Here is a 57,671-nt window from a genome sequence, read left to right as displayed (position 1 = left end):
GTGCGTTCGGTGCGATTTGGTCAAGGCCAGTACATAGATCGACTCCAGCAGATTCGTTTTTCCCTGGGCATTCGGACCGATAAAAATATTGACCTGGTCCGCTGCCTCAATTTCAATGTGTTCATAGTTGCGATAATGCCGCAGCTGGAAACGTTTTAACCGCAAAGCGGATTCCTCCTAGATGGATGCCGGAAATGCTAGTTGGTAATCTGAACAGCACCATGGCCCTCAATGTGAACTTGATCACCTGGCCACAGCTTTTTCCCCCGCCGATTTTCGGCCTCGCCATTCACAATGATCGCCGTTTCTGCCAAAAAGAATTTGACTTGTCCACCTGTGGATACAAGATCGAGCTTTTTGAGCAGTTGGCCGAGAGTAATATACGCATCAGAAATGTGAACATCTGTTGCCACGTTTACGCCTACCTTTCATTCTCATTTTTTGGTCCTTCTCTTAGTTTGTCGTACGGTAAGGAAGAATGAGATGAAGCAGTTGTACATGATCTTCAGGCTGGATGACAATCGGACTCATCGCGCCGGTAAAGCCGATATGAATCTTCTCGCTGTCCGTGACTTTCAGGGCATCGAGCATGTATTTGGAGTTGAAGGAGATCTTCAGCGGCTCTCCCTGATAGGAAATGGCTTCGACTTCCTCCGTAATTTTGCCAAGTTCGGTCAGACTGGACGAAATTTCTACCACGCCATTACCCTGGGCCATCAGCTTGACGATATTCGTCTTCTCCTCGCGGGAGAGCAGGTAGGCACGATCCACGGCATTCATGAATGATTTGGTATGAATGACCATCTCGGTTTTGAAGCCGCTCGGGATGATTTTTGACGTATCCGGATATACACCATCCAGAATGCGCGTATAGAACAACAGATGATTTAGTTTGAACAGCACCTGACTTTCTGCCACGACCATATCGATCATGACGTTTTGATCAGGCAAAATTTTATTTAATTCATTCAGGTTCTTGCCTGAGATGACGACATTTTTAAATTCCAGGTCTCCATGCTTCTCAATCTCGACTTCACGGGAAGCGAGACGATGCCGGTCTGTGGATACCAGCTTGAGCTTGCCTTTGGACAGCTGCCACTGGACCCCTGTCAGGATGGGTGTGCTCTCGTTTTGAGACACCGAAAAAATCGTCTGCCGGATCATCGATTTCAGCAGATCAGACGGGACAGACAAAATCTGATTTTCTTCCAGCTTGGGCAGGAGGGGGTATTCCTCCGGGTCCAGGCCATTCATATTGATCTCGGATTTTCCGGAACGAATGAGGGTGTGAAATTGCTCGCTGACTTCAATCTCAACTTCATCGGCTGGCAACTTCTTGATAATTTCCACGAAAAACTTCGCAGGGAGTACCACACTGCCTGGCTGATGCACCTCTACGATCGTTTTCCCGTCTTTTTCTGTCGCAATAAAGCTTTGAATGGATATGTCCGTATCACTGGCTGTTAATGTCATGCCCTGATGAGAGACATCCATTTTGATGCCGCTGAGAATGGGGATGGTCGTTCGACTGGAAATGGCTTTGGAGACATGTTGGATGGATTCATTTAATTCTTGCTTGGTTACGGTTAATTTCATAACTTCCTCCTACAAACATGTTCTTCGTTTTGGGTGGAGAACATATATATAATAATACCTTTATTTTATTCTTAATAATAGTAGAGGGCCTGAATATGTGTATAAGTACCCTTAAACCCAAATTTTAAGCCTATCCACATGTGAATAAATTGTGCATAGGCTGTGTATGAATTAAGACGAATTTTTGATCTTGTTGATAAGCGTATTGATCGATTTATAGAGATCCTGATCGACCTTCAGAGTGGAAGAAATCTTCTCATGGGCATGAATGACCGTTGTGTGATCTCGTCCTCCAAAAGCTTCGCCGATTTTCGGCAGAGAGAAGTCTGTCAGCTCCCTGGAGAGATACATGGCGACTTGTCTCGGAAAGGCCACCGCTTTCGTTCGCTTGCGTGCCTTGAAATCCTCAATGCGTACACCGTAATATTCCCCGACTTTCTCCTGAATGTCCTGAATGGTTACAACCTTTGGACGGGAAGATGGCATAATGTCCTTCAGGGCTTCAGCGGCGAGATGTGCCGTAATATCCTGGTTCGTAAGAGAGGAATACGCCACGACCCGGATCAGTGCCCCTTCCAGCTCTCGGATGTTCGTGTCCACCTGATTGGCAATATACATCATGGCTTCATTCGGAATGTCCAGGTTTTCTGCCTTGGCCTTCTTGCGCAAAATGGCAATCCGTGTTTCTAGATCAGGAGGCTGAATGTCTGTAATCAGGCCCCACTCGAAGCGGGAACGCAAACGTTCTTCCAGAGTCGGAATTTCCTTGGGCGGACGATCACTGGAGATAATAATCTGCTTTCGTTCCTCATGAAGGGCATTGAACGTATGGAAGAACTCTTCCTGGGTCTGCTCTTTGCCAGCCAAAAACTGAATGTCGTCAATCAGCAGGATATCGATATTGCGGTACTTGTTGCGGAAGCTTTCTCCCCGGTTATCCCGAATGGCATTGATGAATTCATTGGTGAATTTTTCAGATGAAATATAGAGCACCTTCGATTTTGGGTTATGCTCCAGAATGTAATGTCCGATCGCATGCATGAGATGCGTTTTGCCCAGCCCTACGCCCCCATACAAAAAAAGCGGGTTGTACGCCTTGGCCGGTGCTTCTGCAACGGCAAGCGAAGCAGCATGGGCGAACCGGTTTCCGGAACCGATGACGAAGGTGTCAAACGTATATTTGGGATTGAGCATCGTGGAAACGAGTTCATCGGACGCAGCCGCAGGATCTTCCTTGGGCTTGGGCATCTTTTCTTCCAGCTCGACCTGTTCTTCATCTTCATCACTGATAATCTTCAATTGCAGCGGACTGCCCAAAAATTCGGAAACCGTCGTATGAATCAGCTTGGTGTACCGGCTTTCCAGCCAATCTCTGGCGAATACGGTGGGCGCACTCACGATCAGCGTCGTTTCATTCATCACCACGACGCGAGTCGATTTCAGCCAGGTGTCGAAGCTCGGCTTGCTGACTTTGGTTTGTATAATATCGAGGATCTGCTGCCAAATTTGCTGCTTATGGCTTTCCACTGGAGTCACTCCTTTACCTACTTCCAACAAAAAAACTGTGGCTCCATTTCAACCGCTTATCGAAACCTCGAATTCGACATGCTTCATGAAAACGAAATATCAAAAAAAAGCGAAAAAAAGAATCTTGTCGAAATTTATCCACACAGTTAAGCTATGGTGAATAAATATATACAAGATATAAAGCGGTTGTTCACAATTTTATCCACAGGCTGTTAATAAAATATTTCATTGTTTACGGCTATCCACATCAAAAACAAGATAATCATACCAAATAAATGCTCTCAGTTCAATGAATTTGCTCATTTTATCCACAACCACAATAACTTGTGGACAGAAGTTATCTACAATACTACATATTGTTTATAGAATGTGAAGAAAGCGACATAATGATCGAAGGTGCGTCAAAAATTATACACAAGTGGATGACAAAATATGCGAGATTTCATATCTGTTGGCCATGTGGATAACCAGATCGCAACGAATAGATGTGGTGGACAGGAAATCGGCAGCTGTGCATAACTGTTATATATATATGTAGAGACAGGGAAGGTTATACCTGTGGATGAAGGTCGGTAAATAAAGGAGCGGTTTTTCTCATTGACTTTTGGGGCGGGAGATGATTTAATGAAAAAAGGTATTTTTGAACAGGGTAATGAATGTTTGAAGATGTGCAAGACCGCAAGAGGAGGTGCAAGTAAATGAGACCTACATTCAGACCGAATGTTAGCAAGCGTAAAAAAGTTCATGGTTTTCGTAAAAGAATGAGTAGTGCAACAGGCCGCAAGGTTTTAGTTGCTCGTCGTCGCAAAGGAAGAAAAGTATTGAGTGCTTAATGAAGACCACGTCAAGTGGTCTTTTTGTCATTTTGAGCTTGTTTTGAGGTATAAGCGCGATTGGGATGGAGACAATGACTGGCATAGCGTAATAATGGAGAGATGGGTTGTGCAAAAAAAATATCGTTTGGCAAAGAGGGAGCATTTCAGCCAGGTTTTTCGATTTGGTCAATCTGTCGCCAACTATCAGTTTGTGTTATACAGTCGCAAAAATGCGAATATTGAAGAGTTCAGACTCGGCGTGTCAGTGAGCAAGAAGCTGGGCAATGCAGTTGTGCGCAACAAGCTTCGCCGCAGAATGAAGGAGATTGTCCGGCATCACCGGGAGCAGATTGCTGGCGGTTATGACCTGATTCTGATTGCCCGCAAGCCCGTGGCCGACATGACGTATCAGCAGATGGAAAAGAGTGTGTTACATATTATTAGAAAGGCTTCGTTGTGGAAGCCAAAAAAACGGTAGGGAGCCCTTTGTGTTGAGTTTTCTTGAGGGTCAAACTATGATATAGTTGAATGTGGCATTTCATTATAGAAGATCATGAGGTTTGATGGTTCGATAGGAGGAAATGAAACTTGTCTCGGAGAAATAAATGGTACTTGCTTGCCTTGCTTGCTTTCATGCTGGTGATGTTGACTGGTTGTGGAACAGGCGGAGAGAAGACCACGACAGAGGATTTGCTGGACGGAAACTTTTGGTCCAAGTATTTTGTATACCCAATTTCCTATTCACTGGATTTGTTTGCTGATTTATTCTGGAACCAATACGGGATTTCAATCCTGATTTTGACGATTATTATCCGCTTGCTGGTTCTGCCGCTCAACATCAAGCAATACCGCAGTTCCAAAGCGATGCAAGCGCTTCAGCCGGATATTAAGAAAATTCGTGACCGCTACAAGGATGATCCGAAAAAGCAACAGGAAGAGACGATGAAGCTCTTCCAGAAGCACGGTGTCAATCCACTGGCGGGTTGTTTCCCGATTCTGATTCAGATGCCGATCCTGTTTGCCCTGTTCCATGCCATCAGCTGGAACAGCGAGATCGCGACCCATTCCTTTATGTGGCTCGAGCTAGGGGAGAAGGACCCTTATTATATCCTTCCGCTGCTCGCGGCCATCACGACTTTCATTCAGCAGAAAGTGATGCAAGCCAATATGCCGCCTGGAGCCAATCAAATGCAGGCGTTAATGATGATTTTCCCGGTATTGATCTTCGTCATGGCGATGTCATTCCCGTCCGCTCTGCCGTTGTACTGGGTGTATAGTAACTTGTTCACTGTCGTGCAGACTTACTTTTTATATGGGAGACCAGACAAGGAGAAAAAGTAAGGGAGGATGCCCGTATGAAGAAAATGACTGTATCGGGGAAAACGGTGGAGGATGCAGTCCAGGCTGGCCTGGCCGAGTGGAAGGTTTCCTCGGATCGCGTAGAGGTTGAGGTGCTTGAACAGCCTTCCAAAGGATTATTTGGCCTTTTGGGTGCCAAGGAAGCCAAGGTGGCCTTGACCCTGATTCCAGATCCGATTGAAGAAGCGATGTCCTTTTTAAAGGAACTGATTGATGCAGCTTCGATTGACATCACGGTTGAACAGGAAGAGCGAGACGGACAGACCGTCCTGCATATGCATGGTCCGGAGCTTGGTATCCTGATCGGGCGAAGGGGACATACCCTCGATTCGGTTCAGTACCTGGTGAACATCGTGGCTAATCGATATTCGGACAAGCATCTTCGCATCGTAGTGGATGCAGAGCATTTTCGTCAGAGACGGGTGAAGACCCTGGAGGAGCTTTCCAAGCGACTGGCGCAGAAAGTGATCCGGTCAGGGAAAGAGGTCATGCTGGAGCCGATGAATGCCCTCGAGAGGCGCATTATTCATACGCAGCTTCAGGAACATGATCAGGTGAAGACCTTCAGCAAAGGTGAGGAACCAAATCGACGAGTCGTAATTACGTTGAAATAAGGCAAATGCAATGGCTTCGGGAGTTCGTTGGAGTCATTGCATTTTTTTGCAATCTTACAGAAATGCTATAATATGAGGATATGGTTGAAGCATCATATAGAGAACGTGATGGAGGAGGGACCAAGGTGATATCCGATACGATAGCCGCGATTGCCACAGCCGTGGGAGAGAGCAGTATCGCTGTCATACGTGTAAGCGGTCCGGATGCAATCCCGATTGTGGATCGGGTATTTCGCAGCAAGACAGCCCTGACAGAAGCACAAACCCATACGATTCACTATGGGAAAATCATAGATCCGGTTTCAAATGAAATCATTGAAGAAGTCCTGATCAGTCTCATGAGAGGGCCACGCTCTTTTACGAAGGAGGATGTGGTCGAAATCAGCTGCCACGGAGGCATGGTTTCCGTTCGGAAAGTGCTGGAGCTGGTACTCGAACATGGGGCGCGCATAGCCGAGCCGGGAGAATTTACAAAGCGGGCCTTCCTGAACGGCCGGATTGATCTGGCCCAGGCTGAGGCAGTGATGGATCTCATTCGTTCCAAGTCAGATCGGGCGTTCGGCATAGCCCAGAAGCAATCCGAGGGCCTGCTTTCCAGACAAATCAGAGAGCTGCGTCAGACACTCGTGGCCACGATGGCTCATATTGAAGTGAACATTGATTATCCAGAGCATGATGTCGAGGATTTAACGAATGCCTTTATACGGGAGCATTGTGAGAGCGCTCTGGTGGAGGTCGATCGGTTATTGAAAACAGCCGGCCAAGGCAAAATGCTCAGAGAGGGCATTACGACTGCGATTGTAGGCAGACCGAATGTCGGAAAATCCTCGCTGATGAACACGTTGACTCAGGAGAGCAAAGCGATTGTGACAGACATTCCGGGGACAACGCGTGATGTCATTGAAGAGTATATAACGATTAACGGGATTCCTCTGAAGCTGCTTGATACGGCAGGCATCCGTGAAACCCAGGATGTTGTAGAGCGCATCGGGGTCGAGCGTTCCAGATCGGCCATTGCGCAAGCGGATTTGATTCTGATGGTTCTGAATTACAATGAACCATTGCTGGAGGAAGAGCTTGATCTGTTGCAGCAGATGACGCATCGTCCGGTCCTGGTCATTATCAATAAAATGGATTTACCGCAGCAACTCCGGATGGAGCAGCTTGAGGACGTGGTTGAGGCAGACCGGTTGATTCGCATGTCTATTAAAGAGGATCAGGGGCTGCAGGAGCTGGAGAAGGCGATCACCGACCTGTTTTTCGAAGGGCGGATTGAGAGCCAGGATTTGACGTATGTGACGAATAGTCGGCATATTCAGTTGCTGAAGCAGGCCAGAAGTGCGCTTCATGATGTCATCGAAGGGGTAGAGATGCTGGTTCCGATTGATATGATTCAGATTGATGTCAGAAGAGCCTGGGAGTTTCTTGGCGAAATCGTCGGTGACTCTGCTACTGAATCGCTGTTAGATGAGATTTTCTCGAAATTCTGTTTAGGTAAGTAGAAGATGTAAATGACAACCCTTCAGGGGTTTCGTATAGATTGCTTAAAGAACGGAAAGTGAAGGAGGTACACAGATGAGTTATTACGCAGGTGAATATGATGTGATTGTAATCGGAGCAGGACATGCGGGCTGTGAATCAGCTCTGGCAGCCGCTCGGATGGGATGCAACACACTGCTCGTGACCATTAACCTGGATATGGTGGCGTTTATGCCGTGCAATCCCTCAATCGGCGGACCGGCCAAAGGGCATGTCGTGAAGGAGATTGATGCCCTTGGCGGTGAAATGGGACGCAATATCGACAAGACGTACATTCAGATGAGAATGCTCAATACCGGAAAAGGACCTGCTGTGCATGCCCTACGGGCACAAGCTGACAAGTTTTTGTATCAGCAGGTGATGAAGGAGACGATCGAGCAGACAGAAAACCTGACGTTGCGTCAAGGTATGGTGGAAGAACTGATCGTGGAAGATGGAGTCTGCAAAGGCGTAATCACGAAAACAGGGGCTACCTATTTTGGAAAAGCAGTCGTGCTAACAACCGGCACGTATTTGCGAGGCAAGATCATTATGGGAGAGCTGATGTATGAGAGCGGACCGAATAACCAGCAGCCTTCTCTAAAACTGTCCGAAAGTTTGAGAGAACAGGGGTTTGAGCTCGTTCGATTCAAAACGGGCACACCACCGCGTGTTCATAAGGACAGCATTGATTTTGACAAGACAGAGAGTCAACCCGGTGATGAAAAGCCGAAGTTTTTCTCCTTCGAGACGACAGAGGGACCGAAGGAAGAGCAACTGCCATGCTGGCTAACGTATACGACAGGGGACACGCACCAGATCATCAATGACAACTTGTCGAGAGCACCGATGTTCTCAGGGGCTATTGAAGGAACGGGACCCCGTTATTGTCCGTCTATTGAGGACAAAATTGTGCGCTTTGCAGATAAGCCCAAGCACCAGATCTTCCTGGAACCGGAAGGAAGATATACGTCTGAATACTACGTTCAGGGGCTATCCACCAGTATGCCGGAGGATGTGCAGTTGTCGATTCTGCGCTCCATTACCGGACTGGAACGGGTAGAGATGATGCGTACGGGCTATGCGATTGAGTATGATGCTGTCGTGCCGACGCAGCTCAAGCCTTCCCTGGAGACGAAGCGGGTAGAGGGCTTGTTTACTGCGGGACAGATTAACGGTACGTCGGGTTATGAAGAGGCAGCCGGACAAGGGATTATGGCGGGTATCAATGCAGCTCGTAAAGTCCAGAACCGGGAACCGGTCATCTTGGATCGTTCACAAGGTTATATTGGGGTATTGATTGATGATCTCGTGACGAAGGGGACCAATGAACCGTACCGCCTGCTTACTTCCCGTGCCGAGTACAGATTGCTGCTGCGCAACGATAATGCAGATTTGCGTTTGACTGATCTGGGTTATGAGATCGGGCTGATCAAACAGGATCGCTATGATCGTTTTTGCTTGAAAAAGCAGCAAATTGAAGACGAAATTCAGCGTCTGACAACGACCAAGGTTAGACCGGAAGAGCCTGTTCAGCAGATGCTGGAGGAAGCGGGAACCGTCAAACTGAACAATGCAGTGGAACTGTCTACGCTATTACGCCGCCCGGAAATAACGTATGCGCATATTGCGTCCATTTGTCCAGCTGAAACCCCACTACCTGAGGACGTAAAAGAGCAGGTAGAGATTCAGATTAAATATGCCGGATATATTGAGAAGCAGTTGCAGCAGGTAGAGCGACTGCGCAAAATGGAGAAAAAACGCATCCCCGAAGGTGTTCCGTTCATGGACATTCATGGGATTGCGATGGAAGCCAGACAAAAGCTCAACCAGATTCAGCCGATTTCCATTGGCCAAGCGTCCCGCATATCAGGCGTAACGCCTGCGGACATTTCGATCTTGCTCGTGTACCTGGAGAATGCCCAGCAAATGAAAGAAAAGAACAAGCAAGCTGCTCAGGCACGCATCGCGACCGAACAGGAGCAAAGCTGATGGATCAGATTCAACAGCGCTTTACAGAATGGCTGGTGCCGGGGCAGATACCCCTCACAGCCGAACAGCTGGCGCAATTCGAGCGGTATTACGAGCTTCTCGTAGAATGGAATGAGAAGATGAATCTGACAGGGATTACGGAAAGAGCGGACGTATACGAAAAACATTTTTATGATTCGCTTACGCTAGCTTTCCATGTCCCTGTTCAGCAACTGGAGAGTATCATCGATGTCGGTTCAGGGGCCGGTTTTCCCGGTATTCCTTTGAAAATTGCTTTTCCTCATCTAAAGCTGACGATTCTCGATTCCTTGAACAAGCGCATTTCATTTCTGACTGAGGTGAGTGAACAGCTTGGTCTGGACGGCGTTACTTGCATTCACGGACGTGCAGAAGAATGGGGGAGAAACAAGGCGCATCGGGAGCAATATGATCTGGCTTGTGCCAGAGCGGTTGCCAAGCTTAATGTCTTGAATGAATTTTGCCTGCCTTTCGTAAAGGTAAAGGGATACTTTGCAGCGATGAAAGGAATGCATTCCGAAGAGGAGATCACGCAGGCGGCACATAGTTTGAAAGTGCTGGGTGGTGTCGTTGAGAAGCAGCCTTCCCTTACATTGCCAGTTGAACAATCCAGCCGACACATTGTGTTAATCCAAAAATTGAAGGCAACGCCAAACAAGTATCCGCGCAAACCGGGTACACCACTCAAGCAACCTTTGTAGTCATCCATATGCGATGTTAAAGACCAGACAACGGAAGCGATCATTCCACGCATGTATAGCCAATAAAGTGGATGTTCCACGTGGAACATCCCTTTTCTATTTCTTTGCCGTCCCGTTTTGTTGCTTTTCAACGTGTAACAAATTTAGGGGTATAGCAGGATTTAGAAGCGAACATGCAGAAATAATATAGGAAATCAACTAACGGTTTGGCAAGTTTGTGATCTGCTTGCCGTACATAGTCTGGATGTACATTCAGGTAGGGTTCATTTGCATGTACATAGACACAATCGCAATCGATCCATTCAGTTTGATTAGGCATATAGATAGGTGGTAGAGAGTAGATGAAAGAGCAATTTTCTAAAATTTTCGGATTTGGAGAAAAAGTACAACAGGATGAAGTGAGACAGCTGCCTGTCGATCAAATTGTACCGAGTCCTTATCAACCGAGAACGATCTTCGATGATGAAAAAATTGAAGAGCTCTGTCAAACCATACGTACACACGGTGTCATCCAGCCTATTGTCGTGAGATTGAGAAATGATAAATATGAAATTATAGCGGGGGAAAGACGTTTTCGGGCTGTGAAAAAGCTGGAGATGGCGACCATTCCCGCTATTATTCGTGAGTTTAATGATGCCCAGGCTGCCTCGATTGCCCTGATCGAGAATTTACAGAGAGAGAATCTGACCTCCATTGAGGAGGCGATTGCCTATCAGAAACTTATCGAATTGCACGAGCTTACCCAGGAGAGTCTTGCGCAACGCCTCGGAAAAAGCCAATCGACGATTGCCAATAAAATACGTCTTCTTCAGCTTGGGGATGCCGTGAAGCAGGCATTGATGGAACGGCAGATTACAGAAAGACATGCCCGGGCGCTAATTGGGATTGAGGTAGAGCTGCAGGAGAAAATATTGGAGGACATTATCTCCAAAGAGTTAAATGTAAAGCAGACGGAAACGAGAGTAGAGTTTTTTAAGCAGGCGAAGCCAGACAAGAAAACGAAACGGATCTCTTTCTCCAAGGATGTCAGACTGGCCTTGAATACCATTCGTCAATCCGTTGATATGATCGTAGATACGGGTATGAAGGTAGAGAAGGATGAGAAGGATGCCGGTGAATATTACGAGATAACCATCAAGATTCCCAAGAACAAAGCATAGGATGCTTGAAATGATATGATATCATTCTCAAAAACAAGGCAATATGATCACTACAAAGTGCAATAATAAGATAAGGTGCAATAATCAGATATAGATTTCTATGAATGACTCTTCAATACAAACTTCAAATTGAAACGCGTGAAAGTGAAAAGGTGGCTGATGCGGCCACCTTTTCTTGCCATTCTGTATAATAAATTCATCCATACGCTTTCAACTCTGGCAGTGGCGAAGTATAATGGATAAAGGTGTCGAAGAACAGGTTAACCGAAAATGAAAGTGTAAAGGAAGATGAGCATGATATTTTCTGGGGTGAACGACTTTGTGTAAAACAATCGCAATAACCAATCAAAAAGGCGGCGTTGGAAAAACAACAACGTCTGTAAACTTAGGCGCATGCTTGGCTACATTAGGCAAGCGGGTACTGCTCGTCGACATTGATCCGCAAGGAAATACAACCAGTGGAATTGGCATAAACAAAGCGGATGTGAATCATGACATTTATGACGTGATTATTAACGATGTTCATCCCAAGGATGCTATTGCAGATACAGCTATTGAGAACTTGAAATTGATTCCGGCTACCATTCAACTGGCCGGTGCAGAGATTGAACTGGTTCCGACCATTTCCAGAGAAGTTCGCTTGAAGAAATCACTACAGCTGGTCAAGCATATGTTTGATTACATCATTATCGATTGCCCGCCATCTCTGGGCATTCTAACGATTAATTCTTTAACGGCTTCAGATAGTGTCATTATTCCCATTCAGTGCGAATACTATGCGCTGGAAGGGTTGAGTCAGTTGTTGAATACGGTCCGTCTCGTACAGAAACATTTGAATACGAATTTGCAGATTGAAGGCGTATTGCTGACTATGCTGGATGCCAGAACCAACCTGGGCATTCAAGTCATTGAGGAAGTTAAAAAATATTTCCAGGAAAAAGTGTATCAGACCATTATTCCGAGAAATGTACGCCTGAGTGAAGCTCCCAGCCACGGGAAATCCATTATTAACTACGACCCTAAATCTAAAGGAGCAGAAGTCTATATGGATTTGGCAAAGGAAGTGATTATGAATGAGTAAACGTTTGGGTAGAGGATTGGATGCACTGATTCCTTCATTAAATGTTAAAGAGGATGACAAAGTAACCGAGATTGGTGTGAAGCAACTGCGTGCCAATCCGTATCAGCCACGCAAACAGTTTAACGAGGATGCGATCAAAGAGCTGAGCGAATCCATCAAGGAACATGGTGTCATTCAACCAATCATCGTTCGAGCAGTCGTAAAGGGTCACGAGATCATTGCAGGTGAACGGAGATGGCGTGCTGCTCAACTGGCAGGTTTAGAGACGATACCAGCGGTGGTCCGGGAATTCTCTGACCAGCAAGTGATGGAAATTGCACTGATTGAGAATATCCAGCGTGAGGACTTGAATGCGATGGAAGTCGCACAAGCTTATCAAGCTATCATGGATCAGTTTGAACTGACACAGGAAGAATTGTCAGCCAAAGTGGGCAAATCGAGATCACACATTGCCAATTTCTTGCGCCTGATGCACCTGCCGGAGGAGATCAAGGATTATGTTTCACGTGGAACAATTTCCATGGGTCATGCAAGGGCGATTGCCGGCGTAGAGGAAACAGCGAGAAAACTGGAACTGGCGAGAAAGACCATCCAGGAAGGGTGGAGTGTGCGAGAACTGGAAGAAGCCATTCAGCAAATGCAGCAGCAAACCGAGCAAAAAAAGAAAGTGAAACCAAGAGCCAAGCATCAGGACCCTTACCTGGGACAAGCAGAGGATCAGCTGCGTGAGGCATTAAAGACGACCGTTAAGATCAAATCTTCCAAGGATAAAGGGAAGATCGAAATTTCTTATTTCTCCAAAGATGATCTCAATCGTTTGCTGGACATTCTGAATGTGGAAATGTAAGAACAGGATGAATCGCGGAGGTTCCGAATACGAGTAGCATACCTAACTTCACTTCATGAAGAGGTGCGGGATCGGGTATGCTATTGTTTATATAAAGGAGTTGAAAACGTTGATCTATCTGGATCATGCGGCTTCTTCATGGCCGAAACCACCTGAGGTAGCCAAGGCGGTCTATGATACCCTTACAAACTGCGGTGCCAATCCGGGAAGAGGCAGTCACCAAATGGCGGTGCAAGCCGGACGGATTTGCTTCGAAGCGAGGAAACAGATTGCGCGACTGCTGCACGTTCGCAACCCCAATGATATCGCTTTTACGATGAACACGACGATGGCCTTGAACCTGGCGATTTTAGGTGTGGTGGAAGCAGGGGATCATGTGATCTGTACACAGCTTGAACATAATTCTGTGCGCAGGCCACTGGAACGGTTGAAGCGAGAAAAGAATGTGACGCTTACGTATGTAGAAGCAGATGAAAAGGGAATGGTTCACCCGTCCGAGGTGGAGAAGGCGATTCAGCCCCACACCAAGCTGATTGTCTGTAATCATAGTTCCAACCTACTGGGAAGCATCTTGCCATTAGAAGCCATCGGAGAAATTGCTCAGAAACACGGTGTGCTTTTACTAGTAGACGCGGCGCAAACGATCGGTACAATTCCCATCGATGTGACGGCGCTACACATCGATATGCTGGCTTTTCCAGGCCATAAGGGACTCCTTGGTCCTCAAGGTACAGGCGGCTTGTATATCGGCCCTCACGTCGATCTGAAGCCGCTCTTGTACGGAGGGACAGGCAGTCAATCAGAAGCCATCGATCAGCCATCTGTAAGACCGGATCGCTACGAATCCGGCACTCCGAACACACCGGGGCTGGCTGGCCTGGCGGAAGGGGTCAAGTACGTCCTGAAGCAGGGGGAGGAGACCATTCATGAAATGGAATGGGAGCTCACACAGATGACCATAGCGGAACTGAGCGCGTTGCCGCAGGTTGAGGTGCTTGGCCCTGCACGAGGAGAACCGCGAACAGGCATCGTATCCTTTAATGTGAAAGGGGCGGATTCATCAGAGATTGCCTACATCCTGGATCGTCACTATGAAATTGCCGTTCGATCCGGATACCATTGCACACCGCTAGCGCATGAAGCAGCGCGAACCAAGGAGTGGGGAGCCGTCAGAGCAAGCTTCGGGGCATTCAGTACGTCTCACGACGCGGAACAGTTGATTCAAGCGGTCAAACAATTGGTAAAACATTATTAAACACATAAATATGATGGGAACAGGGAAAGGGAGAAAGCTTCATGAGTGAAGTGAGCTTCATTGCAGAATATCAGACGATCTGGATCGCAAGCCTGGCTATTGCGTTGGTGATCTTGTGCGCATTTACGTTGGGACTTGCGATTCGTCTCGGTTCAATGCGGAAACGGTATGTAAAGATGGTCAACGGAGAACAGGATGTGAATGTGGAGGAATTACTCATTCGCATTCAGCAAAAACTGGACGAGCAAAGGGAAACGGTTCAGGAGCAAAAGAGGGAACTTGTCCAACTCCAAGAAAAAGTGAAGAAAAGCAAAGGCCATGCAGCCGTCGTTCGGTACAGTGCGTTTTCTGGCACCGGCAACAACCTGAGCTTTTCACTGGCACTAATAGATGACGAGAAAGATGGCATTATTCTCAGCGGGATTCACAACCGCGATCATTCCTATGTATATGCCAAGCCGGTAGAGAAAGGGCAGTCTTCCTACACCCTCTCTCCCGAGGAAAAGGATGCGCTCAGTCAAGCGCTGCCAGGGAAGAACGGGGAGAGGTAGCCAGAATCGCCCGTTGCAGGCCCACTGCAATGGCGGCGGACATTTTCATGACCAGGCTGAGTCTAGTGTTCTGCAGCACAAAGTATTCCATAAATCCTCCGACATTTACGATGCCCGTAATATGAATGTGACCGACAGGTGGAAGCTCCTTGTTGACGCCGGCGCCAGGCTTGACCGGACCGTCTCCGATCTGAATACAGCCAATACTGGATACCTGTCCGAGGCAAGCATCGATGCCTACAATAAAGGGGCGGGCATGCTGCCGATGAATGCGATACAAGACTTCCTCGAGATTCATGGCATGGACCGGATCGTCGAGGGTGCCATATACGGTTGCTTGCGCGATATTCATTTCCTTGAGCTTCGTTCCGACCATGGGGCCCAGGCTGTCACCTGTGGAACGATCCGTACCGATGCATACAATGACCAGAGAATCATCCCGATGAAGCTTTGCGAAGTGATGTCCGAGGGTAGAGGCGACCTGAGAGAGACAGCTCTCGTCAGAGTGCAGGATTTTACAACTGCTTAATTTGCTTTTTTTCGAAGTTAGAGGTAAATTCATACGTGTACCCCTCCTGGGTTAAGGAACATATTTTTACCGCGTTTTAACACTAGTATACGGTTGAGACAGTAGATTTATACTAGGTCGTACAAACATTCACGTGGTACGAATGCGAGGTACGCATATGGGTGTGGTACAAACATTTACGAGATACCAGATGAAGCAGAAGCTTGTAGGAGAATGATATGCTGGGAGAACATGAATATCTGATTGCATTTGATTCCACGCAGCAGGCCTTGAGAGCAGAGATGCTGCTGGAGTACGCTGACATTGAGATTGATATTCGTCCAACACCGAAAGAGATTACGGCCGGATGTGCCCTTACGATTGGATTTCCCAAGTCGGATGCACAGCAGGTGGCGAGTATCATTGTCGAGGAACAGGTAGAGATTAGAGGGATATTTGAAGCAGCCGATGACGGATACATACAGATCGAGCTTGCGCCCTAACCCCATGTCCGATAAAATGGAGCACTGAACACCAAGCAGCGCGTTCACAATCGAACAGCAGACAGGAAAAGGGAGGAAGATGCATGTATTGGTTTGCCACAGCAGCCGAGACAGAGAACAAAGCGAACAATGAGAGTATCCAGGATCAACTGATGAACTATTTCCAGGACCCGTCGAGATGGATGAACATGCTGGGTGTGATTGTGAAGATCGTCGTCATCTTCATCGCAGCCAAGATCGTCATCAAGATCAGCAAGCGTATGATTCAGCTTATGCTGGAAGACCGGGAAAAGAAACACTTCAAGCTCGATGCGAGAAGATCCAATACCATCGGGAAGCTCGTAGGCAATGTCATTACGTACACCATCAACTTTATCGCCATCCTGCTCATTCTGAGTCAGCTGAACTTTGATCTGATGCCTTTATTGGCTGGAGCCGGGGTGCTCGGTCTGGCTATTGGATTTGGGGCCCAGAATCTCGTGCGGGATGTCATAACCGGATTTTTTATTATCTTTGAAGATCAATTTGCAGTAGGGGATATTATTCAGACCGGGCAATTCAAGGGAACGGTCGAAGAAATTGGTCTGCGCATTACGAAGATCAAAAACTGGACAGGCGAGATTCACTACATTCCGAATGGTTCCATTACCGAGGTGACCAACTTCTCTATTAACAACTCCATTTCCGTCGTAGACGTGAGTGTGGCGTATGAAGTGGATGTGGATACCGCCATTGAAGTCATCAAGGCAACAGCCATGCAGGTATATGAGAACAACGACAACATGGTGAAGGAGCCGGACGTTCTGGGTGTACAGTCACTGGGCGCATCGGATGTGGTGATTCGCGTGCTGGCCGAATGCAAGCCATATACCCATTTCGCCGTAGCCAGACAGATGAATGCGGAAATGAAGAAAGCGCTGGATGCGAAAGGAATCGAAATTCCATATCCACGACTGGTTACGTATCACCGTCAGGAAGAAACCGAGACGGCTTAATCTGTGACAGGGGGCAGATGAAACCATGGAGAGAAAGGCATTCGCTATGGGGGATCGCGTACAGATGAAGAAGAATCATCCGTGCGGGGCAAATGAAATGGAAATCATTCGAATGGGGATGGACATACGGGTCAAATGTGTAGGTTGCGGACACAGTGTGCTAATGCCCAGACCCAAGTTCGAAAAACGCATGAAAAAGGTGCTGAAGCAGGCCGAGGCAAGCGAATAATGGAAGTGGATACCGGGCTGATTTGTAGTTGCATCTCTCGCGCAAGATGTGATAGAATACTTCTTGTCGCCATGATATTCTCATGAAGAAGAGGCGATGATCAGCTGGAAAGATACCCAAGAGGTCCAAGGGGGCTGACTCGAAATCAGCTAGGCGTCCCAGAGGCGTGCGTGGGTTCGAATCCCACTCTTTCCGCCATTATTTTTTCTCTAACCAAACACAAATGATGAAGAACGATTTCTGCGGAGATCGTTCTTTTTTGTTGTCTCTGCACGCCCGCCAATCTCCAAACATAATCTGATAGCAAAGGCAGATCAGGAGAAACAACAGGGAAAAGGGGGGCTAGGCATGAGAGCGGAGAAACGGGTGTTGAAAACCTTTGCCATGGAAGCAGCTTGCTATCTGACCGGCGTGTGGCTGGGGGTGCTCGTACACTGGATGCAGTCCATGTAACAGCTCAATAACCATCAACCTGCCATGATTATTGAGCCTGCTATTGCGCTTACTGGCTATCGTCCTTTTCGTTTCAGCTTCCACTTGCGGTCCTTGTTCGTCGTATCAGGAAACGTATCTCCCCGTTCCAGCTCTACCATTTGCGGGTTCTCGATCCCCATGTGAAAGGCTGTTTCTCCGACTTCAATATAATGCCCGTTGTTGGGGACCTTGTCGCCGGGCTCGAATTCCGTCTGTTGACCCATGAAGCGATGCCTCCTTCGTTGTATGCAAAATGTGCAGATTCATCATTAGCATGTGCAATCCGGAAACGACTCATTCCAGGTCAAAAAGAACTTGAACTCTACATACAATTTTGATATAGTATATCAATGCGAGTAAACAACAGGTAATTGTTCTCGCTCCTTGCTCCAGCCAAGATCGGACAAGACTTGGTGGGGCCGTCAGTCCAAAAGGAGGTGAATCGAATGCGCAAATATGAGTTGATGTACATCATTCGTCCAGATATTGAGCAAGAGGCAGTGGATGCAACCGTGGAGAAATTCAAGGGCATCGTTGCTGATAACGGTGGCGAGATTGAGAAACACGATGTAATGGGTAAGCGTCGTCTTGCGTATGAGATCGAAAAATTCCGTGATGGCGTGTATGTTCTTGTGAACTTCACTGCTGAAAAAGAAGTAGTAGCGGAATTGGATCGCGTCATGCGTATTACTGATCAAGTGATCCGTCATCTGATCGTAAACGATGTAGCGTAATCCGTAAATTCGACGCAGGAGGGGATATCATTTGTTAAACCGCGTTATTTTAATCGGAAGATTAACCCGGGATCCCGAGCTTCGCTATACACCATCAGGTACGGCTGTCACGCAATTTACACTCGCTTGTGATCGTCCCTTTACGAATCAGCAGGGACAGAGAGAAGCAGACTTCATCAACATCGTCACGTGGAGGCAGCTTGCGGAAACGTGTGCAAACTACTTGCGCAAAGGTCGCCTGACCGCGGTCGAAGGCCGCATTCAGGTCCGAAACTACGATAATAATGAAGGCAAAAAAGTGTACGTAACGGAAGTTGTAGCTGATAATGTGCGGTTCTTGGAATCGATGGGCGGAAACCGGAATGATGGAGATGGCTACAACCAGAACCAATCATCCTCAGGGTATAATCGCTCGGATTCGAATCGCGGCGGTAGCAGCAATGACGATCCTTTCTCAGACGATGGTAGACCGATTGACATTTCGGATGACGATCTGCCATTCTGAATTCTGACACAACTGAATTGTTTTGAAACACTGTTAAAGTCGCTTAAACCCTTGATTTCGCAATCAAGGGTTCTTTTTTATTTCTACAATTCCACGGCTATGCCTACATTACTCGGTTTGGCGCCAGGCTTCCATATTAAGTTCACTGCTCAGGATAGCTGCGGCAAGGGAACCCGCAGAGGCGGCGGCGATGGCCTGATGCATGCGCGAAGCCGCATCTCCGGCGCTATAAACACCGGCCACGTTTGTCTTGCCGAGTTCGTCGACGACGACCGCTCCGGTGTCTGTGAGCCGGCAGCCTAATGCTTGCGGCAACGCCGAACCAATAGCCAGACCTGGTTTGAAGAAGATGGCTCTGCAAGGGATCGTGGTCCCGTCTTCAAGTATCACTTGCTGGACGATGCCATCGCTTGAATCGATCAAGTTTATGGGGGATGCATACACAGAGACGTGATGACGCCGCAACTCTTCGCGCTCTGCATCGGTCAGTTCATCGGGGCCGTTTGAGCAGATGGTGAGGCGGTTGGTCCATCCGGATAAGAGCGGGATGAAGTGCATCAGCTCAGGTCCTTTATTGATCACGACGATCGGTTCATCTCTTAATTCCCAGCCATCGCAGAACGGACAAACGAAGGCGCTTTTGCCATAAACCTCAGCCAACCCCGGGATATCCAGTGGACGGTCTTTCATGCCGACTGTGAAGAGCACTTTTTTACTGGTGAATCTCGTTCCTTGCTCCGTTTCAATCTGAAACGCACCATCTGTTCCGGTAATCGATACCGCTGCATCCCCAATGATCGATACGGACGGGTAGGCGCTAATCTCTTCCTTTGCGATACGTCGAAACTCTCCGGGTTGGATGCCGTCACGGGTGAGGAACCCATGAGTTTCATGCGTTACGGCATTGCGGGGGCGGCCTTCATCGATTACGACGACTTGCTTTCTTGCTCGACCCAATACAAGCGCAGCACTGAGCCCAGCCGGACCGCCTCCAATAATGGCCACATCGACCTTCTGTTTTTCTACCATCATCTACACCTCCACAGATCTGTAATAAGCAGGATTAATGTCCAAGAGATGCATCACCTCTTGATTGTTTCTTTGCCAACTTGCTTTCCATTCCTCCATTCATCGAGCACAAACTGGATCGTATGATTCTTCAAGTATTGGTGTAACTGCTGTTCCGCACCATACATCACCTTTTCCACCAAGCATTCATTCGGTCTCGGATTCTCCTGATGGGATTGCGCAGTCCCCGTATCCATGAACAACTGATGCTGCTGTGATCTTGAGTTGGAGCATTCAAACAGCTGCTGTCGTCCTTCGATGACTTGGATCACATCGAGGAACGTGATCATCTCGGCAGGGCGTGCAAGTTCGTAGCCGCCTTTCACCCCCGGTACAGCGCGTACGATGCCATCCTGACGAAGCTTTGACATGATTTTGGACAAATAGCTGTCGGAAACACCTAGTGTTGCAGACAGTTCTTTGATCCCGATGTTTTCGTCTCTGTCTGCGAGCCCGAGATGAATTAAGGCATGAAGGGCATAATCTGTGCTCTTGGTGAACTGCATCGTGTACCTCCTTTCAGAAATAAGTAATTATGGATCTTTAATATCTATAATAAACGCCCGAAGAAGTTTAATCAACATCTCTTTCAATTATTCGTAACGATTACTATTTACATAAGAGGGCGTTTCGCGTAGAATACACTTTGAACATTAATCGTAATGATTACGAAATATAAAGGGGGCGGACGATGTGTTGTTGGCATCGATGAAGGATGTCATCTTCGGCTATGGAAGCCATCCTGTGCTTGACGGGGTTCAACTTGAGCTGCATCAGGGAGAATTTGTTTGTCTGACAGGGCCTAACGGAGCTTCCAAGACCACGATGCTGCGTTTACTGCTCGGGCTGCTGAAGCCATGGAGCGGACACATCCAGATGGCGACGCATAACGAAGCTGGCAGGAAGATTACGTATGGTTATGTGCCCCAGCAAGTGGCGTCCTTCAACCGCGGATTCCCGAGTACCGTACTTGAGCTGGTGAGGTCTGGGCGGTATGAGAAGCTGGGCTTGTTCAGACGGTTTACGCAACGGGAAGAGAACATCGTGGAGGCTTGCCTGAAGCAGGTGGGGATGTGGGAGCATCGTCATGCGATGATCGGTGAATTATCTGGAGGGCAGAAGCAGCGTATCTGTATCGCTCGCACGCTTGCACAGGAGCCGGATGTCTTCGTGCTTGATGAGCCGACAGCCGGGATGGACGAAGAGACTAGGAAGGGCTTCTATGCAATGCTGCAGCATCATGTGACCGAGCATGGCCGAACGGTCATCATGATTACGCATGATATGGATGAAGTGGAGCCCTATGTGGATCGCAGAATACAACTTGAGAGGGGCGAACGCGGAGGATGGAAATGCTTCAGTACGGCTTTATGCAACGTGCATTTTGGGCCGGGGGATTGATTGCCTTGGTTGCTCCAGTGCTAGGGGTTTACTTGCTCCTGCGCAGACAGGTGCTGATGGCGGATACCTTGTCGCATATATCGCTGACGGGTGTGGCGCTAGGTGCCTTGCTGGGATTTAATCCGGTGGTGGGTGCTTTCCTGGTCGCCTTGTCAGGAGCCATAGGAATGGAAAAGCTGCGCCGGGCTTATCGTTCATATAGTGAAGTGTCGATTGCGATTGTGATGACCTCCGGGCTGGCGCTGGCTGTTGTGCTGATGAGCTTGAACCAAGGGCTGAACCTAAGCTTTACCGCTTATTTATTTGGTTCGATTGTGGCCGTCAATGAGATGGAATTGCTGATGATTTTCATCGTGGTTGTGCTGGCGCTTTTGTTTTTATTCTTCATGCGAAGACCGCTATACAACATGACCTTCGATGAGGAGACAGCAGATGTGAACGGATTGGCAGTGAGATCCATCTCCATGTCCTTCTCCATCGTGACAGGGATGACAATCGCGGTATCCATGCCGATCCTTGGTGTGCTGCTAGTATCGGCGATGATGGTACTGCCAGCCTCATTGGCTGTCAGGGTGGCCAAAGGATTCGCCTCAGCGATTGCCATCGCGATTGGAGTCAGTTTGGTCGGCATGTTTAGCGGTTTGTCCGTGTCTTATTATGTGGGTACACCACCTGGCGGTACGATCGCATTGATCCTCGTCCTCATTCTGGGCGGGGGGCTCACCTATACACGTCTGGGCAAGTGGTTAAAACGAAAACAGCATGGCTTCAAAGAGGAATCATCTGAATTAAAATTATTTATTCCAAGAAAGGAAGTTGAACGAAATGAAGGCTAGATTGAAAACGGGATTTGTGTTGGTTGTGATGATGATGCTCGTTCTCGCAGGCTGCGGAAATGAGAAAGAGGCTTCGAGCTCTGGTGGAAAGCTGGAGGTGGCGGCTAGTATTTATCCGATGTATGAGTTTGCCTCGAAGGTCGGAGGCGAGCATGCAGACGTAACGCTGCTTGTTCCGGGAGGCGTGGAGCCGCATGACTGGGAACCAGCGCCCAAGGATCTGGCCTTGCTGGAGAAGAGCGATGTGCTGGTGTACAACGGATCAGGCATGGAAGGGTGGATCGATCAGGTTACGGGAAGCCTGGACAATCAAGATTTGATTTTGGTGGAAACGAGCCATGACCTCGAACTGCTCGCAGCTGAGGAAGGGCATGATCACGCGCATGAAGAAGAGCATGAAGAGCACGCAGACGAACATGCGAGTGAAGAGGAGCACCAAGAGGATGTACACAAAGAAGAACATGAAGAGCACGCAGACGAACATGCCAGTGAAGAAGAGCACCAAGAGGATGTACACAAAGAAGAGCATGACGAACATGCTGACGAGCATGCGAACGAAGAGGAGCACACTGACGAGCACGGGCATGATCACGGGGAGTTTGATCCACATGTTTGGCTGTCTCCTGTCAAGGCGATCGAGCAGGTGAGAAGCATCGAAGCTGCATTTGCTGAAGCTGCACCGGAGCACAAGCAGGCATTCAAAGAAAATGCAGAGGCTTATATTGCAGAGCTTGAGAAACTGAATGAACAATTCGTTGAAGCACTAGCTCCTTATAAAGGAAAGGAATTTGTCACGCAGCATGCGGCGTTCGCTTATTTGGCGCATGAATATGACCTGGAGCAGCTGCCAATCGCGGGTCTTTCACCGGAAAATGAGCCATCTGCAGAGCGCATGGGCGAGATTGTGGAACTCGCCAGGGAGCATGGCATTCAGACGATCTTCTTTGAGTCATTGGTATCCTCCAAAGTGGCTGAGGTCATCGCCAAGGAGGTTGGTGCGGAAACCGCCGTGCTCCATCCGCTTGAATATCGGACAAAAGAAGAGACGGACAAGGACATGGATTATATCATGCTGATGGAACAAAATCTCAATGCTTTGAAGAAAGCCTTCGAGCATGAAGCGGGCGGTGATCATGAATGAGGTTGGCGATATGAACATCGACGGGCTGTTACTGGATGAGGAGGTTCCCGTAGCTGAACTGCTCAGCGGCTGTATCTGCTGTACCATCCGAGGTGACTGGAGCGACACTATGTCGAAGCACAGGCTTGCGGAACAGATTGTTGCTTTATCGTCTATATCAGCAGCAGGGAGTGAGTGAAATGAGCAGAGCGCGACACATCCTTGAGGTGATGGATCAATGCGGCCTGCGTATCACAGACCAGCGCAAGACGCTGGCCGCGATCTTTGAGGAGACACATCAGCCCCTCACCCCCAAGAAGATATACGGTCGTATGAATGAGATCTATAAGGGATTAAGTCTGGATACGGTGTACCGTAACCTGCGCAAGCTGGTCGATATCGGGGCGATCGAGCCGATCACTTTTCCGGATGGTGTTCGCTACCAGGTGAAGTGTACGCATGTGAATCATCACCATCACTTGATTTGTCTCAGCTGTGAGCAAACGATGCCGATAGAGATGTGTCCGATCGAGCTCGGAATCGGCATCCCCGAGAAATTCCAGATCGTTCAGCACACGTTCCAAATCCATGGGTATTGCGCTATTTGTTCAGAAGACAAACACGAGTGAAGGTCATTTCACTCGTGTTTGTTGTCGCCAAGGATGTCACGCATCAGTTAATGTAATGAAGCAATGATACGTTCAGCCCCCCGCCGAGCTCCGGAGATATTTCTGGCTGTCGGGCCGAGCTCCAGCTCCGCCAGTGCTCCAGTCACATGTAATCCTTGATCCCATTCCAGGGAATGAGGCAAGGGAAGGGGATATCCACACTCAGCGCGGGGCAGTTGGTAACGTTCCGCGCAAGTGGTCAGCCAATTCATCCCCGGAGGATCTTGACAGAACCCCGTTGCGAGAAGCAACGTCTGACATTCAGCGAGCGCACCGCTCTCGAGCTTCAGTTTTATTCCCCTGCTCGTCCGAGGTAAAGCCTCCTTAACCTCATCTATCGTGATGTGAAGCTTCCCTTCCTTCATACGTCGTACCAGATTCGTCTTCAGCTCCAGCGGCATCGAGCCCCTATGTCTTGCTGCTCGAATCTGCTCCCGTCGTACTCGAGCATCCTGAATGGAAGAAAACGGCTTCATGTATTTAGGGCCAAGCCATCCGGGATCGGAGTCAAACTGGTGAATTCGCAGCGGGTGTCTCGTAAGCAATGTGACCTGTCCGGGGTATTGATCACTTAGACGAATGCAGGTATGGGCTGCCGAGATGCCACCGCCAATCACGATAATCGGCCCGGATAATTCATCCAACTGCTCAGCACGTTCACATTCAAACACATGACGTACATCCAGGGTGTCCCGAAGCGGGTTTGCCCATTGGGGCCAGTAGGGAGCTTCGCTGATACCGATGGCTAGCGCTGCGCGTTTAGACCGCAGAACCGTGCCATCCTCCAAGGCACAGGTCCATGCTCCGTGTTCTTTGGTCAGATCAACGGCACGGCCTCTCACCCAGCGTTGCTTCAGGCCTAGCTCATCCATGAGATGACGGCAATGTTCGTTAAACAAGTCGATATACGGGCGATCATAAGGAGGACGGAAGCCTCCCAGCGATCTGCCGTATGATGTCTTGGCAAAGTGCTCAAGAGCAAACGGAGGAACATCCAGGTGGTGGATGGACGGGGAGCGTAGATAGGGCATTTGGATCACAGAGGTGCAGCGCTCCCAAATGGACAAGGGAGTCTCGTGCGGGTCGATGATCACGATGTCCTCTGCGGCAGCTTTGTGATGGCGAAGCAACCAGATGGCAAGGGTGCAGCCTTGCACCCCGCCGCCGATGATCATCCATTTTAACATTGTAGTCGTTCCTCCCGTTCCCATTCATATTGACAACACATTAATCTAAAGCTATCATTTAATCGTAATATTTACGATTAAGTGTATTACACAACCATAGCATTATGCAAGCTTTACTCAAGAAGAAGGCAGCGGAGAGGGTCAACCACAGTTATGTGGTGATCATTCCATGATGGGATGATGGCCAATAAGGCCACATTAAAAGGAGAGAGATCTGATGATGAATCAAGTGAAACGAAAGCTGCCAGTTACCGTGCTAAGCGGGTATCTAGGCTCAGGTAAAACGACTTTATTGAACCATGTATTGCATAACCGTCAAGGATTGAAGGTCGCCGTCATTGTGAACGATATGAGCGAGGTTAATATGGATGCGGCACTCGTGAAGAATGAAGCGCATCTGTCGAGGACGGAAGAGAAGTTAGTGGAAATGTCGAACGGCTGCATCTGCTGCACGCTGCGCGATGACTTACTGAAGGAAGTGGAGAGGCTGGCAGAGGAAGGTCGATTCGATTATATTCTCATCGAATCCACGGGAATCAGCGAGCCAGTTCCGGTCGCGCAGACGTTCTCCTATGCGGATGAGGAGACGGGGATCGATCTCTCCCAGTTTGCGACGCTGGATTGCATGGTGACGGTCGTAGACGCGTACCGGTTTTGGCATGATTTCGCCTCCGGGGAGAGCTTGCTCGATCGGCAGCAGGCCGCGGGCGAAGAGGATACGCGGGAAGTGGTTGACCTGCTGATCGATCAGATCGAATTTTGCAATGTGCTCGTGCTGAATAAATGCGACTTGGTCGAAGCGGACGATCTGCAGAAGCTTGAAGCTGTCCTGCGGAAGCTGCAACCGTCGGCTCGGATCGTTCGTGCCGTCAACGGACAGGTGCCTCCCGAGGTGATCCTGAACACGGGGCTATTCGACTTCGAGCAAGCCAGTCAGTCTTCTGGTTGGATACAGGAGCTGCAGAAGCCAGCGCATACGCCGGAGACCGAGGAATACGGGATCAGCTCCTTTGTGTTTCGACGTCGCAGGCCGTTTCACCCGGAGCGCCTCATGGACTTCCTGGAGGATTGGCCGGAGGAAGTCGTTCGGGCGAAGGGCGTCCTGTGGATCGCCACCCGTTCTGATCTCGCTGGTCTGCTTGGTCAAGCGGGGCCTTCGATCCAGATTGGCGCAGCTGGACAGTGGTTGGTTAGCCTCCCGCAAGAGGAGCAGGATCAGATGCGCCAGGAGGATCCAGAGCTGTTCGTGAACTGGGACGAGCAGTGGGGGGACCGGATGAGCGAGCTGGTCATGATCGGCGTGGAGATGGATCGAGCGAGTGTCGAGGAGAAGCTGGAGGCCTGTTTGCTGACAGACCAGGAGATGCATCAGGATTGGAGTCAGTTGTCCGATCCGCTGCCGAGTTGGGAAGCTGAAATGAATCCGGAGACAGAAGAAGAATATATAAAGGGATAAGACCATGGTGATTTTATCCATTCCAACGGTCTGCAAGAGGATTTGCACACAAATACATGATAGTGGAAAAGGATTCTGAAAAAGGATTTGATTTTAGGATTGAATTGAGTTATATTATTACAAGCGACTTTAACAGGTGGCACAAAAAATGTGCCAATCGAAAAATATAGAGAAAAAGCAAGAAGATCAAGAGATAAGTTAGTTTGGCACAAGTGTCGGAGTGCAGAATGACCATTAAAATCAGCGGCTGGCGAAGCCAAGCTGTCTTTATCTCCAAATAGAAAGGAATGAAATAGATGTCCACTCAAGAAAACAAAGCGCCTGAAACGAGCCCAGCTCGTGAGAACAACAGAGAAGGCAGAGAGAACAACCGCGATAACAACCGTGAGAACAGAAGATTCGGCGGAGGTCGCAGAGGACGCGGCAAGCGTCGCAAGGTTTGTTTCTTCACTGCAAACAAGATCACGCACATCGATTACAAAGATATCGATCTGTTGAAGAAATTCATCAGCGAGCGTGGAAAAATCTTGCCTCGTCGTGTGACAGGTACAAGTGCAAAGTATCAGCGTCAATTGACTATCGCGATCAAGCGTTCCCGTCAAATCGCGTTGCTTCCATACACAACTGACTAATGATGAAATAAACGAACAGCAGACCTGCTTGGCTAACCGCTAATCAGGCTGCTGTTTTTTATTGTCTTTTGTTCATATGCAACACGTTGTGAACTCAGATTCTGAATAGGCAGCCGTTCAAGGCAATAGGGTGGATAGTGTGATATAATGTAGCTTAAAGCTTATTTGGAGGAACATCTTCCGTTTCCTATGAACCAGATGGCATGGTTTATACGCATGGGGATGAGGGGTTCCGATTATAGAAGTAAGAGGTGAACAGATTGAGTAGCAGGTTTGGTCCGGTCATGATATGGAGTGTGGCCTTTGCAATCTTTGTTTTTATGCTTCTAACGCCGCTTGCTACAGTGAGCGCGGTCTTCATGATGGTGCCTATCCTGGTCATCGGCATGCTCGTGCCGCCACGGAAAGCATTCATGATCTTGGGTTTGATTACGGCTACTGCGAGTGTGGTCTTTGGATTTGGAGTTCTGTTGATTGTATTGCTATTTGGGATACCTGCTCTGGCTATCCTCTTTCAATATCGCAAGAAAAGTGATGCTCGTGCCGCGATTAGTTCAGGCATCATCGCGATGGTGGGGATGTTACTGTTGCTGTATGTCAGTGTATCAGCAGCCGGAATTAACCTGACCGTAGAAACGACAGCCCTGTTGGAGCAAAATTGGGCCCAGCTTCCTGGAGTGGTACAGGAGGAACTGCCCCTGAATGAAATGGCTCAAAGGGTTGTTGACCTCATCCCTTATGGCATTATTGTCTTTTCCTTTTTCTTTGTCAGTGTGAGTCATACGATTGCCAGACGCATCCTGTCTCGACAAGATATTCATGTCGCGAAGCTGCCGCCGATTGAGCAGTGGCGTCTTCCGAGATCTCTGGTGTGGCTGTATGTGCTGGTCATCATAGCCAGCATCATGATCTCACCGGAGTCCGACGGGTGGATGCAGATGGTTGTCTGGAACGGACTTCCCTTGCTGATGACGGCCTTTGCCGTGCAGGCCATCTCCTTTCTCGTCTTTGTCGGGCGGAACAAGCGCTGGGGAAAAGTGCTGCCGATATTCGCGGTTTTACTCTTTTTTGTATTACCACAAGTTGTTAGCCTGATCGGCATCTTCGATATTGCCTTTCCGATCCGCAAACGGTTCAAATCGTAACGTTCATTACGAAATAGGAGCGAGATCAATGCCTAAACATTTATTCCAGCGATGGCACGGCCTTCATATGATTTGGGGTGGCGTCCTGCTTGTTGCAATCAGTAGTGCGCTGACTTGGTATGAGTGGATCTTCGGAATTGTCGCTTTTACGCTTACAGGCGCGCTGTTTTACTATATTATTCGGGCAGAGCAGACCTTTCGTCGTGAAATGAATGACTATGTCCTGACCCTGTCTCATCGTGTGAAGAAGGCAGGCAGTGAAGTCATTCAAGAAATGCCCATCGGGATGCTGCTATATAATGAAAACAAAGAAATCGAATGGCACAATCCGTATGCCGGACAGATCATTGGAAATGACAGTCTGGTAGGCAAGGATTTGTTCGAACTGTTTCCCATGCTTCGCAGTAAGAAAGACAAGGAACAGATTGCTGAAATCTCGCTGGAAGGCGAATACTATGCGGCTGACATACGACCTGAAGAACGGCTGATTTACTTTACAAAAATCAGTGAATATGTCACCTTGCTGCGTAAATATGAAGAGGAAAAGCTGTCACTCGGGGTCGTCATGCTCGACAACCTCGATGAGGTGTCACAAGGGATGGAAGATCAGACGCGGAGCCTGATGCTAGCGAAGGTGGTCAGTCTGATCACAGAGTGGAGCCAGAAAAACGGCATCTATTTGCGCCGACTGGCCTCAGACAAGTTTCTGATTCTGATGCAACAGAAGACGCTGAGACAACTCGAGGCCGCGCGCTTTGAGATCCTTGATGACGTGAGAGAGATGACCTGCGACTTCAAGCTGCCGCTTACTCTGAGCATCGGGATTGCAGCAGGGATTGACAGCCTGACCGATATGGGTTCACTGGCGCAAGCGAGCCTGGACATTGCACTGGGCCGAGGCGGTGACCAGGCAGCGGTGAAGATGGGACAGCGGCTGTCCTTCTATGGAGGCAAGAGCAACGCCGTAGAGAAACGAACGCGTGTCAGAGCGAGAGTGATTTCCCATGCGCTGCGAGATCTGATGAAAGATAGTGACAAAGTGGTCATTATGGGGCATCGTTTTGCAGATATGGACTCGGTTGGGGCCGCCATCGGAGTGCTCAAGGCGGCGAAGCTGCTTCACAAGGAAGGCTATATCGTACTCGAGGCCATCAACCCGTCGATCGAGCCCCTCATGGAGCAAATCGAGCAGCATGAAGAGCTTAGCAAATGGTTTATTACACCTGAACAGGCGCTGCAGATTACCAATCCGCATACCCTGGCGGTTGTTGTGGATACCCACAAGGCCTCGATGGTAGCGGAGCCGAAAGTGCTTGAACAGACCAATCGGGTCATGGTGGTGGATCATCATCGCAGGGGCGAAGAGTTTATTGATGATGCCATGCTCATTTACCTCGAGCCGTATGCCTCCTCCACCTGTGAGCTGGTGACGGAACTGCTCCAGTACTTCCAGGAGCGCATTACACTCGAGGATATCGAGGCCACCGTACTGATGGCTGGAATCGTCGTTGACACGAAGAGCTTCAGCGTCCGATCCGGAGCCAGAACCTTCGAGGCGGCTTCGTTTCTGCGCAGGCATGGTGCAGACGCCAACCTGGTTCATCATATGCTCAAGGAGGATTTGGCGGCCTATCTGGAGAAAGCGGATATTATCAAGCATACCGAGATTATCTACAATCGGATTGCCATTGCGGCGACCGAAGAGGAACGCTTTATTACCCAGCTAACCGCAGCCAAGACGGCAGATACCTTATTGAACATGCAGGGTATCGTCGCTTCTTTCGTAATAGGTAAAAGACCGGATGGTGTAGTCGCCATCAGCGCCAGATCATTCGGGGAGCTGAATGTCCAGGTCGTCATGGAGCAACTGGGCGGCGGCGGACATTTGAATAATGCGGCGACCCAGCTCGAAGGCGTCACCATTGAGGAAGCCAGACAGCAATTGCTGCATGTGATCGAACAAATAGCAGAAGAAGAGGGGTTTGTAGAATGAAAGTGATATTTTTGCAGGACGTGAAGGGCCAAGGGAAAAAAGGAGAAACCAAAAACGTATCAGACGGATATGCCGAGAACTTTCTGATCAAGCGCAACCTGGCGATTCCCGCTAATGAAGGCAATGTGAAGCAACTCGATCAGCAGAAGAAAGCGGAGCAAAAGAAAGAAGAAGATCAATTGAACGAAGCCAAGAAACTGGCAGAGAAGCTGGAGAAGCTCACCGTCGATTTCGAGGTGAAGGCTGGAGAGGGCGGTCGTTTGTTTGGTTCCATTACCAATAAGCAAATTGCCGAGCAGCTCGCCAAGAGCCATAAAATCAAGGTCGACAAGCGGAAAATTGAGATGAGTGATCCGGTGCGCAGCTTGGGCGTGACGCAGGTTCAGGTGAAGCTGCATCCGGAAGTGACAGCGGTACTGAAAGTTCAGGTGAAGGAAGCATAAGATCGTCTTGTGCTGCAAACATTTCCTGAATCGGTGGGATTTAAGGATTGCTTATGAGGCGAGATTGTTGCATGATTAGGTCTGGAATGGGATATGAAAAAGGAGACTTCGAGCATGAGCGAAAGTTTGAGCGCAGGTGGGGAAGGCCTGTTTGACCGGGTTCCTCCGCAGAACGTAGAAGCCGAGCAAGCCGTGCTCGGAGCGATTTTGCTGGACAGTGACTCTCTCGTGACGGTGATGGAGCGCGTCCAGACGGACGATTTTTACCGTGCTTCCCACCAGCTGATCTATGAAGCGATGGTGGAGCTGGCAGAGGAACAGGAGCCGGTGGACCTGGTCACGGTGACTTCCCGACTGCAGGACAAGAAGCAACTGGAAGAATCGGGCGGGGTCAGTTACTTGACCCAACTCGCCAATGCCGTACCTACAGCGGCCAATGTCGATCATTATGCCTCTATTGTAGAGGAAAAATCATTAATGCGTCGTCTGATACGGACGGCGACTCATATTGTTTCCGAAGGCTATGCCAGTGCGGAGGACGTCAACAGCCTGCTCAGTGATGCGGAGCGACGGATCATGGAAATATCCAATCGCCGTTCCAGCAGTGGGTTTGTGTCTATCCGTGACGTGGTGATGGACGTTTTTGATCGGGTGGAATTTCTGTACCAGCACAAGGGCGGAACGACAGGCATCCCTTCTGGATTCGTCGATCTGGACAAAATGACCTCCGGCTTTCAGCGCAGCGATCTGATCATCGTGGCAGCGCGGCCCTCAGTCGGAAAGACCGCCTTTGCCCTGAACATTGCACAAAATGTAGGGGTGAGAGCCAATGAAAGTGTGGCGATCTTCAGTCTGGAGATGTCAGCCGCTCAGCTCGTGCAGCGGATGGTCTGTGCAGAATCCAACGTAGACGCTGGTCGACTGCGCACCGGACATCTGGAGGACGATGACTGGCAGAAGCTGACGATGGCGATCGGTACCCTGGCGGAAGCCAATATCTATATTGATGATTCACCTGCCCTGACCGTCGCCGATATCCGGGCCAAGTGTCGAAGATTGAAGCGTGAGAAAGGGCTGGGCATGATACTGATTGATTACTTGCAGCTCATACACGGGCGCGGCAAATCAGACAACCGGCAGCAGGAGGTTTCAGAGATCTCCCGAACATTGAAGCAGATCGCCAGGGAGCTGGAAGTTCCCGTTATTGCCTTGTCGCAGCTTAGCCGTGGTGTCGAGCAGCGTCAGGACAAGCGTCCGATGATGTCTGACCTGAGGGAATCCGGATCGATTGAGCAGGATGCGGATATCGTGGCCTTCCTGTATCGGGATGATTATTACAATCAGGATACCGAGAAGAAAAATATTATCGAGATTATCATTGCGAAGCAGCGGAACGGGCCGGTAGGCACCGTTGAGCTGGTCTTTCTCAAACATTACAATAAATTCGTCAACTACGACCGTTCTCACGATGAGATGGGGGCAGGCGCCTAGTTGAACCGGCATCTATCGCCTGCTTTCCGAACAATTGGGTATGGACATACCTAATTGTTCGTTTTTTCATTGACTTTAATGGAAGGGATTGCTACACTTAGAATGCCGCAAAATGCGGAAATATACGTGGTGTCACCGTACACCCGATGGGGGTATGAACAGATGTCAACCGTTGTTGTAGTCGGAACCCAGTGGGGAGACGAAGGCAAAGGGAAAATCACCGATTATCTGGCAGAATCAGCAGAGGTCGTAGCCAGATATCAAGGCGGAAATAACGCCGGACATACCATTTTGATTGGAGATAAAAAATACAAGCTGCATTTAATTCCTTCCGGTATTTTTTATGGCGACAAAGAATGTGTGATCGGGAACGGAATGGTATTGAACCCGAAAGCGCTCATTGAAGAAATTGCATACATTCATGAAAATGGCTTCTCAACTGACAACCTGCGCATCAGTGATCGCGCGCATATTATTTTGCCTTACCACCTTGTTCAGGATGAGCTGGAGGAAGAGCGCAAGGGACCGAACAAAATCGGCACCACACGCAAAGGGATCGGTCCAGCTTACATGGACAAGGCAGCCCGGATCGGCATTCGGATCGCGGATCTGCTGGACGCAGAAGTATTTGAACTGAAAATGCGCCACATTGCAGCAGAGAAAAACCAGCTGATCGAAATGTATGGCGGCGAGGCGCTGGACATCGATCAGATGCTTCAGGACTACCTGGGCTATGCCGAAGAGCTTCGTCCGTATGTCGTGGACACCTCCGTGGTGCTCAATAACGCCATCGATGAAGGCCGCCGGGTGCTGTTCGAAGGGGCACAGGGTGTGATGCTGGATATCGACCAGGGCACCTACCCATACGTAACGTCCTCCAATCCGACCGCAGGCGGGGTATGTATCGGCTCTGGTGTCGGACCGACCAAGATTCATCAGGTAATCGGGGTAGCCAAGGCTTACACCACTCGCGTCGGAGACGGCCCGTTTCCAACTGAGCTGAACAACCAAACCGGCGACTGGATTCGCGACAAGGGACATGAATATGGCACCACGACAGGCCGTGCACGCCGCGTCGGCTGGTTTGACAGTGTTGTCGTGCGTCATGCACGTCGGGTAAGCGGCATTACCGGATTGTCACTGAACTCACTGGATGTCCTGTCTGGTCTGGAAACGGTCAAGATCTGTACGGCATACAAATACCAGGGTGAGCTCATTGAGCACTATCCGGCTAACCTGAACATGCTGGCTGAATGCGAAGCGGTGTATGAAGAGCTTCCAGGCTGGTCTGAAGACATTACAGGTGCGCGCTCCCTGAGTGATCTGCCTGATAATACGAGACATTTCCTGGAGCGGGTCAGTCAGCTTACCGGGATTCCAATCTCGATCTTCTCCGTTGGACGGAACCGGGAGCAGACCAATATCGTTCGTCCGATCTATGCGTAAAGGTCACAAGAGACCTTGCCATTTCATCTAGCATCATTCACCACCTGTCATAAGCTGCTTGTGCGGAGTACCGATCACCGGTTCTCTGCCCGGGCAGCTTATTTCATTAGGTAAATCCCTTTATAAATTTCATTTCTATGGAATACAATTCCATCCCCTTCGTCAATACTAGTGAGGATCAAGTCAGCAGACAGACGGCAGGAGGCCATGGAGCATGAGATGGATTAAACGGGGTATCAAAGCAATGCTGTTTTGTATCATGGTAAGCCTGGTATCATCTACGGCTTCCATTTATGCGGTGCAGTGGTATATCGAAGAGCAACTGATGAAGTGGAATCTCAATTTGTCAGGCGACACCGTACAGGTCGGCGATCTGCTTACCGGACTGACGCAGCAATGGATGCCCAGCACGAGTGATCGGACCGAGCAGTGGGCCAGACAGGTCGGAGAGGAACAGGCGCGCCTTGATGATCCGATTCCGGCGGATACCGAGTCCGAACCCGTGGAGCAGGAGCAGTCAGAGCCGGAAGGACAAGATGCGCTGCCCGTGTTCAGCAGCGGCACGGTACAGCACGGGGAAGAGGATGAAGTGATCATCTCGACCGAAGATTTCCATGATACGAAAGACAAGCTGTCTGCGGAGGACAAGATGCAGATTTTCAGTATGCTGATTACCAAGTTGCCTCAGGAGGAGCTGCAGACATTATCCACCTACATGGAGAATGGCATTACGACCTCCGAGTTTATCGCCATGAAGGAATTGATCGGCACGTATGTGAGCCCGGAGGAACTGGATGAGCTGCTCTCGCTAATTGAAAAATATCAATAAAAGACTAATCATATAATCCCTTGTTAAAAGTCATTGGGGTCAAAAACAATTGCCGAACGGTCCATGCTGTGGTACAGTATAAAAGAGATTTTGTACAAATACAGCCTTGGTTGTGAGGTATACACATGAATTGGATGAACAAAGGAAAGGGATGGATGAAGTCCATTCTGCCTAAACGAAAACTGAATACGAATCGTGCACACGATCCCAATGTCGAAGCCCTAAACGTTCAGCATGTAGAACCATCCAAGACAGCACCATCCAAATGGTCTGCTTACAAATTAAGAATCGGAGCCACAGCTGGAGCCCTGACGATCCTCGCGGGTGCTACCTATGCGGGTCATGAATATGTAGAAGCGAATATGAATGAAGTCTATGAAGTATATTTTCAGGATGAACTGATTGGCGTTGCCAGTAGTGAAGAGAAGGTGCTGAACCACGTAGAGGAAGTCGTGGACACCGTGCAGTCTGAGCACGCAGATGTCAAACTCGCGTTTAACGATGACGGAATCGACTTCAAGAGTGAAAGGGCTTTCATGGCAGAGAGTGATGACGCTCTAGTCCTGGAGAAGCTGGAAGAGCTCATTGAGCCGCAAGCCTTCGGGGTGGAGCTGGTTGTCGGAGACAAGGTCGTCGGTGTCTTCAAGACGAAAGCCGAAGCCAATCAGGTACTGGAATCATTAAAAGCCAAATTTACACCTGCATCCAAACCGGAAGCAGCAAGTGACGTGAAGGTGCTTTCTGCGAGTGCTGAAGCTTCAGGCTCCCAGTCCGCAGATACCGGAAAGACCGTCAACAAGCTGGAATCGGTGGATTTTGTTGAGCCTGTTTCCGTGAAGGAAGTGGAGATAGACGCTGACAAACTGGATCAGCCCGATATCCTGTTCAGTGATTCCGAGCAGGTGAAGCAGAAGCTTGAGACCGGCAATGTGAAGCCTGTGAAGTATGTGGTACAGGAAGGCGACAGTATCTCCGCGATTGCCAGTCGATTTGATATTTCCAAACAAGTGATCTATGAAAACAATGCATGGATCGTGAATGATATGATTCGGGTGGGCGACGAGCTCGACCTGACCGTGCTGCAGCCGGGACTCTCCGTGAAGACCGTGGAGACGACCCAGGAAGTGCAGGAGATTCAGTATCAGACGCAGTATGAATACGATGACAATATGAAAATGGGCAAGACCAAGGTCGTGCAGCAAGGTAAAGACGGCAAAAAGCTGATGACTTTCCGTCTCACGTCTGTCAACGGCAACCTGATGGAGGAAGAGCTGGTGGGCGAAGAGATTCTCGTTGAATCCGTTCCAGCTGTCATCGTGAAGGGAACCAAGGTCATCAAGGGCGAGGGCACCGGAAACTTCGCCTGGCCTGTAAAAGGCGGCACGTTGACCAGCAGCTACGGCATGCGCTGGGGCAGCATGCACAAGGGCATTGATATGGTATCCAAGGACAAGACGATTCTTGCCGCAGACAGCGGTGAGGTGACGTTCGCCGGGAAGAAATCCGGTTATGGTAATGCCGTCATCATCGATCACAAAAATGGCTACCAGACGCTGTATGCGCACCTGAACAAAGTTTCCGTATCCGCAGGCACCAAAGTGGAAAAGGGCGAGCAGGTGGGCGTGATGGGCAATACCGGCAATTCGACAGGGGTTCATTTGCATTTTGAAATTTTGAAAAATGGAAGCTATACGAATCCATTAACTTATTTGAACTAAATCTCGCATAGAGAACTTCGATAGAAATAGACAGAGAGACAGCCTGGGGGATTCCTCCAGCCTGTCTCTTTTTGTTGTAGATATGATAGAATATGACTAGAGTATATTGGACGTTACAGCCAGGCGGCAGAGGAGGATGCGGCAGTGTACGGAAAAATATTGGTGGTCGATGATGAGAGGCCGATTGCAGATATACTGAAGTTCAATCTGGAGAAGGAAGGCTATCAGGTGGTCTGTGCCTTTGACGGTCAGGAGGCGATTGATCAGGCGCTGTCAGAGCGACCCGACCTCATCCTGCTGGATCTCATGCTGCCTGTGAAGGATGGCATGGACGTATGCCGCGAGTTGCGCGGTCAGATCGATACCCCGATCATTATGCTGACAGCCAAGGATACGGAGCTGGACAAAGTACTGGGCCTGGAAATGGGCGCGGATGACTATGTGACCAAGCCCTTTGGCACACGGGAGCTGCTGGCCCGGGTGAAGGCGCATCTGCGCAGACAGACTTCCAGGCAGCAGGGGCAGCAGACGAAGCAGAGTGATCCGGATTTGCGCTATATGAATCTGCGGATCGACACCAACATGTTCGTGGCCTACAAGGACGAAGATGCACTGGATCTGACGCATCGGGAATTCGAGCTCCTGCATTACCTGGTCAAGCATTCCGGCAAGGTGATGACACGTGAGCATTTGCTGCAGCAGGTTTGGGGATTTGAATATTTTGGCGATGTCCGCACCGTGGATGTGACCATTCGTCGTTTAAGAGAGAAGATTGAGGATGATCCCAGCAAGCCGGAATATATTGTCACCCGCAGGGGTCTTGGCTATATGATGGCGGCTCGCAAATAGGAGGGAGCGAATGAAGAGCCTTCGCTTTTATCAAACGCTTCAGATGAAGCTCATTGTCATCTACGTCTTGCTCATTCTGATTGCCATGCAACTCATTGGCGTCTATTTCGTGAAGACGATGGAAGACTCATTTCGCAATAATTTCTCCGAGGATCTCAATGGCAAAGCCAGCCTGCTGGCTGAGTATGTCCGTCCGTACCTGGCGGTAAAAGCCGACCTGCAATCGGAGGAAACCGTGACCAAGAAAGAGAGCCTGAACGATGTCGTCACCAACTTTAACCAGATTATCGGGGCCGAGATTCAGGTCATCGATTTGAACGGCATCGTCCTCAGCTCCTCCATGTATGCCGGAGACGTCGGACAGAAGAACACCGATCCGACGATCAGCCGGGCGTTGCAGGGGATTAAGGATCAAGAGCGGGATGTCATCGATGCCTTTGACGTGCGCAAGAAAGCACTCGCCTTGCCCGTGAAGGACGGTACGAAAATCGTGGGCGCCATCTACATGATTGCTTCCATGGAGGAACTGTTCGGCACAATCGACAGCATTAACCAGATCTTCATAGCCGGGACCTTGATCGCGCTGGCCCTGACGGCGATTCTGGGCATTATCCTCGCCAATACGATCACAACGCCGATCAAGGCGATCACTAGGCGAGCCACAGCCATAGCGGACGGAGACTTTCATCAGCGGTTGCATATTATCGGCTATGATGAGATTGGACAGCTGGGACACGCCTTTAACCATATGACCATGCGACTGAAGGAAGCCCTGTCCTCGATCGAGGAGGAGAAAAACAAGCTGGCCTCGATTCTGTCCAACATGAGCGATGGCGTGGTGGCGACGGATGATACTGGCACGATTCTGCTGATGAATACGAGAGCATTGCAGATATTGCAAGTGACGGAGCAGCAGGCCGCAGGCAGAGAGATTGCCGATTTTCTCGGCATTACCAAGCCGGAGATTGATCAGTACGTACTAGGCGATGACCATACGACGGTCATCGATTTTCATACGCATGAACTGAATGAACCCCTCAAGATCAAAGTCACCTTTACCCCGATTCGGCGCAGTGAAGGGCTGCTGACCGGGACGATTATTGTGCTGGAGGATGTAACCGAAGAAGAGAAACTGGATCAGTCCAGACGAGAGTTTGTAGCCAATGTGTCCCATGAGCTGCGTACGCCGCTGACGACGATCAAGAGTTATCTGGAAGCGCTGGATGAAGGGGTAATGGACGACCCGGAACTGGCCAACAAGTTTCTCGGCGTAACGCGCAATGAAACGGAGCGCATGATCCGGCTGGTCAATGATCTGCTTCACTTGTCCCGATTCGACAGCAAGCAGGCCGTTCTGCACAAGCAGGCCGCATCGGTGGAAGACATGTTGGAGATTGTGGCCGATCGCTTCTCCTTCCAGTTGCAGCAGAAGGATATCGACATCGCGCTCATTCTGGAGGATGGATTGCCGGATGCCTATGTGGACAGTGATGCGATGGATCAGGTACTGGATAACCTGGTTTCCAATGCGATCAAGTATACACCTGCAGGAGGACAGATCAGGCTGGAGGCGTATGCCGTCCCGGGCGACTGGATTGCCTTTAAGGTACAGGATACGGGTGTGGGCATTCCGAAGAAGGATCTGGAACGAATCTTCGAGCGTTTCTACCGGGTAGACAAAGCCCGTTCACGCGACATGGGGGGAACCGGTCTGGGTCTCTCTATTGCCCGGGAAATTGTGCGGGCGCATGGCGGGACGATTCGGCTGGAGTCCGGTCTGGAAGCCGGGGATCAACAGGGTACGACAGTCACGTTTACGTTGCCCAGCGTGGAGAAGGAAGTGAAGAACCGTGTATGAGAAGCTGAAATCCACGTTGTTGTCCTTGCTGGTTGTCGTCAGTTTATGGCAGACCTTCCTGCTCGTGAACAGCAAGCCGGAGTTCGAGCGCATGGACAGCACCTCTTATGTGCAGACCGAGCTGGAAGGGTCTCGGCTGGAGGTGCAGGATCTGCTGTTCCCGCGGGAAATCGTGCTTCATTTCGGTGACGATCGCCATTCCGTGCTGTATCCGTCGCAGGAGTTCTACAAGAAAATCTACGAGGAGAAGATCAAGCAGCGTACGTTCGACGGTTTCCGTCCTCTGTCCAGAAGTGCGAAGAACTGGGAGGAGCTGCGCACCACAACGCGCGGTCTGGAAATTCGTTTCCAGGATAGCATTCCGATCTCGATCCTCCAGACCATCCTGCAATTGCGCGGGGATTTTATCTATACCGATGATGAGATCAACCGGATCTGGATTGCCAATGAAGGGGAAGGAGACAGCGAGGTTCGGGTGTACTTCTTCTCCGGCAATGGCCTGAATGTGTATGAATCGACACAGGCTGACTTGCAGCCGAGCGATATTGAGCAGTATGTGGCCTTCGGGGAATATATGAACAGCCAGAACAACTATCGATCGAGGGATGGCCTGTATTACTTGCCAGAACAGAACCTGCCGGCTGTGCGACTGAAATTTACGTATGAGACATTTACACCGGAGCAGTGGAAGAATAGCTTGTTTGTAGATCCGAGTATTAGCCGCAACTTCGCGGAGAAGGATGGCACCGAGATCTACACCGATGGCAAACGCGGCTTGCAGATCAATCAGCTCGACAAATGGATGGCGTACTCTGATCCCGTTGCACCTGTGCAGGAGTGGGCCGACATCCGCAATCATTTCTACAGTGCGGTGCAGTTCATTAATCAGCACGGGGGCTGGAATGGGACGTACATGCTGCAAGCGTACCCCGAACCATGGAATCAGCAGTTTACGTTTATGCAATATATCGGCATGTACCCGGTTATCGCCACTGAGATGCAGCCGTATGGGCAGATCAGGCTGACCATGCAGAAGTCCATCGTCTCAAACTATGAGCGGTCTATGTTGCAGTTGCAGGAGGAAGTATCGCGCACGGAGATGACGCTGGTCGGGGGCGACCGGTTGCAGGAGCTGATTGCAGCTCATTCGTCCCGCAATGAGATCGTTCACGTGTTCCCAGCCTTCCAGGCGAGTGTGAATGAGAAATACGTCGAGATGATCCCGATGTGGGCGATACAGAAATCAGACGGCAGCTTCGACATGTTGCCGACGAGATAAGGGAGGAAGGCATATGGAATGGGGAAGAGCAAAAACCATCTTGATATTGGCCTTCCTGGGACTTAATCTCGTACTCGGCTATCAGCTGTGGGTGGTGAAGAAGGATGTGCTGGGCACGCAGCTGCACAGTCCGGAGGTCACCCAGCAAACAGAAGCGCTACTTGAAGCCAAGTCTGTGACCGTACTCGGAGACATCCCGCAGCAGACGCCAAAGGCGGGGGAGATTACGGTGCGCTTCTCCGATCAGGAGGACCAGCTTGGGGACGCGATGCTGAGACTGCCTGTCGAGGAGCGGGTGCTGATGGAGCAGATGGAGCAGGACCTGATCAAGCACGTACAGGGAATGGATCAATACGAGCGGGATGCGGTGATGGATGAGGAAGGCATCCTGATGTACAATCAGCTGTTTGAGGGATTGCCGATGTTTGAAGTCAATCTGAAGCTGTATAAGGAGAACGATGAAATTTACGGATACGCTCAGCAGTATGTAGAGGTGCTGCCGGGTGACAGCGAGAAGAATCAGACGGTGCTGTCGGCGTATACCGCGCTGCAGCTGCTGGCGGAGAATTATCTCGTTCCGGGCACCGTAGTCGAAGACATCCGCCTGGGCTATCACGGGAAGATTTATAATTCTGATACACAGGTCATGGCGCCGAAATGGCGATTTACACTGGAAGACGGAACGATCTATTATTTGCACGCGATCAATGGTGAGGTGGAGGAAGTGGCGCGATAAGGCGGCTTCGTTTGCCTGCGTCAGGGATGCGAGATAGAAGTGGAATAGAGAGGATTTTATCATCATGGGAATACGGTTTAGTGTACTGGCAAGCGGTTCAACCGGCAATGCCACGATTATTCAGAGCAAGGACGTTACGTTAATGATTGATGCCGGACTGAGCGGGCGCAAGCTGGATCAGCTGCTGAAGGAGCGCGAGGTGCGGGGGGACAGCATTCATGGCATCCTGGTCACGCATGAGCATGCCGATCATGTGAAGGGGCTCGGGATATTTGCTCGCAAGCATGGACTGAAGATCTATGCCAATGCCAGGACGTGGCAGGCGATGGACAAGCATGTCGGACAGATCGAAGAAGATCAGCGAGAGATCATAGAGACCGGAGCAGAGCTGACCTTCGGAGAGTTGAAGGTACAGAGCTATCCCGTCTCGCACGATGCCGCCGAACCGATCGGATTCTGCTTCCGCGAAGGAGACCGCAAGCTCAGTGTGGCTACGGATCTTGGTTATGTTAGTCCGAAGGTGCGGGACATGATCTCGGATTCAGATGTGCTCGTGCTGGAATCGAATCACGATGTAGATATGCTGCGCATCGGACGCTATCCGTGGAACATCAAGCGGCGCATCCTCGGTGATGAAGGCCATCTGTCCAATGAAGCCGCGGGGGAGGCGCTGTGTACCTTGCTGGCTGATCATACGCGCCGCGTCTACCTGGCACATCTCAGCCAGGATCACAATTTGATGGACTTGGCGAAGATGACGGTGAATAATTTATGTAAAGAGAGAGGCTTTCATCTGGAAAATCGGCGGGTGACGCTGATGGACACCTATTATGATCGGCCTACGCTCTGGGATTCACTGGATCACTAGTCATACTCGCATTCATGATCGATGCGGTGTGCGGTTTGGGCCAGCTCATCCTGGGTAATCATCTTATGATCAATCAATACTTCCGTCAGCGCACTGATGAGCAGGCTTTGCCTGTAGACCGTTTCCTTCAGATCTGCGAGCTGACCAATCAGGTTGACTTGTTCCAGCGGAGAGAGAGAACAGGAGGAGCGCTGGGTGTGTGAGGTCGAAGCGGGCGTCTGCGGAAGCTGGGCAGACCGTTCGGCAGCATGGGCATGGGAATCAGCAGGGAAATGGGTGGACATGGACATACAGCTCCTTTCGATCGTGGAGGGATGGACGTGCTTTCTATTAGTGTAAGCGAAGCAGGCTGCTTTTATGCCATAGATGTTACAGGTTTCATAGATTAGGACCGATTTCATAGAGCGGCGCGGTGAATGAACCCTTACGGCCTCGTTTCTGTGGGTCGCAGGAGACCAATGAAGGAGGCGAGGTTCATGTCATGGATGGATCGCGATGATTTTTATCGAAGAAAGCCGCGAATGGACGGTGACGAGCATTTCAAGGTGGGTAGACGCAGCCGGGGCAGCGCGAGTTCAGGGAACTGGAGGACGATTGCCTTGCTCTTGTCTGTCTGCCTATGTGTGGTGAGTGTAGTGGTCATTGTCGCGAATGTGACCTCGGGAGGCACTTCCGATCCGGGCGCTGACAAGGAGCTGGTGTCTGTCTTTGCCGATGATATTCGGGAGGAAGAGGAAGAACAGGAGCAGCAGACCCGTACAGCGGAGGATGAGAAGCTGGCCTCTTCGGATGGCATGTCGGTCCTGGATCTGAACAATCAGCTCATTGAGATTACAGATCGCATTCAGCCCGCGATTGTCAGTATTCTCAACTATCAGACGGAAGAAATGGAGCCGGAGGAAGTGCTGCAGGGCTCGGGGATCATTATCAAGAAAGAAGACGGCGACGCCTTCATCGTGACGAACCATCATGTGGTCGAGGCCGGCGCGGTGCTGGAGGTTGTACTGTCGGATGGAGAAGTACGAGACGCTGAGCTGGTGGGAAGCGACTGGCTGACCGATCTGGCGGTGATCCGGATTGACGGGAGCGGGATTGGGCAAGTGGCCGAGTTCGGCAACAGTAACAAACTGCGCAAGGGTGAAATGGCCGTCGCCATCGGTAACCCGCTCGGCCTGAATTTCTCTCAATCCATTTCCTTCGGGGTCATCAGTGATGCCCGGTTGACGATGCCGATTGAGCTGGACGGCACTAGATGGGAAATGGATGTCATCCAGACCGATGCGGCGATTAACCACGGCAACAGCGGCGGTGCCCTGTTGAATCTCCGCGGGGAAGTGGTCGGAATCAACAGCATGAAGATTGCGGATCTCGGGGTAGAAGGAATCGGGTTTGCGATTCCCATTAACGATGCCAAGCCGATTATTGAGAGCCTGATGGATCTGGGCATCGTGGAGCGTCCGTTTATTGGCATTGCCTTTACGGAAGTGAGTGCATATGTAGAGCAGGAGGAAGTGGAGCTGGACGTTCCGGCAGAAGCCGAGAATGGCCTGATCGTCCTGCAGGTAGAAGCGGATGGGCCAGCTGAGGCGGCAGGTATTGAGAAAGGGGATATCATCGTCGCCCTGGATGAGAACGAGATCAATACCCAGTCCCAGCTGAGACGATATTTATATGAAGAGAAAGCCATCGGAGACGAGCTGACCGTTACCTTTTACCGGGATGGCGAGTCATCCACAGTTGAGCTGGAACTTGGCATGATTGTGTTCGATTAGGGGGAGATTTGGAAGAATCCCTCTATAAGCAAGCAGTGGAGAATCATACAGAAATACAGAAGGTGCAGGGAAGCCTGGTGATGAACGTCACGGGTTTTCCTGCACCTTCTTTATGTAGACGAACGTTTTCGGATGAAACCAGCGAGGGATTAGGACCCGGTTTCTGTGGACGGGTCTTCAGGGGAGGGAAGTTCATCCGCCTGTGCTCGTTGCTCGCTGTGAATAGCCTTCTCCAGCAGGAGATGGAGCAACTCGGTTTGCAGATCCTGCTTCATCGTATGGATGTGGAGCAAGATGTCCTCCAGCGTCAATGAATGGATCGCAGCCGGCTCCTCCTCCATCATCTGCAACATCGACTCCGTCGCCTGATTGCAGGTGTAGATCCGTTTCAACAACTCGTCCTCTTCCTGATTGTAGGAAGTGTGTGGTTTTTTAGCCGTAGTCAATTCCTTACCTCCTTCCTCTATTTGCGTTATATTTATAAGCTTATCGGTCAAGCCTCACAATTTGAACACACGATCAGTAGGAAATAAGACTGATTGAACATCTATAGATGGTAAACAGATGAAAAATGAATCAAATTGCCCTTGATTTTAATCACAAATGATAGTTGAACTAGTGATTATCTGCACAATTTGATATACTTTGGATATCATTGTCGTATAGGGCGAGAAAATGAGGTTGGTATTATTTTCAGGCTTTGCTATTCTGATTGGTTTAATCATTGGTTTCAAAACGATAACAAATTACTTGAATGAGATTTTGAACAGAATGGATAAATTAATAGATGGAGGATATTGTAAGGGGTTTGAGAAATGTTGTTGGCCGACAGAGACAGCATGTCTCCAGCCAGAAGTGTTTCTGCAACTGTTCGTTGACCCTGTGGCTTTACTTCTAATTGGAATGTTGTCGCTGGTTCTATACGTCAGTCGTAATGTAGTTGCTGTTCAATCTAAGGAGGGGATGCTGATGAATCTCAGGCTTCTGATAGCGTCTCTCTTGGAGACCACGTGGGGTACAGTGATCAGCGGAACAGCAGGAACACTTCTGTCTCTGTGAGCCAATAACAGTGGCGGACAATCGAGTTATGTGGAGTGGTGAAGTAAGGAATTATGCGAGAGCTATGCGGGAAGGCTGTAAAATTGTTGCGAACGTGGCGAGACACATTAAAAATTAAGGTGGTGATGTGATGTATAAACTAAAAAAGTGTGTTTTATGTGGTACAGAGACCAGCTTAGAGTTAAGCCACATCGTTCCGAAAATGGTTATGCGGACGCTTAAGAAAACCGCCACAGGCAACATCAGGAATTCTCAAAATCCGAGTGTTCCTGCCCAGGATAGTGAAAAGCACTATATGCTCTGGGGGAACTGTGAGGATTTATTCAGCGAAAAAGAGACGTACTTTGCGAATGCTCTCTTTCACCCATATATAAAAGGAACGGGTTAACTTTGATTACGACAACAAGCATTTCTATTTCCTCACATCCTTGAGTTGGAGAAGCCTTTTCCTAGATCTGATTGACTTCACAGAAAACCATGTAGTCGGTATGGATGCCTTAGATCACTAAATATCTTGTGAGAAGATTATGAAGGATTATCTACTGAACAGCCGGGACAATATCGAAGCCATTGAACATCATATATTCTTCTTTGAGCTAATAAGGGAAATCACAAGCAATACTGATATGACCGAGTTGAGACCACACGGGCTATAGCAGAAAGACTTCTGTCACCAAGCTTTTGACACGACAAGTCCTGTTTTTTTCTAAACTCGTAGATCAGTTATATCGGGGTGAATAGTATCGTGCAGCGGCAAAAATCGATATTTGGAATTTTAATTGTATTTTTACTTTTATCAATTATAATTCCATTTATTTTGGAGTATGTTATTTTTAGAAATCAGATCTACTCAGCCATTTCAAATGGTGAATGGGCAAGTTTCTTGGGTAGCTTTTTAGGTGGGATTATTGGGGGGATAGGTACTTTAGTAGCTGTTTATATTACTACTTTAGAAACAAGAAGGATACAAGAGGAATCTGAGGTAAACCTAGAAATAGATAGAGAATCTCAACGCACGTTCAACAGAAAAAAGCTCATTGACGATGTTGCAGTAATTGTAGCAGAGTTTATAACAGATATCTCAGCATACTATTATACTAATCGTCATAACACTAGCGGGAATAGAAGCATCTCTATGAAATGCAAATATCTACTTCAGATAAAATTAAGTAAGATACCAAGCTCTAAAATCTTATTAGACCAAATTAATAAAGTTTATGAGAAGGATAGTTGTAGCGGTATCGAGCCCAAAGCTTTTGGTGATGAAATAGAAAAGTTATTGAAAAACTTGCAGGAATTTGCGGATAACTACTTAACTAAAGAAGCGTCATAAAAGAAAACAAAAGCATTCTGACGAAGAACTGGAATTGTCGATATTCTATAGGAGTGACTTAATTTGCACATCACCGTCATTGGAGTGGGAAAGCTCAAGGAGAAATACTGGACTTTAGGGATCAATGAATATAGCAAACGATTGGGAGCTTACGCCAAGCTGCAAATGATTGAAGTGCCGGACGAGAAGGCACCGGAACAGCTTAGCAAAGCTGAGGAAGAGCAAGTGATGCAAAAGGAAGGAGAGCGAATTCTCTCGCATGTGAAGCCAGACAGTTTTGTGATTGTGATGGCCATAGACGGGGAGATGTACAGCTCGAAGCAGCTAGCCAGGAAGATGGACGAGCTGGCGACATACGGGCGCAGCCACTTGACGTTTATCATCGGAGGATCGCTGGGCCTGTCGTCTGAGGTACAGAAGCGGGCAGATTTGAAGCTGTCGTTTGGCAAGATTACATACCCGCATCAGTTGCTACGTTTGGTGCTGCTGGAACAGGTCTACCGGGGGTTTAAGATTATTCGGGGGGAACCGTATCATAAGTAAGGGCGAATTTTTCGTTTCGTTACATTTGACAACAATTCACTACCCCGTGTCTTTCAAGTTTTAAATGAATTTAAAGAGTTGTACCCATTAATACAACATCTAAATATACTAACAGGGATTTTACAACTCTGTTAATAACATCATCTAGTTTCTTGATGGAGGCAATTGAGTATATGGAGAAAAGAATGAGCAAGAAACTGAACAGAAGGATTAAATTTTCATTTTTTTAAATTTATAATATTATTTTGTGATTGGAGATGTAAATATGCAAGAGATTGTAAAAAACATATTCCAGATTGATGACTTGAGAATAATCAACTTAAGTGAACACGATGATGTATTAAGAAAGATAATGACTGCTTATTTGAAGGAAATTGAGATGATCTCTAAAATGGACGACAAGCAGTTGGAAGATAGTTTGGCTGATTCATCAGAATTAACGGATAAAAATAAATCTGAATTTAATTTTTATCTATCCAATTTATTGTACATAAAACAATCATATTTCATTGATAAAAAAGAACAAGAGGAAACTAACAAAATAGATTTGGAAATTCTAAAAAGCTTGAGGTTAGAGGAGTTAACTAATGTAGAGGATTTCGACAATGGAACTAACATTGAGATTAAATTTGATATAATTAGGGAGGTAATTAGGAATAAAACTGAAGAGAATGAGAAGTGGAGTGAATATAACGTAGTAAGTACAATTTCAAACTCAATAGGTTTACCAGAATCAAGCATAAAATTTATTTCCAATTTAAGTGAATACATTGATTTCGTTTCAGAGTTAACAGTTAATTTTGTCTCAAGAGGACAAAAAGATTGTACATTCAATTTATTACCTTCATTACATAGAAGATACAAGAAAGATTACGAGATTCATTCAGATATATATGAAGGTGCTTTTAAGCAAAAAATTATTTACTATGACAAAGAAATAAAGCATAAATCTGACGAGGAACTAAGGGCAGAAGGTCAACATTTTGGATTGCCGACAGACTATTTAGATTTTACAGAAGCACACTTAATATCATTGTTATTTGCAATTGAGGATTATAATTATTCAACACAACATTCAATTGTCTATTTTATCGATTCCCTTGCATATAATACTGACACAGTAGGGCAAAGAGAAAAGTTAATAGACTATTCTATTCCATCAGTTATTGAAAATATGAAAAGATATGCTTCAAGATCATATTTTATAAAGCTTGGAAACTCAAATGAAAGAATTCATTTTCAAAAAGGATGTTTTTTAAAGGTTTCTGCCCAAGACAAAGAAGAGTTTGGTAAAAAGTTATATGATCATTGTAAAGTGGTGATTATTAACAAAGAATATAAAAAGGAAATCCTCAAGGAATTGTTTAATTTAGGTATAACGTTTGAAAATATATATCCTGATAAAGACAATGTGGTTAAATCAATAAGGTTTCATTATGAAGAGTTGCAAGGGGGAAACAAATAGTGAGTAATAAATTTAGGGATTCAATAAAAAATATTCAAGCAAACCGACCGCTTATATCCGTTCAAGATATAGTTACATTTATTGATAAGGGAGAAAAATATTTAAAATTATCAGTGGAAGATATGAATGAAGAGAAGGTAATGGAAGTTTTACAAGGGATAGTACTAAGTCCAGACTATCAGCGTACATATCGTTCATCAACTAAAGAAGAAAGTTCTATAATAGAATCGTTGTTAGTAGGAATACCTATTCCCGAAGTGTTTTTAGTCATATCTGGACAAAATGACGCTCAAATAAGACATGTTATGGATGGACAGCATCGACTAAATGCAATTTATAGATATATTAATAATAAGTTCCCGCTTAAGAACCTCGATATTTTAGGAAATGATCCATTTTATGAGAACAGGACTTTTTCTGAACTTGAAAAAAAAGATAAGATAAAAATATTAGCGAGTCATTTATCTGTATTGGAGTTTGAAAGCTTTGAAGATCCTGAAATTGAAATAGAACTATTTAAACGATATAACAGGAATACGAAACCATTAGAAATTCAAGAGATTGAAATGGCTACATATTTTTCTGAAACTAGTAAATATATTAGTAGGTTTATTAACATATTAATCGAAGCGAATGAGAAAGATGAATTAAATTTTAATAAAGAATCAAATGAATTGAAGCTACTTCGTATTTATAATATAACAAAATCACGTAATGATAAGCAAAAAAATCATCAAGAGCTGTGTATTATATTTAGTGTAATAGAAAGCGGGCTTCAAGAAGATGTAAGGGATGGAGTTACTGCATCCCAAAAATTTTTAGAAAGGAAATCTGTTAAATATAAAAATAATGAGAATGAGAACCTAGAATATTTACAACAAGAATTTATAAAATTCAATAATTTTCTACTTAAAATATCCGAAAAAATAGAATACCCCTTTTCAACAAGTATGATCTCTGAAGACAAACAGCGACAGAGTAAATTTTTAATGGGGGTATCTATAATTTTAGCTGCAATCTTTCATTACTTTGATATAGATATTGAAAAGGAAAGTCTAGTTGAAGAAATTAAAGAAGTAATATCTCATTCTCCTATTGCAGATATAGAATATAAAGCATCAACTACGAACATGAAGAATACTATGAACTATTTATTTATAAATAATAAAATACACAACCTCCCGCTCTCATCTTTAAGTCTGAAAGAAGAGAAGGTAGAGGAAATAAATTCGTTTATCCAAAGGAATAGCACTCTTATTTAGAGCCTCTTTAGATAGGTCTTTAGCATTAATGGAAAAAGATAACATATCTTAATTCCCACAATATGGTATAGTATCTAAGTAAGCAATTTAGGGGAGGGTGAATTTATTTTGTATAATATCTTTATTAGTGGGTCAAAACCATTTGAAAAACCTTTACTACTTTACGTCGATAATTCCAATATTTTTATTGAAGGACAAAGACTTGCCGCTCATAAAGGTGAATCTCGCTTTGATTTGCGGATACACTTTTCTAATTTCCTTTATATGGTTTCTAAAGGGACATTTGATTTTTCGGAGGTTGTATGGGGAGGAAGTACACCTCCTGAGAGCGATAAAGTATGGAAAAAATTGAGAAAAAAGGGAATTAAGCCGGATCTAATTCAACGCTCTTCTGAAGGGGAAAGCGAGACCGTAGATCATATACTTCAGTTAAGCATGCACCGACATACAAGAAAGTATAAAAAAAATAAGGGAACAATTCTACTCTGCACAGGAGATGGGAAAGGATACAATAAAGAGGAAGGTTTTTTATATGATATTAAAGGTTTGGTTGAAGAAGGTTGGGAATTTGTATTATTTAGTTGGACTCATTGTTGTCACGACGAATTGAGGGAATTTGCAAAGCAAAAAGGAGTTTATATTGGTTTGGAGTTTTTCTATGACCAGATCACCTTTATTAAGAATGGAAGACGGTCAAATAAAGTTGATCTAGGTATCTATAATAGTCTAAGGATTGATAAAAAAGAGTCTCTTCAATAAGATATTTAATAAAAATGGCCTGCTTAAAGATTACAACTCAATCCTGAGTCCAGTGGAATTTAGATCTAATGCTAAGGTCTGTCTATAATTTTGTGTAAACTCATTTATAAGGAATCTCCCTTAGGGAGATGATTCAGGGTAAATGTGGCCCATTCGATCTGGATAGAAGACAGATAGCTGGAGAAGAATTTGTCCCCAATTCTGAACACGATCTGTCCACTTTCGTGTGACATTCATCGTGATGACATAAAACATCTTTAGAGGAGCATCATCTGTCGGGAAGATGCTCTTTCTCTTCGTCACCTTTCGTAATTGACGATGATAGTTTTCGATGATATTGGTCGTATAAATAAGTTTTCCAATCTCTGGCGGGTACTTGAAAAAGGCGGCAAGCTCCTCCCAGTTATTGCGCCAGGAGCGGAGGATGAGGGGATATTTGCTGCCCCACGTTTCTTCAAACCGATCCAGTTCCATGAAAGCCATTTCCTCTGTCGCTGGCACCTTTTTAAAATGCTTGTAAGAAACATAACGGGTTGAATCAAAACTTAGCGGATTCATTCTCTCCAATCCACATGCCCAGTACATCCTTCATCCCATCCAGATCAATCCCGATGACAATGTAAGCTGCTTTGTTGATGAACGCGCCATCTTGCTTCACTTTGAATTGAATCGCATCTAAATAGACGACTGCGTAGATGCCCTGGAGCGGACGATTCTGCCACTCCTTCACCAAAGGGAGGATCTTGTTCGTCACGTTGGAAATGAAAGTTGGGGAGACTTCTACACCGTACAATTGCTGCAAATGATCCTGAATCTCGCGGATACTGACTCCTTTGGCATACAGGGCGATGATTTGATCTTCGATTCCGTTTACATTTGACTGATGCTTCTTGACCACGATCGGATCAAATTCACTTTGGCGATCCCGAGGGATCGTAATCTCCTGTTCTCCATATTCACTTATGATCTTCTTTTTGCTTTTGCCATTGAGGCTATTTCCTGTTTGTTTGCTCTTTACATCATGCTTTTCATAGCCCAAATGCTCGTCCATTTCCACTTCCATCTCAACCTTTTTCCTACTTCTATTAATCGGATTAGAAGTTTACACAATCTAGTTTACAGACTCAAACAATGGATTTATCGTATACTTTGATAATGCCTCTACAATTGCCCACCTCACTTTCATTTTCTTTAATACGTTATACCGAGACGCAATACGTTGACCCGTACATACTTAATGGTAGTCAAAAAAAGGCTGGGAAATAGAGAAACTGTATTACCATTAGCGAACATTCGTTTGACTAAACTAATAGAAGTGGAATATAATACCCTTAGAAAGTTAAATAAATAACTTAACTCTTTCGGAGGGTTATCTATGTATTTGATAAGTAAGGATAAAGTAAGAGCTACAATGAAGAAGGCGGGTATTTCATCACAGAAAGAACTCGCCGAGAAGTTGGACATTACAAAAAATCAACTTTCTATGCTGCTATCCCCCAAGTTCGACCCTATTAAATCAAATGCTAGGAGATTATGTGAAGTGTTGAATGTGCCTTTGGATGACATCGTAGTTAAAGAACAACTAGAAATGTATTTGACCAAAGAAAAATTGGATATTGATGAGGAACTATTACTTGAGAACGATGATGACTCAATAGATTTTATAGACGTAAGAAACACAGTTCCAATCAAGAAATATAATGTGGTGGAATTGTTTGCGGGTGCTGGTGGTCTTGCTTTAGGACTAGAAAGTGCTGGATTTGAAACATTAGGTCTTGTAGAAGTTGATAAAAATGCATGCCAAACACTGCGAACTAATAGACCTCAATGGAATGTAATTGAGGAAGATGTAATTAAAGTAGCATCATCGGGAATTCGTCAATATCTAAAAACTGATTGCGAGATTGACTTGCTTTCGGGAGGATATCCTTGTCAGGCGTTTAGCTATGCTGGAAAGAAAATGGGTTTAGATGATATTAGAGGAACGATGTTTTATTATTATTCGATGATATTGCAAGAGTTAAAGCCTAAAATGTTCCTTGCGGAAAATGTTAGAGGACTTGTTAATCATGATAATGGAAGAACACTAGAAACGATGTTGAAAGTATTTTCAGATATGGGATATGTGGTAAAATGGAAAGTTCTAAGCGCGTTAAACTATGATGTAGCTCAAAAGAGAGAACGAATTGTAATTGTTGGTATTAGAAGGGACTTGGTTGAATCTAAAAATATTAGCTACAAGTTTCCTGAGTCATATGGTCGCACCCTAGTTCTAAAAGATGTTCTTAAAGATGTTCCCAAATCTGACGGAGCAAGTTACCCCGAGTCAAAGAAAAAGTATTTGGATTTAGTACCAGCGGGGGGATATTGGCGGGATCTTCCTGATGGCTTAGCAAGGGAATACATGGGAAAGAGTTACTTTTCCGGTGGGGGAAGAACAGGTATGGCTAGGCGTTTATCTTGGGAAGAGCCTTCGCTGACATTAACATGCTCCCCTGCGCAGAAGCAAACTGAAAGATGTCATCCTGATGAGACACGTCCGTTTACCGTTAGGGAATACGCGCGGATTCAGAGTTTTCCTGATAGTTGGGAGTTCGAAGGATCTACGGCTAACCGCTACAAACAAATTGGTAATGCAGTCCCAGTGAGCTTTGCTAAAGCAGTTGGCCTTTCAATTGTTGAAGTTTTGAACCAGATATAAATAAAATGAGAGGAGGAATCCTCCTCTCATTATTCAAATGCTAGTATTTAAGTGAAACTTCAATTTGTTTTGCCAAGCTGTTAATGACTTCTTCAACTAGCGCTGTGCCATCTGTCTCAGTTGCTACGTCCCCAATAGCATCCGTGATTCTATCGTAAAAGTTAATATGCCCCGTTAAGCGATTCCAAAAGTCAGTACCTACATAAACGGGATGCTCTCTTTGCAGTCTTTTGTAATGCCCACTTAATTCATTAGGGTGACCATAGAAGACTCCGACGATTAAATCATTAATGCCAATATTAAGATTGTTAGTACGTGCAAGATTTTTAACACCTGTGAAATGATTGATTATCGTGTATACATCATCTGCATTGATCGTATTAGTCCCAGCCTTTACTTGGCAGTATTTCCTTTTACCATCTAATTTGTCGATGAATTCTATATCGATCCCGGAGGTTGTAGATGCAAAGCCTTCCAAAACTTCGCTGCAAAACTTTTGAAGCTTATTTCCGAATATCGTATTTATTGAAGTGCCTATTATCCTAGGGTACACTAATGCCTTTGCTATGCTGATTGCTTCAATATTTCCAGTTATAAAGCTGGCTTTATATTTATCTAAAAATGGGTTTAGTCTAAATGCCTTTAGGTCTCTACACTCTTCAGTCTTTTTAATATGATTGGGTACAATTTCTGTTCTGAAAAAATCTTTAGCATTCTCAATGATTTGATTTAGCACATCTTCGCCAAGTACCGATTGGTTATCTACTGTCATTTTCATAATCTCCCATCTCTTTTGGGCTTTGAGAATATATTACCATAAAAACACCTACTTCAGAACTCCCCCATTTAAATACACGAAGTTGTCCAATAATTTACATTTAAAGATTCTCCTCATTTATTCAATGTATAGTGAGCTTTATATTTATAGTAAAAACAAAAGCAGATTAACAGAGGTCACATAATCAGAGCAAAGTGTATAGTGGAGGATTCTTAAGGTTTGGCAGAACTGGGAGCAGGTTCGACAGAATTCTTCAGCCGAACTTAGATTTATTGGATTGCTACCAATGTTTGTCTAGATGACCCGGGATTGCTATGCTTCGGCATTTCCTCAAAATCAATAAAGTAAAAATGGGCATGTCCATCATTGATCCTAGACTAACCGATGATTTTGCCGTAGCTTGAACGTCTATACTTATGAATCTCAAAATTCATTTCATCCAAATGGAGGAGGAACAGGGTATGAAAATCAAGCTTACGCCGTATATCACTTTGGAGGGACGAACGAAAGAAGCCATTTCGTTCTATGAAGAAGCCATCGGTGCCGAGGTGCTGTCCATCATGACTTACGGAGATATGCCAGACATGCCAAATACGTTCACGGACGAATTAAAGAGTCTGGTGGCACATGCCACACTGAAAGTGGGAGAATCAGAGCTCATGCTCTCCGATTCACCTGGTGGTACACCAATGGACAGTGGGAAGCGGGTCACGATTTGCATCACAACCAATAACGTCGAACAATCAAAACGCATCTATGAAGCCTTGCGGCAAGAGGGGCAAGTCAATATACCGTTTGGGGAGGAATCCTTCAGCCCCGGCTTTGGTGATGTGACAGACAAGTTCGGTGTAACCTTTCAAATTTATACCGCGTGTTGAAGGTAAGCCTCTTGGTAAGCATAAGGCGAACCATTCGGAATCGATTGGACGAGTTCTCTCACAGGAGGACTCGTTTCTTGTTTATGTGCAGGTCTAATCATGGGCAATGATGGATCGTGGATCTAGTAGCGATATCCATAATTTGATATACTTTGGATATGACGGTTACATAGAAATAGAAGAAGAGTTTGAAAAGATGGCTAGGCAATATATCGACTCCTGTTCACGCAACAGGCACCCAGGGACTCCTGCAGGGAGCTTCTGACAGACGAATTGGCAACAGGAGGACTGCGCAACCATGAATGAATCTCGCGATACAACCTTAAGTGCTTTCATGAAATCCAGCAGGATCGATACGTCTCTCTTTTTTTCAATGGCGATGCAGCTGGTCGAACGGGTACAAGAGCGGCACCAGTCTACTCCCATTCCTCATGGGATTAATCCCGACACCATCGGAGTTGTAGTCAACGGCGAACAGGTGACGCTGCGGTGGATAGATGAGTCACAAGAGCATGCTGAACAAGCATACGCATATATGTCTCCCGAGCATGCAGGACGCATGTTCAGACAGCCTGATCATCGCAGTGATTTATACGGGATCGGGGTTCTGTTCTATGAATGGCTGACAGGGGAGACGCCGTTCAAGGCCCATTCGTTAGGCGAATGGATGCATGCCCATATGGCGAAGCTTCCAGTTCCGGTCAGCGCAAGGCAGCCGCAGGTTCCGGGTATGGTCAACGACCTCGTGATGAAGCTGCTCTCCAAGTCGCCGGAGGATCGGTATCAGAGCGCGTACGGTCTCCTGGACGATCTGAGAAAAGGCTCGGAAGCATGGCGGGCGGAAGGGACGATCCATCCGTTTCCGTTAGGAAGTCTGGACGCACGAAGCAGCTTGCGTCTGCCCGATAAGCTAGTAGGTCGAGCTCGGGAATGGCAGCAGTTGGTAGAGGTGTACGACCGCTCCACGCGAGGCTCCAAGGAACTGCTCTTCATCGGTGGGCATACGGGAAGCGGGAAATCTGCTCTTGTCCAGGCGTTCCGAGACTACGTATGGCAACGTGACGGCTATGGTGTCGTTGGGAAATGTGAGCCGCTTCAGGAATCTAAACCTTATGCCCCGTTCATTACGGCTATAACCGAGCTGATTCGGCAGATAGTAGCAGGCGGAGAAGAACAGGTGCAGTCATGGAAAGCGAAGCTGTCTCGTGCGGTAGGGCAGAGCGGGAACGTGCTTACGCATGTCATGCCCGAACTGTCCTGGTTGCTAGGTAAGCCAATGCCAGTCGAGCCGTTGTCGCCTGTGGAAGCGACGAACCGATTCCGAAGACTATTTGCCAACGTCATTCAGGCGTTCGCTGACGAGAAGCATCCACTTGTCATAGGACTGGATGACCTGCAGTGGGCGGATTCCGCTACGCTTCAGCTGCTTGCCGAGTTATGGCATCATAGCTCATTGAAGCATGTGATGATCATCGGCACGTATCGAGATCATGAGGTGAACGAAGAGCACAGGCTCCACGAACTGTTCTTGGACACGCCCGAATCCGCTGTGGCCCCGATCGGTGTGATGCATATACAAGGCCTCAGCTATCCGGAAGTTCTTCGGTATCTATCTGATATGCTTCAAACTGAGGCGGAGGAGATCCGACCGTTCGCCGATGTGCTGTATCCGCAAACGGCTGGCAATCCGTTATATCTAAATGAGATGGTTCAAACCTGCCACGAACGAAGCTGTCTCTATTTCAATGCGGAACGAATGGGCTGGGAGTGGGACTTGCCAGCCATGCAAGAGATGGTCGGCTTCCAGCATGTTGTGGATCTAATTCGGAGCCGCATACATATGCTTCCCGAAGCCACCCGCCGGGTGTTGGGTTGGGCAGGTTGCCTGGGCGCTTCCTTTCCATTGGAGAAGCTCTCGCTCGTTACGGGGCAGAGCACCGAACGTGTGATGGACGTTCTGTTGCCAGCCGTGAGCGAGGGTTGGCTGGTAGTGGAACAAGGCCGGATGAGGTTCCTCCATGATCAAGTGCAGCGGGTTGCGTATGATCTGATTTCAGAAGCGGACAAGCAGCAGGTTCATCTGGACATCGGGCGGTCGCTGCTGAACGCATTCGGTACGGATGCCGAAGATGAGCATCTATTTGAGATCGTGCATCACCTGAATACGGGCCGTGTCCACATGACGGAATTCGCGGAAGCAGAACGATTAGCACGCCTGAACCTGCGGGCCGGGAAGAAAGCGAAAGCCTCCGCTGCGTACGGACAAGCATCGGAACTACTGACGATCGGGGCGCGGTTGGTAGAGCGTGCGGGATGGCATGGACTGGACGCCCTGTATGCCCAGCTGGTGCTGGAGCGAACGGAATGTCTGTATTTCGGCGGCCACATCGATCAAGCCGAGACGGATTTGCGCCAGCTGCTTCAGCATACGGAAGCCTTGCCCGTTCGTGCACGCATTTATGCGACCATGGTCATGATGTATTCGTTCCATAAGAGGATGGAAGAGGCGGCGGCCACTGCACTCGAAGCGATGAATGAATTCGGATTTTCCATCCCGATATCCACGTCACGTTCCGCGATGCTCATCGAAGTTGCACGTACCCAACTCGCCCTTGCGAACAAACGCATGCAGCTTAGCGAGTTGCCGAACAATGACGATGCGAGACATCAGGCATTGTCTGAGATCGTGATGGTCTCTGCATCGGTAATCTATGTGGTCAACCCGCAATTAGCGGTGGTCTTGTTCGCGAAGTACGTCCGATTGTCGCTGCGCCAGGGCCTCGGTGATGCGTTCTCCATCGCACTGGGCTCCTATGCGATTACGCTGGCATTCGGACTGGGAAGCCACAAGACGGCGCTGCAACTTGTGGAGACCGCCTGGCACTATGCTGAGCAGTCGGACCGCCTTCTGCTGAAAGGCAAGATTCAAGTGATTATGGCCCTGGTGATGCAATATGCGCATCCGCAACAAGTAGACGCGCTCTTTGAGCAGGCCGGACAGATGAGCATAGAATGCGGGGATTTAGTGAATGCAGGGAACGCCATAGCTTGCCATTTGATTGTTTCTGACCTCAACTTGAGGCGATTGGACCAAATGTGCAAAGCCTATGAAGAAC

57 protein-coding genes, 1 tRNA gene and 2 pseudogenes (2 of these 60 cut by a window edge) are annotated in these 57,671 nt (G+C 47.7%); 47 read left to right on the top strand and 13 right to left on the bottom strand.

Annotated elements, in window-relative coordinates:
* The 4 genes from recF to dnaA form a co-directional block, all read right to left on the bottom strand.
* A protein-coding gene (recF, locus tag ACFSUC_RS11465) for a DNA replication/repair protein RecF (RefSeq protein WP_379929749.1) crosses the window boundary here: on the bottom strand, positions 1-165 show its start. The gene continues 951 nt to the left of window position 1, outside the view; only the first 165 of its 1,116 coding nucleotides appear in the window; the start codon lies at positions 163-165; its stop codon lies off the left edge, out of view.
* Between the two features lie 32 nt (positions 166-197).
* The gene (gene yaaA, locus ACFSUC_RS11460) at positions 198-413 is read right to left on the bottom strand and encodes a S4 domain-containing protein YaaA (protein WP_379929748.1); all 216 of its coding nucleotides are present in this window, start codon (positions 411-413) and stop codon (positions 198-200) included.
* 40 nt (positions 414-453) lie between these two features.
* On the bottom strand, positions 454-1,596 hold the full coding sequence (dnaN, locus tag ACFSUC_RS11455; protein WP_379929746.1) for a DNA polymerase III subunit beta: 1,143 nt from the start codon (positions 1,594-1,596) through the stop codon (positions 454-456).
* A 171-nt stretch (positions 1,597-1,767) separates the two neighbouring features.
* Positions 1,768-3,123: a chromosomal replication initiator protein DnaA gene (gene dnaA / locus ACFSUC_RS11450; protein ID WP_379929744.1), complete on the bottom strand. Its 1,356-nt coding sequence runs from the start codon at positions 3,121-3,123 to the stop codon at positions 1,768-1,770.
* A gap of 698 nt (positions 3,124-3,821) precedes the next feature.
* Between dnaA and rpmH the strand changes: the two genes are divergently transcribed.
* From rpmH to ACFSUC_RS11390, 12 genes are all read left to right on the top strand, one after another.
* The gene (gene rpmH / locus ACFSUC_RS11445) at positions 3,822-3,956 is read left to right on the top strand and encodes a 50S ribosomal protein L34 (protein WP_379929743.1); all 135 of its coding nucleotides are present in this window, start codon (positions 3,822-3,824) and stop codon (positions 3,954-3,956) included.
* A gap of 109 nt (positions 3,957-4,065) precedes the next feature.
* Positions 4,066-4,416: a ribonuclease P protein component gene (rnpA, locus tag ACFSUC_RS11440; RefSeq protein WP_379929742.1), complete on the top strand. Its 351-nt coding sequence runs from the start codon at positions 4,066-4,068 to the stop codon at positions 4,414-4,416.
* 110 nt (positions 4,417-4,526) lie between these two features.
* Positions 4,527-5,279: a membrane protein insertase YidC gene (gene yidC / locus ACFSUC_RS11435; protein ID WP_379929741.1), complete on the top strand. Its 753-nt coding sequence runs from the start codon at positions 4,527-4,529 to the stop codon at positions 5,277-5,279.
* Positions 5,280-5,293: 14 nt separating this feature from the next.
* Positions 5,294-5,911, top strand: coding sequence for an RNA-binding cell elongation regulator Jag/EloR (jag, locus tag ACFSUC_RS11430; RefSeq protein ID WP_379929740.1), 618 nt, complete (start codon positions 5,294-5,296; stop codon positions 5,909-5,911).
* A 125-nt stretch (positions 5,912-6,036) separates the two neighbouring features.
* Positions 6,037-7,413, top strand: a complete 1,377-nt coding sequence (gene mnmE / locus ACFSUC_RS11425) for a tRNA uridine-5-carboxymethylaminomethyl(34) synthesis GTPase MnmE (protein WP_379929739.1) — start codon at positions 6,037-6,039, stop codon at positions 7,411-7,413.
* A gap of 73 nt (positions 7,414-7,486) precedes the next feature.
* The gene (gene mnmG, locus ACFSUC_RS11420) at positions 7,487-9,421 is read left to right on the top strand and encodes a tRNA uridine-5-carboxymethylaminomethyl(34) synthesis enzyme MnmG (RefSeq protein ID WP_379929738.1); all 1,935 of its coding nucleotides are present in this window, start codon (positions 7,487-7,489) and stop codon (positions 9,419-9,421) included.
* Positions 9,421-10,140, top strand: coding sequence for a 16S rRNA (guanine(527)-N(7))-methyltransferase RsmG (gene rsmG / locus ACFSUC_RS11415; RefSeq protein WP_379929737.1), 720 nt, complete (start codon positions 9,421-9,423; stop codon positions 10,138-10,140). The genes mnmG and rsmG overlap by 1 nt, the downstream gene beginning before the upstream one ends.
* Positions 10,141-10,481: 341 nt before the next feature.
* Positions 10,482-11,300, top strand: a complete 819-nt coding sequence (noc, locus tag ACFSUC_RS11410; RefSeq protein WP_379929736.1) for a nucleoid occlusion protein — start codon at positions 10,482-10,484, stop codon at positions 11,298-11,300.
* Between the two features lie 319 nt (positions 11,301-11,619).
* A complete protein-coding gene (locus ACFSUC_RS11405; RefSeq protein WP_379929735.1) occupies positions 11,620-12,381 on the top strand; it encodes a ParA family protein in 762 nt (253 codons plus the stop codon).
* Entirely contained in the window at positions 12,374-13,228 is an 855-nt protein-coding gene (locus ACFSUC_RS11400) for a ParB/RepB/Spo0J family partition protein (RefSeq protein WP_379929733.1), read from the top strand. The genes ACFSUC_RS11405 and ACFSUC_RS11400 overlap by 8 nt, the downstream gene beginning before the upstream one ends.
* 55 nt (positions 13,229-13,283) lie before the next feature.
* Positions 13,284-14,483 (top strand): aminotransferase class V-fold PLP-dependent enzyme, encoded by a 1,200-nt coding sequence (locus ACFSUC_RS11395; RefSeq protein WP_379929731.1) that lies wholly within the window; start codon positions 13,284-13,286, stop codon positions 14,481-14,483.
* 41 nt (positions 14,484-14,524) lie between these two features.
* A complete protein-coding gene (locus ACFSUC_RS11390) occupies positions 14,525-15,034 on the top strand; it encodes a DUF4446 family protein (RefSeq protein ID WP_379929730.1) in 510 nt (169 codons plus the stop codon).
* Here the strand turns inward: ACFSUC_RS11390 and yyaC are convergent.
* Complete coding sequence (yyaC, locus tag ACFSUC_RS11385; protein WP_379929729.1) at positions 14,997-15,596, bottom strand: spore protease YyaC; 600 nt, start codon at positions 15,594-15,596, stop codon at positions 14,997-14,999. The two genes, ACFSUC_RS11390 and yyaC, sit on opposite strands and share 38 nt — an antisense overlap.
* Before the next feature lie 185 nt (positions 15,597-15,781).
* Here yyaC and ACFSUC_RS11380 point away from each other — a divergent pair, with 185 nt between their 5' ends.
* The 4 genes from ACFSUC_RS11380 to ACFSUC_RS11365 all read left to right on the top strand — a co-directional run bounded on the left by ACFSUC_RS11380 (position 15,782) and on the right by ACFSUC_RS11365 (position 17,467).
* Positions 15,782-16,045, top strand: coding sequence for a DUF3343 domain-containing protein (locus ACFSUC_RS11380; RefSeq protein WP_379929728.1), 264 nt, complete (start codon positions 15,782-15,784; stop codon positions 16,043-16,045).
* A gap of 83 nt (positions 16,046-16,128) precedes the next feature.
* Positions 16,129-17,040, top strand: coding sequence for a mechanosensitive ion channel family protein (locus tag ACFSUC_RS11375; protein ID WP_379929727.1), 912 nt, complete (start codon positions 16,129-16,131; stop codon positions 17,038-17,040).
* Between the two features lie 25 nt (positions 17,041-17,065).
* Positions 17,066-17,269: a DUF951 domain-containing protein gene (locus ACFSUC_RS11370; RefSeq protein ID WP_379929726.1), complete on the top strand. Its 204-nt coding sequence runs from the start codon at positions 17,066-17,068 to the stop codon at positions 17,267-17,269.
* A 106-nt stretch (positions 17,270-17,375) separates the two neighbouring features.
* Positions 17,376-17,467: transfer RNA gene (locus tag ACFSUC_RS11365), tRNA-Ser, on the top strand.
* A gap of 311 nt (positions 17,468-17,778) precedes the next feature.
* On the opposite strand, the gene ACFSUC_RS11360 is transcribed toward ACFSUC_RS11365, so the two are convergent.
* Complete coding sequence (locus tag ACFSUC_RS11360) at positions 17,779-17,967, bottom strand: YjzC family protein (protein WP_379929725.1); 189 nt, start codon at positions 17,965-17,967, stop codon at positions 17,779-17,781.
* A gap of 222 nt (positions 17,968-18,189) precedes the next feature.
* On the opposite strand from ACFSUC_RS11360, the gene rpsF reads away from it, so the two are divergent.
* Both rpsF and ssb read left to right on the top strand, forming a co-directional pair.
* Positions 18,190-18,477 (top strand): 30S ribosomal protein S6, encoded by a 288-nt coding sequence (gene rpsF / locus ACFSUC_RS11355; RefSeq protein WP_379929724.1) that lies wholly within the window; start codon positions 18,190-18,192, stop codon positions 18,475-18,477.
* Positions 18,478-18,508: 31 nt separating this feature from the next.
* Entirely contained in the window at positions 18,509-18,982 is a 474-nt protein-coding gene (ssb, locus tag ACFSUC_RS11350; RefSeq protein WP_379929723.1) for a single-stranded DNA-binding protein, read from the top strand.
* 108 nt (positions 18,983-19,090) lie between these two features.
* On the opposite strand, the gene ACFSUC_RS11345 is transcribed toward ssb, so the two are convergent.
* Both ACFSUC_RS11345 and ACFSUC_RS11340 read right to left on the bottom strand, forming a co-directional pair.
* Positions 19,091-20,011: an NAD(P)/FAD-dependent oxidoreductase gene (locus ACFSUC_RS11345; protein ID WP_379929756.1), complete on the bottom strand. Its 921-nt coding sequence runs from the start codon at positions 20,009-20,011 to the stop codon at positions 19,091-19,093.
* Positions 20,012-20,064: 53 nt separating this feature from the next.
* The gene (locus ACFSUC_RS11340; RefSeq protein WP_379929722.1) at positions 20,065-20,556 is read right to left on the bottom strand and encodes an RrF2 family transcriptional regulator; all 492 of its coding nucleotides are present in this window, start codon (positions 20,554-20,556) and stop codon (positions 20,065-20,067) included.
* A 187-nt stretch (positions 20,557-20,743) separates the two neighbouring features.
* Here ACFSUC_RS11340 and ACFSUC_RS11335 point away from each other — a divergent pair, with 187 nt between their 5' ends.
* The 5 genes and pseudogenes from ACFSUC_RS11335 (at position 20,744) to ACFSUC_RS11315 (ending at position 24,036) form a co-directional block, all read left to right on the top strand.
* On the top strand, positions 20,744-21,451 hold the full coding sequence (locus tag ACFSUC_RS11335; RefSeq protein WP_379929720.1) for a metal ABC transporter ATP-binding protein: 708 nt from the start codon (positions 20,744-20,746) through the stop codon (positions 21,449-21,451).
* The gene (locus ACFSUC_RS11330; protein ID WP_379929718.1) at positions 21,397-22,287 is read left to right on the top strand and encodes a metal ABC transporter permease; all 891 of its coding nucleotides are present in this window, start codon (positions 21,397-21,399) and stop codon (positions 22,285-22,287) included. Before ACFSUC_RS11335 ends, ACFSUC_RS11330 begins: the two co-directional genes overlap by 55 nt.
* Positions 22,277-23,428 (top strand): metal ABC transporter solute-binding protein, Zn/Mn family, encoded by a 1,152-nt coding sequence (locus ACFSUC_RS11325; protein ID WP_379929717.1) that lies wholly within the window; start codon positions 22,277-22,279, stop codon positions 23,426-23,428. The genes ACFSUC_RS11330 and ACFSUC_RS11325 overlap by 11 nt, the downstream gene beginning before the upstream one ends.
* Positions 23,403-23,525 (top strand): annotated as a pseudogene (locus tag ACFSUC_RS11320) (GTP-binding protein); the annotation flags it as partial. The gene ACFSUC_RS11325 and the pseudogene ACFSUC_RS11320, both read left to right, overlap by 26 nt.
* Before the next feature lie 82 nt (positions 23,526-23,607).
* A complete protein-coding gene (locus ACFSUC_RS11315) occupies positions 23,608-24,036 on the top strand; it encodes a Fur family transcriptional regulator (protein WP_379929716.1) in 429 nt (142 codons plus the stop codon).
* A gap of 47 nt (positions 24,037-24,083) precedes the next feature.
* On the opposite strand, the gene ACFSUC_RS11310 is transcribed toward ACFSUC_RS11315, so the two are convergent.
* Positions 24,084-25,262, bottom strand: a complete 1,179-nt coding sequence (locus ACFSUC_RS11310) for an FAD/NAD(P)-binding protein (RefSeq protein WP_379929715.1) — start codon at positions 25,260-25,262, stop codon at positions 24,084-24,086.
* Positions 25,263-25,479: 217 nt separating this feature from the next.
* On the opposite strand from ACFSUC_RS11310, the gene ACFSUC_RS11305 reads away from it, so the two are divergent.
* From ACFSUC_RS11305 to ACFSUC_RS11240, 14 genes are all read left to right on the top strand, one after another.
* Positions 25,480-26,718 (top strand): GTP-binding protein, encoded by a 1,239-nt coding sequence (locus ACFSUC_RS11305; RefSeq protein WP_379929714.1) that lies wholly within the window; start codon positions 25,480-25,482, stop codon positions 26,716-26,718.
* A gap of 296 nt (positions 26,719-27,014) precedes the next feature.
* Positions 27,015-27,350, top strand: coding sequence for a 30S ribosomal protein S18 (gene rpsR, locus ACFSUC_RS11300; RefSeq protein WP_379929713.1), 336 nt, complete (start codon positions 27,015-27,017; stop codon positions 27,348-27,350).
* A gap of 260 nt (positions 27,351-27,610) precedes the next feature.
* A complete protein-coding gene (locus tag ACFSUC_RS11295; protein WP_379929712.1) occupies positions 27,611-28,495 on the top strand; it encodes a DUF2232 domain-containing protein in 885 nt (294 codons plus the stop codon).
* Between the two features lie 28 nt (positions 28,496-28,523).
* The gene (locus ACFSUC_RS11290; protein WP_379929711.1) at positions 28,524-30,488 is read left to right on the top strand and encodes a DHH family phosphoesterase; all 1,965 of its coding nucleotides are present in this window, start codon (positions 28,524-28,526) and stop codon (positions 30,486-30,488) included.
* Entirely contained in the window at positions 30,485-30,931 is a 447-nt protein-coding gene (gene rplI / locus ACFSUC_RS11285; RefSeq protein WP_379929710.1) for a 50S ribosomal protein L9, read from the top strand. Before ACFSUC_RS11290 ends, rplI begins: the two co-directional genes overlap by 4 nt.
* Positions 30,932-31,045: 114 nt before the next feature.
* Entirely contained in the window at positions 31,046-32,422 is a 1,377-nt protein-coding gene (dnaB, locus tag ACFSUC_RS11280; RefSeq protein ID WP_379929708.1) for a replicative DNA helicase, read from the top strand.
* Positions 32,423-32,584: 162 nt separating this feature from the next.
* The gene (locus ACFSUC_RS11275; RefSeq protein WP_379929707.1) at positions 32,585-33,868 is read left to right on the top strand and encodes an adenylosuccinate synthase; all 1,284 of its coding nucleotides are present in this window, start codon (positions 32,585-32,587) and stop codon (positions 33,866-33,868) included.
* Between the two features lie 214 nt (positions 33,869-34,082).
* Positions 34,083-34,697, top strand: a complete 615-nt coding sequence (locus tag ACFSUC_RS11270; protein ID WP_379929705.1) for a hypothetical protein — start codon at positions 34,083-34,085, stop codon at positions 34,695-34,697.
* A 125-nt stretch (positions 34,698-34,822) separates the two neighbouring features.
* A complete protein-coding gene (locus tag ACFSUC_RS11265; protein WP_379929704.1) occupies positions 34,823-36,415 on the top strand; it encodes a peptidoglycan DD-metalloendopeptidase family protein in 1,593 nt (530 codons plus the stop codon).
* A gap of 144 nt (positions 36,416-36,559) precedes the next feature.
* Positions 36,560-37,264, top strand: a complete 705-nt coding sequence (gene yycF, locus ACFSUC_RS11260) for a response regulator YycF (protein WP_379929703.1) — start codon at positions 36,560-36,562, stop codon at positions 37,262-37,264.
* 10 nt (positions 37,265-37,274) lie between these two features.
* Positions 37,275-39,122 carry a cell wall metabolism sensor histidine kinase WalK gene (gene walK / locus ACFSUC_RS11255; RefSeq protein ID WP_379929702.1) on the top strand — a complete coding sequence of 616 codons (1,848 nt, stop codon included), beginning with the start codon at positions 37,275-37,277 and terminating at the stop codon, positions 39,120-39,122.
* On the top strand, positions 39,115-40,401 hold the full coding sequence (locus ACFSUC_RS11250; RefSeq protein WP_379929701.1) for a YycH family regulatory protein: 1,287 nt from the start codon (positions 39,115-39,117) through the stop codon (positions 40,399-40,401). Before walK ends, ACFSUC_RS11250 begins: the two co-directional genes overlap by 8 nt.
* A gap of 13 nt (positions 40,402-40,414) precedes the next feature.
* Positions 40,415-41,137 (top strand): two-component system regulatory protein YycI, encoded by a 723-nt coding sequence (gene yycI, locus ACFSUC_RS11245; protein ID WP_379929700.1) that lies wholly within the window; start codon positions 40,415-40,417, stop codon positions 41,135-41,137.
* A 64-nt stretch (positions 41,138-41,201) separates the two neighbouring features.
* A complete protein-coding gene (locus tag ACFSUC_RS11240; protein ID WP_379929699.1) occupies positions 41,202-42,005 on the top strand; it encodes an MBL fold metallo-hydrolase in 804 nt (267 codons plus the stop codon).
* Here ACFSUC_RS11240 and ACFSUC_RS11235 read toward each other — a convergent pair.
* Positions 42,002-42,289, bottom strand: a complete 288-nt coding sequence (locus tag ACFSUC_RS11235; RefSeq protein ID WP_379929698.1) for a hypothetical protein — start codon at positions 42,287-42,289, stop codon at positions 42,002-42,004. The two genes, ACFSUC_RS11240 and ACFSUC_RS11235, sit on opposite strands and share 4 nt — an antisense overlap.
* A 192-nt stretch (positions 42,290-42,481) precedes the next feature.
* On the opposite strand from ACFSUC_RS11235, the gene ACFSUC_RS11230 reads away from it, so the two are divergent.
* Positions 42,482-43,777 (top strand): S1C family serine protease, encoded by a 1,296-nt coding sequence (locus ACFSUC_RS11230; RefSeq protein WP_379929697.1) that lies wholly within the window; start codon positions 42,482-42,484, stop codon positions 43,775-43,777.
* 149 nt (positions 43,778-43,926) lie between these two features.
* On the opposite strand, the gene ACFSUC_RS11225 is transcribed toward ACFSUC_RS11230, so the two are convergent.
* Positions 43,927-44,223, bottom strand: coding sequence for a hypothetical protein (locus ACFSUC_RS11225; protein ID WP_379929696.1), 297 nt, complete (start codon positions 44,221-44,223; stop codon positions 43,927-43,929).
* A 743-nt stretch (positions 44,224-44,966) separates the two neighbouring features.
* Here ACFSUC_RS11225 and ACFSUC_RS11220 point away from each other — a divergent pair.
* The 6 genes from ACFSUC_RS11220 to ACFSUC_RS11195 all read left to right on the top strand — a co-directional run bounded on the left by ACFSUC_RS11220 (position 44,967) and on the right by ACFSUC_RS11195 (position 50,198).
* Positions 44,967-45,224: a hypothetical protein gene (locus ACFSUC_RS11220; protein WP_379929695.1), complete on the top strand. Its 258-nt coding sequence runs from the start codon at positions 44,967-44,969 to the stop codon at positions 45,222-45,224.
* Positions 45,225-45,581: 357 nt separating this feature from the next.
* A complete protein-coding gene (locus ACFSUC_RS11215) occupies positions 45,582-46,169 on the top strand; it encodes a hypothetical protein (protein ID WP_379929694.1) in 588 nt (195 codons plus the stop codon).
* A 63-nt stretch (positions 46,170-46,232) separates the two neighbouring features.
* Entirely contained in the window at positions 46,233-46,712 is a 480-nt protein-coding gene (gene rlmH / locus ACFSUC_RS11210; RefSeq protein WP_379929693.1) for a 23S rRNA (pseudouridine(1915)-N(3))-methyltransferase RlmH, read from the top strand.
* A gap of 265 nt (positions 46,713-46,977) precedes the next feature.
* Positions 46,978-48,177 (top strand): FRG domain-containing protein, encoded by a 1,200-nt coding sequence (locus ACFSUC_RS11205; protein WP_379929691.1) that lies wholly within the window; start codon positions 46,978-46,980, stop codon positions 48,175-48,177.
* A complete protein-coding gene (locus tag ACFSUC_RS11200) occupies positions 48,177-49,439 on the top strand; it encodes a DUF262 domain-containing protein (RefSeq protein ID WP_379929690.1) in 1,263 nt (420 codons plus the stop codon). Before ACFSUC_RS11205 ends, ACFSUC_RS11200 begins: the two co-directional genes overlap by 1 nt.
* A 108-nt stretch (positions 49,440-49,547) precedes the next feature.
* On the top strand, positions 49,548-50,198 hold the full coding sequence (locus ACFSUC_RS11195) for a hypothetical protein (protein ID WP_379929689.1): 651 nt from the start codon (positions 49,548-49,550) through the stop codon (positions 50,196-50,198).
* A gap of 120 nt (positions 50,199-50,318) precedes the next feature.
* On the opposite strand, the pseudogene ACFSUC_RS11190 reads toward ACFSUC_RS11195, so the two are convergent.
* A pseudogene (locus ACFSUC_RS11190) lies at positions 50,319-51,261 on the bottom strand (IS256 family transposase); the annotation flags it as partial.
* Between the two features lie 312 nt (positions 51,262-51,573).
* Between ACFSUC_RS11190 and dcm the strand changes: the two are divergent.
* Positions 51,574-52,899, top strand: coding sequence for a DNA (cytosine-5-)-methyltransferase (gene dcm / locus ACFSUC_RS11185; RefSeq protein ID WP_379929688.1), 1,326 nt, complete (start codon positions 51,574-51,576; stop codon positions 52,897-52,899).
* 40 nt (positions 52,900-52,939) lie between these two features.
* Here the strand turns inward: dcm and ACFSUC_RS11180 are convergent, their stop codons facing one another.
* Positions 52,940-53,671 (bottom strand): PmeII family type II restriction endonuclease, encoded by a 732-nt coding sequence (locus tag ACFSUC_RS11180; protein WP_379929687.1) that lies wholly within the window; start codon positions 53,669-53,671, stop codon positions 52,940-52,942.
* A 467-nt stretch (positions 53,672-54,138) separates the two neighbouring features.
* Between ACFSUC_RS11180 and ACFSUC_RS11175 the strand changes: the two genes are divergently transcribed.
* Together ACFSUC_RS11175 and ACFSUC_RS11170 are read left to right on the top strand one after the other, a co-directional pair.
* Positions 54,139-54,555 (top strand): VOC family protein, encoded by a 417-nt coding sequence (locus ACFSUC_RS11175; protein WP_379929685.1) that lies wholly within the window; start codon positions 54,139-54,141, stop codon positions 54,553-54,555.
* A gap of 298 nt (positions 54,556-54,853) precedes the next feature.
* On the top strand, positions 54,854-57,671 hold the 5' portion of the coding sequence (locus ACFSUC_RS11170; RefSeq protein ID WP_379929684.1) for an AAA family ATPase. 1,541 nt of this gene lie beyond the right edge of the window; only the first 2,818 of its 4,359 coding nucleotides appear in the window; the start codon lies at positions 54,854-54,856; its stop codon lies beyond the right edge, outside the window.

The organism is Marinicrinis sediminis, from assembly GCF_042685085.1.
GTDB classification, from domain to species: Bacteria; Bacillota; Bacilli; order Paenibacillales; family KCTC-33676; genus Marinicrinis; species Marinicrinis sediminis.
This window is presented reverse-complemented; position numbering and strand designations above follow the sequence as displayed.

Coding starts and splice junctions, on each gene's coding strand:
- ACFSUC_RS11275 (WP_379929707.1), top strand. CDS start 32,585: ATGTCAACCGTTGTTGTAGTCGGAACCCAGTGGGGAGACGAAGGCAAA.
- dnaB (WP_379929708.1), top strand. CDS start 31,046: ATGAGCGAAAGTTTGAGCGCAGGTGGGGAAGGCCTGTTTGACCGGGTT.
- rsmG (WP_379929737.1), top strand. CDS start 9,421: ATGGATCAGATTCAACAGCGCTTTACAGAATGGCTGGTGCCGGGGCAG.
- ACFSUC_RS11395 (WP_379929731.1), top strand. CDS start 13,284: ATGAAGAGGTGCGGGATCGGGTATGCTATTGTTTATATAAAGGAGTTG.
- ACFSUC_RS11220 (WP_379929695.1), top strand. CDS start 44,967: ATGTATAAACTAAAAAAGTGTGTTTTATGTGGTACAGAGACCAGCTTA.
- rplI (WP_379929710.1), top strand. CDS start 30,485: ATGAAAGTGATATTTTTGCAGGACGTGAAGGGCCAAGGGAAAAAAGGA.
- ACFSUC_RS11230 (WP_379929697.1), top strand. CDS start 42,482: ATGTCATGGATGGATCGCGATGATTTTTATCGAAGAAAGCCGCGAATG.
- ACFSUC_RS11265 (WP_379929704.1), top strand. CDS start 34,823: ATGAATTGGATGAACAAAGGAAAGGGATGGATGAAGTCCATTCTGCCT.
- mnmG (WP_379929738.1), top strand. CDS start 7,487: ATGAGTTATTACGCAGGTGAATATGATGTGATTGTAATCGGAGCAGGA.
- yycI (WP_379929700.1), top strand. CDS start 40,415: ATGGAATGGGGAAGAGCAAAAACCATCTTGATATTGGCCTTCCTGGGA.
- rpsR (WP_379929713.1), top strand. CDS start 27,015: ATGTCCACTCAAGAAAACAAAGCGCCTGAAACGAGCCCAGCTCGTGAG.
- ACFSUC_RS11330 (WP_379929718.1), top strand. CDS start 21,397: ATGGAAATGCTTCAGTACGGCTTTATGCAACGTGCATTTTGGGCCGGG.
- ACFSUC_RS11180 (WP_379929687.1), bottom strand. CDS start 53,671: ATGACAGTAGATAACCAATCGGTACTTGGCGAAGATGTGCTAAATCAA.
- ACFSUC_RS11390 (WP_379929730.1), top strand. CDS start 14,525: ATGAGTGAAGTGAGCTTCATTGCAGAATATCAGACGATCTGGATCGCA.
- ACFSUC_RS11340 (WP_379929722.1), bottom strand. CDS start 20,556: ATGCAGTTCACCAAGAGCACAGATTATGCCCTTCATGCCTTAATTCAT.
- noc (WP_379929736.1), top strand. CDS start 10,482: ATGAAAGAGCAATTTTCTAAAATTTTCGGATTTGGAGAAAAAGTACAA.
- ACFSUC_RS11310 (WP_379929715.1), bottom strand. CDS start 25,262: ATGTTAAAATGGATGATCATCGGCGGCGGGGTGCAAGGCTGCACCCTT.
- dnaN (WP_379929746.1), bottom strand. CDS start 1,596: ATGAAATTAACCGTAACCAAGCAAGAATTAAATGAATCCATCCAACAT.
- ACFSUC_RS11345 (WP_379929756.1), bottom strand. CDS start 20,011: ATGGTAGAAAAACAGAAGGTCGATGTGGCCATTATTGGAGGCGGTCCG.
- ACFSUC_RS11400 (WP_379929733.1), top strand. CDS start 12,374: ATGAGTAAACGTTTGGGTAGAGGATTGGATGCACTGATTCCTTCATTA.
- ACFSUC_RS11175 (WP_379929685.1), top strand. CDS start 54,139: ATGAAAATCAAGCTTACGCCGTATATCACTTTGGAGGGACGAACGAAA.
- yyaC (WP_379929729.1), bottom strand. CDS start 15,596: ATGAATTTACCTCTAACTTCGAAAAAAAGCAAATTAAGCAGTTGTAAA.
- jag (WP_379929740.1), top strand. CDS start 5,294: ATGAAGAAAATGACTGTATCGGGGAAAACGGTGGAGGATGCAGTCCAG.
- ACFSUC_RS11240 (WP_379929699.1), top strand. CDS start 41,202: ATGGGAATACGGTTTAGTGTACTGGCAAGCGGTTCAACCGGCAATGCC.
- ACFSUC_RS11380 (WP_379929728.1), top strand. CDS start 15,782: ATGCTGGGAGAACATGAATATCTGATTGCATTTGATTCCACGCAGCAG.
- ACFSUC_RS11360 (WP_379929725.1), bottom strand. CDS start 17,967: ATGGGTCAACAGACGGAATTCGAGCCCGGCGACAAGGTCCCCAACAAC.
- ACFSUC_RS11270 (WP_379929705.1), top strand. CDS start 34,083: ATGAGATGGATTAAACGGGGTATCAAAGCAATGCTGTTTTGTATCATG.
- ACFSUC_RS11305 (WP_379929714.1), top strand. CDS start 25,480: ATGATGAATCAAGTGAAACGAAAGCTGCCAGTTACCGTGCTAAGCGGG.
- ACFSUC_RS11290 (WP_379929711.1), top strand. CDS start 28,524: ATGCCTAAACATTTATTCCAGCGATGGCACGGCCTTCATATGATTTGG.
- ACFSUC_RS11370 (WP_379929726.1), top strand. CDS start 17,066: ATGGAGAGAAAGGCATTCGCTATGGGGGATCGCGTACAGATGAAGAAG.
- dcm (WP_379929688.1), top strand. CDS start 51,574: ATGTATTTGATAAGTAAGGATAAAGTAAGAGCTACAATGAAGAAGGCG.
- rpmH (WP_379929743.1), top strand. CDS start 3,822: ATGAGACCTACATTCAGACCGAATGTTAGCAAGCGTAAAAAAGTTCAT.
- ACFSUC_RS11235 (WP_379929698.1), bottom strand. CDS start 42,289: ATGTCCACCCATTTCCCTGCTGATTCCCATGCCCATGCTGCCGAACGG.
- ACFSUC_RS11205 (WP_379929691.1), top strand. CDS start 46,978: ATGCAAGAGATTGTAAAAAACATATTCCAGATTGATGACTTGAGAATA.
- ACFSUC_RS11375 (WP_379929727.1), top strand. CDS start 16,129: ATGTATTGGTTTGCCACAGCAGCCGAGACAGAGAACAAAGCGAACAAT.
- ACFSUC_RS11325 (WP_379929717.1), top strand. CDS start 22,277: ATGAAGGCTAGATTGAAAACGGGATTTGTGTTGGTTGTGATGATGATG.
- ACFSUC_RS11315 (WP_379929716.1), top strand. CDS start 23,608: ATGAGCAGAGCGCGACACATCCTTGAGGTGATGGATCAATGCGGCCTG.
- rpsF (WP_379929724.1), top strand. CDS start 18,190: ATGCGCAAATATGAGTTGATGTACATCATTCGTCCAGATATTGAGCAA.
- walK (WP_379929702.1), top strand. CDS start 37,275: ATGAAGAGCCTTCGCTTTTATCAAACGCTTCAGATGAAGCTCATTGTC.